Source organism: Ruegeria lacuscaerulensis, from assembly GCF_013034745.1.
In the GTDB taxonomy this organism is placed as follows: domain Bacteria; phylum Pseudomonadota; class Alphaproteobacteria; order Rhodobacterales; family Rhodobacteraceae; genus Ruegeria; species Ruegeria lacuscaerulensis_B.
Genome location: NZ_WQGP01000010.1, coordinates 112,925 through 168,689 on the forward strand (window position 1 = coordinate 112,925; position 55,765 = coordinate 168,689).

Here is a 55,765-nt window from a genome sequence, read left to right on the forward strand (position 1 = left end):
GCCGCTGAATTTGATTTCGGCCGACGCCATGCTTGCGGTTGCCAGCAGAGCGGTCGATGCGAAGAGAACTTTTTTCATCTTGTTTCCCTCGGTTTCAAAGTTTTTCTACTCGACACATGTCGTTGCACGTGTCTCAGCACGGGAACCGTTTCGCTCTTTTTACCCCCTTCGCGCAAGCTTGGCATAAAGCCTCGCGCCGCATTGGCCACGGATTGGTGCAAGGATGCCACAGTCGGTTACCCGTCCTGTCACACCGCCAATCCCACCCTAAAGTGACAAGAATAGACTTGTTGCGGCACCTGACCTTGTCTAGGAGTATCTCTGAACGAGTGAGACCCAATGATACAGGACCCTTCGACGATGCGCCCGCAGACGATTTTCGGTTTGATCCTTGTGACCGCCCTGGTCTCATCTTGCGGGTTGGGCAACTCTGAACCACCGAATCCAAACCTGCAGCTGACGTCGGATGGCACCAGCTCTTCCGAGCGCGAATTGAACGACCCGAATCGCTCGACGATCTGGGATGTGTTCGATACCGCTGATGCCGAGCAGGTCACCAATGTGAATCGCTACCTGTGGTCGGCGTCTCTGGACATTCTGAACTTCTTACCTGTCGAAGAGGTGGACCCCTTTACCGGTGTAATCGTAACGGGTTACGGCACACCTCCGGGTGGTGGTCGTCAATATCGCGCCACAGTGCATATCAGTGATCCGGCCCTCGCGGCGCGTTCGCTTTCGGTATCGCTTCAAACCAGCGGAGGCGCTCCTGTCAGCGCTGCAACCACGCGCGCGGTTGAAGATGCAATCCTGTCGCGCGCCCGCCAGTTGCGGATTGCGGACAACAAGCTCTAGCCACCCGCTGCAAATCACAATATTACCACGCCGGGCTCTGTCCCGGCGTTTTCATTCACGAAGGACCGCACGATGTCGCGCTACTCGGCCAACGAAATCGAAGCAAAATGGCAAGAGGCCTGGGACAAGGCCGGAATCTTTGCCGCTAATCACAAGGCGGACAAGCCGAAATACTACGTGCTTGAGATGTTCCCCTACCCGTCTGGCCGAATCCATATGGGACACGTACGCAACTACACGATGGGCGACGTGATCGCGCGGCACAAACTGGCGACTGGGCACAACGTGCTGCATCCAATGGGCTGGGACGCATTCGGGATGCCTGCAGAGAACGCTGCGATGGCTATCGGCGGCCATCCCAAAGACTGGACCTACGGCAACATCGCCGACATGCGAGGGCAAATGAAACCGCTTGGCCTGTCGATCGACTGGTCGCGCGAATTCGCCACTTGCGACCCGGAATATTACGGCCAGCAACAGGCGTTGTTTCTGGATATGCTTGAGGCCGGGCTCGTCTACCGCAAGAACGCCGTGGTGAACTGGGACCCGGTGGACATGACTGTTCTGGCCAATGAACAGGTGGAAAACGGGCGCGGCTGGCGCTCGGGCGCTCTGGTCGAGCGGCGCGAACTGACGCAGTGGTTCTTTAAAATCAGCGACTATTCCGAAGAATTGCTCGGCGCGCTGGACACACTGGAAAACTGGCCCGCCAAGGTGCGGTTGATGCAGGAAAACTGGATCGGCAAATCGCGCGGCCTGCAGTTCAGCTTTGAACGCACCGATGGTGCCGAGCCGATCACCGTCTACACGACTCGCCCCGATACGCTGATGGGCGCGTCTTTCGTCGGCATCTCGCCCGATCACCCGATTGCCAAGCAGCTGGAGGCTGAAAACGCCGAAGTCGCTGAATTCGTGGCCGAATGCCGCAAGGGAGGCACCACCGAAGAAGCGATCGAGACCGCCGAAAAGCTGGGCTATGACACCGGCATCACCGTCAAACACCCGCTGGACCCGAATTGGGAACTGCCAGTCTGGATCGCGAACTTCATCCTGATGGATTACGGCACCGGCGCAATCTTTGCCTGCCCAGCCCATGACCAGCGTGATTTGGACTTCTGCCGCAAATACGGTCTGCCGGTGGTCGATACGTTCTTTGCACTGGACGATGACACCCCGGTGGACAAGATCGCTTTCGTTCCGCCGAAAACCGAGAAAGTCCGCTGGGTGAATCACTTCGCAGGCCTCACTGAGGCAACAGGTGACGAGGCCATCAACACCACCGTCGATTTCGCCGAAAAGGCGGGCTGGGGCGAAGGTGTCACCAAATATCGCCTGCGCGACTGGGGTCTGAGCCGCCAGCGCTACTGGGGCTGCCCGATTCCCGTGGTGCATTGTGATTCCTGTGGTGTGGTGCCCGAAAAGAAAGAGAACCTACCAGTTCGCCTGCCCGACGATGTGACATTCGACAAGCCCGGCAACCCGCTGGATCGTCACCCGACCTGGCGCGACTGCGAATGCCCGTCCTGCGGGGCCCCGGCCAAACGCGAGACCGACACGATGGACACGTTCGTCGATTCGTCGTGGTATTTCGCTCGTTTCACCGCGCCCCGCGCCGAAACCCCGACCGATCTGGCCGAGGCCGAATACTGGATGAACGTGGATCAGTATATCGGCGGCATCGAACATGCGATTCTGCACTTGCTCTATTCGCGCTTCTTTGCGCGGGCCATGCAGATTACCGGCCACCTGCCCAAAAAGGCCATCGAGCCGTTCAACGCGCTGTTCACTCAAGGCATGGTCACGCACGAAATCTACCAGACCCGCGACACCAATGGCCGACCGGTCTATCACCTGCCCGAGGACGTGACCGACGGCAAACTGGCCGACGGTACCGAAGTCGAGATCATCCCTTCGGCAAAGATGTCGAAATCCAAGAAAAACGTGGTGGATCCGGTCAGCATTATCTCGGCCTTTGGTGCAGATACCGCGCGCTGGTTTGTGCTGTCCGATTCGCCGCCCGAACGCGACGTGGAATGGACCGCATCCGGGGCCGAGGCCGCCTTTAAGCACCTCAGCCGCGTGCATCGCATCGCCACTGAGATCGCCGAATCCGATGCGCCCGCCAATGCCGAGGATGAAACCCTGCTGCGTGAAATGCACAAAGCCATTCATGATGTGTCAGGCGGGGTCGAATCCTTTGGTTTCAATGCCTCGATCGCTAAGCTTTACGCCTTTACCAATACACTGGCGAAATCCAAGGCGGGCGCAGATGCCAAACGTCAGGCGGCCAAAACACTGGCGCAGCTGATGTCCCCGATGACCCCGCACCTGTCAGAAGAGCTGTGGAAATTGCTGGGCGGTGAGGGGCTGGTTGCCACCGCCGCGTGGCCCGTCGCAGATGAGGAGATGCTGGTCGACGATACCGTCACCCTGCCCATTCAGATCAATGGCAAGCGCCGCGCGGAAATCAGCGTTCCATTGGAAATGGACAAGGCCGAGGTTGAAAAAATCGCGCTCAGCACCGAAGCTGTGCAAAAGGCGCTGGATGGCAATGCGCCTAAAAAGGTGATCGTTGTACCGGGCCGGATCGTGAATGTCGTTGTTTGACCGCAGAACCCTGTTGATGCTGCCGCTGGCACTCGCTGCCTGCGGCTTTGAACCGGTCTATGCCCCCGGTGGCGCTGGCGCGGCTCTGGACGGGCGTGTCACAGTATCGGCGCCGAATTCAACCAACAGTTTTCTGCTGGTCCAGAATTTGGAACAACGGCTGGGCCGCAGTGCAAATTCGGGTAACGCCTATAATCTTGATGTCGATGTCTCGACTGTAGTTCGTTCTGCCGCGATCACCCAGACCAACGAGACCAACCGTCTGAATATCGAAGGCACCGCGACCTACGCGCTGCGGTCGAATGAGACCGGGCAGATTTTGGCCTCGGGCCAGGTGAACAATTTCGTCGGCTATTCCGCAGCCGGTTCGACCGTGTCGACTCTGGCGGACGAGCGGGATGCGATGCAGCGGCTGATGGTGATTCTGTCGGACCAGATCGTAACCGAGCTTTACACCGTCCCGGGACTTGGCACATGAAGCTCAGCCCACGCGAGGCTGAGGGGTATTTTGCGCGGCCTGACGCCGACAAGCTTGGGTTGCTAATATACGGCTCGGATGCGATGCGTGTTGCGTTGAAGCGCCAGCAAGTTCTGGCGGCCCTTCTGGGCGCAAATGCCGAAGAAGAGATGCGCTTGACGCGGATGCCCGGCAGCGATCTGCGCGGCGACCCGGCCCTGTTGCTGGATGCGGTAAAAGCCGTCGGGTTCTTTCCCGGCCCACGCGCTGTGTTTGTCGAGGATACCACCGACGTGGCTGCCCCTGCGATCCTTGCAGCCTTCGAGGATTGGGCACCCGGTGACGCTCAGATCATCGTCACCGCCGGGCTGTTGAAACCCAGCTCGAAAATCCGCAAGGCCTTTGAAGCACACCCTTCTGCCTATGCGGTCGGCATCTATGACGATCCCCCATCGCGGGCCGAGGTCGAACGGGTTCTGTCCGAGGCCGGGTTGAAGAACATCCCGTCCGATTCCATGTCGGCGATAACCGAACTTGCAGCCGGAATCAGCCCCGGAGACTTTGCGCAAACCATTGAAAAGCTGTCCCTATACAAGCGCGGAGACAGCTCTGAGCTGACCATCGAGGATATCGAATCCTGCGCCCCCCGCTCGACCGAGGCCGCGCTGGACGATGTTCTGAACGTGGTGGCCGAGGGCCGTGCGGGCGAAATTGGTCCTCTGATCCGCCGCTTGCAATCGCAAGGCACCAATGCGGTGACTTTGTGCATTGGGGCCACCCGGCATTTTCGTACACTTTACGCCTGCGCATCGGACCCTGGTGGGGCGGCGCAGGGTATCGGCAAACTGCGTCCGCCGGTCTATGGCAAACGGCGCGACCGGATTCTGCGGCAGGCGCAGGGATGGGGCGCGCCAAAGCTGCAAACCGCGCTGACCGTTCTGACCGATACGGACCTGTCCTTGCGGTCCGCCGGTCAAACCGCACCCGCCATGGCATTGGTGGAACGCGCCATGATCCGCTTGGCAATGCTGGCCCGGTCGCGTTAGCGCGCCAGCCATTGCACGGCCCCGCGCCCGGCCCAGCGCCCGGTGGCGAGGCACGCGGTCAGAAGATACCCCCCCGTCGGGGCCTCCCAATCCAGCATCTCACCGGCACAGAACACGCCAGGTTTGGCCGTTAGCATCAGGTGGCCATCCATGGCGCCTCGCTGAACCCCACCTGCGGTTGAAATCGCTTCGTCCATCGGGCGCAGCTGCGCGCCAAGGATGGGTAAGTGTTTGAGCGACGCAGCTTCGTGCCCTTGCGACGCACCTGCTTGCTTGGACATCTCATGAAACAGTGCAATTTTCTGTGGCGGCAGTTTCAGAGCCTTTTTCAGCCATTGAGACAACGTTGTTTTCGCGCTTTTTGCCTCAAACCTCGCCTGCAAAGCTTTCGCACCCAGATCGGGCACCAGATCGACATTAAGATCCGCTCCCCGACGCAGCGCCGGTGTAAGCGAATACAGCCCGCCGCCTTCCAGCCCGGCGGCAGAGATCGTGGCCTCACCCCTGCTGTGCAACTCTCCGGCCAGCCAGCGCACCGATTTCAGCGCCTTGCCGAAATGCGGCTGCATATGAGGGCTCCACGCCACCGACAGCGCCGAATTCGCCGGTTCGAACGAAGCCAGCGCCACACCTTTCTCTGCTAGCATCTTCGCCCATTGCCCATCTGATCCTAGCCGCGCCCAACTGGCCCCGCCCAGCGCCAGCACGGTCGCGTCGGGTTTGATGACCTGCGGCCCCTCAGACGTATCAAAGCGCAAAGCGTCGCCGTCCCAGCCCAACCAACGCCAGCGGGTTCGGATCTGCACACCCGCCTCGTCCAACTGCCGCAGCCATGCTCGCAACAGCGGCGAGGCTTTCATCGCGCTGGGAAACACCCGCCCGGTCGAGCCGGTGAACAGCTCTTGCCCCAACCCTCTTGCCCAGCCCTGCACCGCGACGGCGTCGAACTCGGCCACGATCGGACGCAGCCAATCGGCCGCGCCATATGCAGGCATCAAATTCTCGAACGTCTCGTCCTTGGTCAGGTTCAAGCCGGATTTGCCTGCCATCAGAAACTTGCGCGCGACAGAAGGCTTGGCCTCGGCCACCAGCACGTCGTGACCCGCTGCGGCAAGCTGCTCTGCCGCCATCAGACCCGCAGGCCCGGCACCGATTACAACTGCATGTGCCATTGCTGTCCTCTTGCCTTTCGCACGCCCTGAGCCACAGTCTGCCCCATGCCCGACCGCGACCCCATCTGCCCGCTATGTGACCGCCCCATTCCTGACGGGGGCGGAAGCCTGCACCATCTGATCCCAAAACTCAAAGGGGGCAAGGGCGGGCCTACGGTTTTACTGCACGTGATCTGCCACAAAGAGATCCACGCCACCCTGTCCGAAGCCGAACTGGCCCGCAATTTCAACACGGTCGAGGCCCTGCGTACACACCCTCGAATTGAGAAATTCCTGAACTGGGTGCGCAAACGCCCGCCCGGCTTTCGCTCAAAAGTTCCGGGCAAGCGGCGGGGGCGTTGATCAACCCGGCCAGACGCGATCCCCGAAAGCATCATGGATAGGGGCTTGCAGCCCTTCGATCTCGATCCCGCGACAATCTGGCGAGGGTGCGAATTGCGCACCTGCCACGTTCTGAAATTCCAAGGTCGTGTAGGGACGTTTCCACAGCCATTCCCGGTTCGCCACGGCCCACGGATCGGCATCCGGGGGCGTATCGTCGGTGAAGGCATAGAAATGCAGATCGAACCCATACTGGGCAACATCCTGCATCGACAAAAGGCGCATGCCCTGCGCGCGGCAGAACCTGTCCTCGGCCCCGATATCGCCTGTGCGCAGGGTGATCTGACCGATCCGGGCCTGCGCAAAAGGATCACTGGGGTCCGCCGCGTTGTCCGAGCGGTTGCCCTCAAAATCATGTTGCAGCAGTTCGATGACAAACCCCTCGGGGTCGGTCAGGTGGCACATATAGCCGATGTCCAGAAACTGCCGAGGGGTCGAGACCTCAACCCCCTGTCGCCGCAGATAGGCCGCTGCCAGATCGACGTCGGGAAGGGTTATGCCAATCTTCCAATAGCGCTGGCCTTGGTCGTGGCTATAGCCCCCACCCCCGGGCATCAGCAGCAGATCAGCATCTTCGCCCGCATATCCAAGACGCAGGCTCGCCCCCTGTTCTTGCGCGCGCATGCCCAAAAGCTCGCCGTAGAACTTTGACAGGCGTTCAGGGTCCGCGACCCGAAGACGGATGGCAGATAATCTCATGGGCAAAGCTCGGCAATTCCAGCCGCGATTTTCGGATCGGCGCTCAGGCTGTCTGCCACCAGATCCCGCGCCGTCTGCATCAATACGTCAGGTTCAACCACACGGTCGACCAGACCGAAGGCAAAGGCTTCATCCGCTGCGATCTTTTGCCCGGCCATCAGGACCATCTTGGTCCGGGATGGCCCGATCAGCGCTGCCATACGACCCGGATCAGACGGTTGAGGCAAAAACCCCAGCTTCATGACCGGGTAGAAAAACTTGGCCGTGGGCACGGCAATACGGATGTCACAGGCCAGAACCATCCCGTTGGCCCCGCCCGCCAGCGTCCCGTTCAGGGCCGCCACGGTCAGGCATGGCAGCGCTGCAATGGCTCCGGACAGACGTTCCCACAAATCCGAGGTTGCCAGCCCTGCCCGCGCCTCATCCAGATCGGCACCAGCGCTGAACACCTTGCCCGCACCGGTCAGGATCAAGGCGCGTGCCTCTGTCGCGGCTTCGGCTATTTCGCAAAGTTCGGTCAGCATTGCCCCGGTCAGCGCATTGGCCTTTCCGGGGTTGTTCAGCGTAACGATCCAAAGCCCGTCCGCCTTACTTAACTCAATCACGTCAGACCTACCCGTTGTCGAATGTCCTCGCGGCGTAGCGATATCTCATCACCCAGAAACTCATCGGCGTCCTTGGTGCACATCCATAGCAACGCGCGCGCGGGCCAATCGGCGGGGATGTGATCGCTCCACTCCAACTGGCTGACGGCGTTGATGCCGCTGGCCTTGATCACGCGCTGCATATCCGTGGCCACAGTACCCGGAGATAGCCCCATCGCGCGGATGCCGTGAATAGATTCCTCAAGATGCAAACACTCGGTCAGCATCTTCGCCCCGGACTTGGAGGCGCAATAGTGGCTCCACGCCTCAATCGCGTTCGAGGCCGCGCCGGACGAGATGGTGATCACCGTCCCTCCACCGGCTGCCCGCATAATCGGCAACGCGGCGCGCATCCCGTAGAAAACGCCCTTGAGGTTAATATCGATCGCCTTACCCCAAGCCTCGACATCGGCATTCGACAGATGAAAGATCGGATCAATCACACCCGCATTGCCGATCAGCACGTCCAGCCCGCCAAAGCGGTCCACGCAATCGGCCACGGCCTGTTCGACCTGCGCAAAATCGCTGACGTCACATTGCAACGCAATCGCATTCTCCCCCAGCGAAGCCGCCAGAGCATCGATCTGGTCCCTGTTGCGCGCAACAAGGGCGACATTCGCCCCGGCCGCGGCAAAAACGCGCCCTGCTTCGGCCCCGATGCCGCGACTGGCCCCAGTTATCAGTACGGTTTTTCCTTGCATGTGGACCCTGTACCTCCGTTGTTTTGAGATTGTGTAAACCTCTACCTCGCTAACGGGGAAAGGGTCCAGCCCTTGCCCCTTGACGCCCGACGCCACAGGCACGACGATGCCCGCAAAATTGATCAAGAAGGGTTCTTGTAATGTCCGTTTTCCTTCGCCGCAGCAGCGGCGCTGTTTTGGCCTATGCCGTCATTTCCCAAGGCGCGTTTGCCGATGTTACTGCACAGGATGTGTGGAACGACTGGCAAAGCTATCTGTCCCAGATGGGCTACACGGTCGAGGCGCAGCAATCAGCCAATGGCAATGTACTTAGCATCACGGACATGAACCTAAACATGGTTCTGCCCGAAGAGGACAGCAGTTTTAAAATGCAGGTCCCGCAGATGACGCTGACCGAAAACGGCGATGGAACCGTCAGCATTTCCCTGCCCGAAACTCTGCCGATGACTGTCTCGGGTGAGGGTGAGGGCGAGGCGTTCTCGGCCAAGATCCTATACACCCACAAAGGTCTGAACATGGTCGTGTCGGGCAGCCCGGATGAGATGACCTATGACTACACCGCCGACACGCTGGGGATCACGCTGGACGAGATAACGGCCAATGATGAAACTCTGCCCAGCGACGTTTTGGGTGTGGCCGTACAGCTAGCCAATCTGGCAGGCAGTTCACGCATGAAGATCGGTGAAAACCGCGATATAGACCAGACCTTCACCGCCAGCGCACTCAGCTATGATCTGGCCTTCGACGACCCTGAAAACGACGATACCGGCAAGATCGACGGCAAGTTGGAACAGCTTGCGTTTGAAGGCACCAACGTCATTCCGTCGAATTTCGATGTCTCGGACCCTCTGGCCTTTTACCAAAATGGTTTCGAATTCTCGGGGCTGTTTACCTATGCCTCCGGCAAAACGGCCATCGCGGGCACCTCGGACGGAGAAAGCTTTGACATGAGCAGTTCCTCTGAGGGGGGGCGGTTCGGGGCCAGCTTTGACGCGCAGCGTCTGGCCTATGATCTGGAGCAGAACAGCACCAAACTGGCAGTGACCACGGCAGACCTGCCTTTCCCGATCGAGATTGCGATGGCCAATGCCGGGTTGAAATTCGAATTCCCGGTGCAGAAATCCGAAGAAATTCAACCGTTCGGCTTTGCCTTCAACCTGACCGATTTCACCATGTCGGACGTGTTGTGGAGCATTTTTGACCCCGCAGGTGCGCTGCCGCGAGATCCAGCCACCATTGCTTTGGATACGGCGGGCACTGCAAAAATCCTGACAGATTTCTTCGACCCCGAGGCAGTCGAGTCGCTGGCCTTGTCCGAAGACGCGCCGGGTGAGTTGCATTCGCTGAAGATCAACGAGCTGCTGGTGTCTCTGGTCGGTGCAAAACTGACCGGTGAGGGCGACTTCACCTTCGACAACACCAATACGCAAGAACTGGGCGGCCTGCCCACACCTGTCGGCAGCACTACATTGCAACTGGTCGGGGCCAATAAGTTGATCGACACGCTGATCAGCATGGGATTGGTTGCGGAAAGCGATGCCCTGGGCGCACGGATGATGATGGGTCTGATGGCCGTTCCTGGCGAAGAACCCGATACGCTGAATTCCAAGATCGAATTCACCGAGGATGGCCAAATTCTGGCCAATGGTCAGCGCATCAAGTGACCTGCACTGTCAGAGGGTGGTCATCACCTGCCCTCTGACGTCCTTTCCGGTTCGAACCCGGTGACGATTTTCCATTGCCCTGAAATGCGCCCTGCGTTCACGCAACTTCGTTGTGCCCAATGGCATTGGGGGCCTTGCGGGACGCCCGGTCCGGGGCTAGGTCCAATACAACCACACCCGGAGGCCCCATGACCCGCGCACTTGAAGAAATCAGCCAGAACCTGCTGGATGCGGCCCGCAAAGCGGGGGCCGAGGCTGCCGATGCCATTATATTGGACGGCTCCTCCGTGTCGGTCGAGGTGCGCGCCGGGGCGTTGGAACACGCCGAACGGTCGGAAGGTACCGATCTTGGATTACGTGTGTTTCTGGGCAAGCGACAGGCGATCGTATCCAGCTCGGACAGCCGCCCCGAGACCCTGACGGCAATGGCCGAACGTGCTGTCGCCATGGCGGGTGAAGCCCCCGAGGACCCCTTTACCGGCCTCGCCGACCCAGACCAGCTTGCCAAAACCTGGGACATGCAGGCGCTGGAGCTGTTTGATCCCACCCCCGAACCCACGGCCGAAGCCCTGTTGCAGGACGCATTGGCCGCCGAGGCTGCGGCGCTGGCTGTTGACGGGGTGTCTCAGGTCTCGGATGCGGCGGCGGCCTATGGGACGCACCGGGTGCATTTGGCAGCCAGCAATGGATTTTCCGGCGGTTATACTCGGTCCAGCCGGTCAACATCCTGCGTGGCGATCTCGGGCGAAGGCACCGGGATGGAGCGGGACTATGATGGTGACAGCCGCACCTTTCAGACCGATCTGCGCGCACCCGACGAGATCGGCCGCACCGCCGGGGAGCGTGCGGTTCAGCAAGTGGGTGCACGGAAACCAACCACCGGCACCTTTCCGGTTCTGTTTGACGAGCGCATCTCGTCCTCGCTGATCGGGCATTTGCTGGGGGCCAGCAACGGCGCAGCCATTGCGCGCGGCGCATCCTGGCTGTCGGATTGTCTCGGCGAACAGGTTCTGCCCGAGCGTATATCGCTGATCGAAGACCCGCATCGCCCGCGCATTGCCGGATCCCGCCCGTTTGACGCCGAAGGCCTGCCAACCCGACGCCGGGCGATTGTCGAAAACGGCGTTCTGACCGGGTGGACCTTGGATCTGGCCAGTGCGCGCAAGTTGGACATGACCTCGACGGGTAACGCTGCTCGCGGGGTCTCGGGGCCCCCGTCTCCCAGCAACTGGAACCTGAGCCTGACGCAGGGTGATCAAAGCAGGGCTGACCTGCTGCGCGATATGGGAACCGGGCTTTTGGTGACGTCGATGATCGGGTCAACCATCAACCCCAATACAGGCGACTATTCCCGCGGCGCATCAGGTTTTTGGGTCGAAAATGGCGAGATCACCTATCCGGTCAACGAATGCACCATTGCGGGCAATCTGCGCGACATGTTGAAACGGATCGTTCCGGCCAATGACGCCCGCCCCTATCTGTCGCGCGTGGTGCCGTCGTTGCTGATCGAAGGGATGACACTTGCCGGCAACTGACCTGCCCCTGCTGATCGACGCCGCATTGGAGGCCGGAAAGATCGCTACCCGCTATTCGGGCACCACGGCCCAGCGCTGGGACAAACCCGGCGGCGCGGGCCCGGTGACCGAAGCCGATCTGGCGGTGAACGCGATGCTGGAGCAGAAGCTGCCTGCTGCCCGGCCCGGCTATGGCTGGCTCAGCGAAGAGACCGAGGATTCCCAAGCGCGGCTTACAAAAGACCGGGTGTTCATCATCGACCCCATCGACGGCACGCGCAGCTTTGCCGAAGGCTCGCGGACCTGGGCACATTCGCTAGCCGTTACAGAAGGCCAAGAAGTTACGGCAGCTGTTATATACTTACCCCGCCGCGACCTGCTTTTTGCGGCAGCCAAAGGGCAGGGAGCAACGCTAAACGGCACCGCAATACGCGTGTCTGGCATCGACGATCTGAACAGCGCTGAAGTTCTGGCAGCCAGACCAAATATGGACGCCAGCCATTGGCGCAATGGCACAATTCCCGGCTTTCAGCGCAACTACCGCCCGTCGCTGGCTTATCGCATGGCTACGGTTGCGCAAGGGCGGTTCGACGGGATGCTGACGCTGCGCCCAAGCTGGGAATGGGATATCGCCGCCGGTGATCTGATCATCCGCGAAGCGGGCGGAGTGTGTTCCGACCGATTGGGCGGGCCGCTGCGCTTCAACAACCCGCATCCCCGCCTAAATGGGGTCGTCGCTGCAGGGGCCGCCTTGCACAGCCGTATAACCAACATGCTGGAGCCGGAAAGCACCGGACCCTGGTCATGACCAAGACGCGCTCGATGAGCTTGACGGCCTATCGCGTCCTGTCTTGGGGGGTGTCCAGCGCAGGAGACACCGCCTACGCCCCACGCCCCGGGGGTGAATTGATCTGGATACATATCGGCGCACGGGATCGGCAGCGGGCAGTGGTTGATTTTTGTCAACGCCTGCAACAGGTCCGACCCGATCTGTCGATCCTGTTGACGGCCCCGCCGGATGCAGATCTGTCTCGCTGGCCGTCGGGCGACTTTCCCCTGATCAACCTGCCATCCGAACAGACCGGCGCCGCGCGCGCCTTTCTAGAGCATTGGCGCCCAGATATCGGCCTTTGGATTGGCGGCGGGCTGATGCCCAACCTGATCACGCGGGCGCAGGAAAGGGGCATCCCTCTGATCCTTGCCGAAGCCGCCTATCACTTCAACATCGCACCGGGTGGACGCTGGCTGCCAGACCTGACCCGACTGACCTTCGACAGTTTCACCTCCATCCTAACCACGAATAACGAAGCCGCCCGGCAAATCCGCCGGCTGGGTATCTCGTCCTCGAAAGTGGGCACAGCTCCGCCCCTTATGGTCAGCCCCAACCCCCGCCCCTGGCCTGAGGATGAGTTGATCGAGATGACGCATGCCCTGTCTGGTCGCCCTGTGTGGCTAGCTTCCTGGGTGCAGGACAAGGAATTCATCTCTGTCCTCAGCGCCCATAGGCAAGCGACCCGAATGCTGCCCAGGCTGGCCCTTGTGCTGCATGTCGCGGATATCTACGAGGCAGCCCCGCTGCACCGACGGCTTGAGGCGATGGACCTGCGCTGCGTCAACTGGGATGAAGGCGGAACAATCGAGGACAACACGCAGGTGATCCTGTCCTCGGATGCCGAAGCTTTGGGTCTCTGGCAGCGCGTTTCAGCCGTGACCTTCATCGGCAGCACGCTGGAACGCGGGTCAGGTGGACAGGACCCGCTGATTGCGACTGCCCTGGGCTCGGCGGTTATTCACGGCCCGTTTGTACATCAACACCAACAGATATACGATCAACTTGACTGGGTGGGTGCCGCAAGAGTGGTCAGAAGTGCAACCGAACTGGGCGACGCTGTTGTGGAAAGCCTGGCCCCGGACCGCGCCGCCGATATGGCGCTGGCCGGATGGCAGGTCGTGACCGAGGGCGCACCGCAGGCGGACCGCCTGATCGAATTGGTGCAGGACACATTGGATCAGCGGGGATCAGATCATGCGGGCACCTGATTTCTGGCATACCGCACCTGACCGATTGGCAATCCGGGCACGACTGCTATCTCCGCTTGGGCGACTATACGCGGCCGCAACCGCCCGGCGCGTTGCGGCCCAGCCGGGTCTAACACCCGGCGTACCAGTGATCTGCGTTGGCAACCTGAATGCGGGCGGCACCGGGAAGACCCCCACCGTGATCTGGATGATCGAACAGTTGCGCGATGCGTGGCATCAGACCCATGTGGTGACACGCGGCCATGGCGGATCGCTGGACGGGCCGGTGCGTGTTGATCCGGCCAAGCATTCCGCAGCCGAGGTCGGGGACGAGCCGCTGTTGCTGGCCGCCTTTGCCGATGTCTGGGTGGCAAAGGACCGCGCCGCCGGGGCCAAAGCCGCCGCCGAGGCCGGAGCGACGGTGATCGTGCTGGATGACGGGTTTCAAAACCCCTCGGTCGCCAAGGATTTCTCGGTCATCGTGGTGGATGCCCAGCGCGGGTTCGGCAACGGGTTGTGCCTGCCTGCCGGACCGTTGCGCGAACCGGTCGATGTGGGCCTGAAACGTGCCGATCTCGTCCTGTCACTAGGGGATGCCGCCGCGCAGACCGCATTTACCAACAGATGGGGGCTGAAGCTGACCGTTCCCCACGCCACGGGTGTGGTCGAGGCGCTGCAAACCGGGATGGACTGGGCCGACACGCCGGTTCTGGCCTTTGCCGGGATCGGCCACCCGGAGAAGTTCTTTGCAACCCTGCGCCAGCAAGGCACAACCCTGTTGCGGGCCGAAGCACTGGACGATCACCAGCCACTGACCCCGGCCTTGATGACCCGGTTGGAAAATGAGGCGCGCCTGCTCGGAGCACAGATGGTCACGACCGAGAAAGACGCCGTTCGCCTACCTGCTGCCTTCCGCAGCAAGGTCATCACCCTGCCCGTTCGCCTAAATGTCGCGGACGGCGACAGGGTCAAACAAATGCTCTTGCAAGTTGCCCCATCGCCCTAAAAAGCGACCAGCCGAAAAGAGCTGGCTGCCAAACAGGCTTAGCTGCCCAATTCGTCTTCGATCAGCTTCTTGAACGCGTCATACGACTGGTTCTCGACCGCTTTGCCGTTCAAGATAAACGACGGAGTGGCCTGAATGCCGTCACGCTCGGCGTTTTCCTGATACCAGGCCACCAGGGTGCGGGCACGGTCGCCATCCTGAAGACAGGCCTCAAGCTGGTCATTGTCGATCCCGGCCAGACGCCCGATCTTGCGCAGCTCATCAACGATCTCAGCCGGTCCACCCGCGCGGGTCCATTCGGACTGGCCTTCATAGATCAGATCCGAGATGCCAAAGAACTTGTCGGGACCGGCGCAACGCGCCACCATCGACGCCCACAGGCCGTAGCGGTCGAAATACACCTCGCGGTAGACAAACTTGACCTTGCCAGTGTCGATGAAATCCTTCTTGAGCTGCTTGTACGGCCCTTTGTGGAAATTCGCGCAATGCGGACAGGTGTACGAGGCATATTCGATGATCTCGACCGGCGCGTCCTCGGCCCCTAGAGTCATCTCGACGATGGTCGAGGTGTCCAGCTCGGCCTCTTGCGCCTCGGCGCTGCCGATCAACGAAAATGACGCGTTCGGTGACGACAGCCAAAAGCTGCCTGCGGCAATGGCGACGGCCGCGCAAATTCCGGTTGCAATACGGCTCATGTATCAGCCCTTTCTCAGCGTTTTTGTTTGGATAGAACGTTACGACCCAGACGTTCAAGGGCTGCACGCAGGTCGCCATCATGGACGCCTTGCGCTGCCCGGTCCGCCTCGGCCGCGATTTCCGGTTTCAGTGTGGGTTTCGCCACTTTCGGTTTGTGATCGAAGCTGGCCTGCCCCTCGGCAAATCCTGTCGGAGCGGTTTGGGTGATGCGCACCCGGCTGATGGCGTTATAGCCATAAACCGCGTTGACCTTGCCCCGCAGCTGTTCCTTTTGCATTTCCAGCATCGGGGCTTGCGGGCCAGTGGTCAGCACAGTCAGCGTTGCCCCCATGCCGCCCTTGCCATAGCCCACATTCACAGGGCGCGCGATGGCAGCCATATCCTGCCCTACAATCTCGGCCCAGTGGGTCAACAGGCGCGACACAGCAAAGCCCCGGCTTTCACCGGCGCGTCTGATCTGGTCGTTCAGCAATGTCGCGGTGCGTTTGAACCCGCGGGTCGAAGAACGTCTGCGCTGCATCTGGTTTCCAACTCCTGCACTACTATTGTAGAGGGCAGGACACCGGGCGCCAGCGAAACCCGACAGGGAGATGATTAAAAATTGCGTGACACAGGCGAATTTGACGTCAGCAGCGAATTGCTGGCCTGGTACGACCGCCACGCCCGCAAGATGCCGTGGCGCGTCAGCCCCGTTGACCGCGCCGCCGGAGTGCGGCCTGACCCCTATCGCGTCTGGCTATCCGAGGTGATGCTGCAGCAGACCACCGTGGCCGCCGTGCGAGACTATTTCATGCGTTTCACAACGCGCTGGCCCACGGTGCAGGCGCTCGCCGCTGCCCCAGATGATCAGGTCATGGGCGAATGGGCTGGGCTGGGCTACTACGCCCGCGCTCGCAACCTGCTGAAATGCGCGCGAGCGGTGGCTGAAGATCACGACGGCATCTTCCCAGACACCTATGACACGTTGCTGGACTTGCCCGGCATCGGCCCTTATACCGCCGCCGCAATCTCGGCCATCGCCTTTGACCGCCCCGAAACCGTGCTGGACGGGAATGTCGAACGCGTCATGGCCCGGCTCTACAACATTCACGACCCGCTGCCCGGCTCGAAACCTGCGCTAAAGAACAAAGCCGCAACGCTGACACCTGACGTACGACCCGGAGACTACGCGCAGGCTGTCATGGATCTGGGGGCCACGATCTGCACGCCCAAATCACCTACCTGCGGGATTTGCCCGCTGCGCGATCCCTGCCTGTCGCGCAAGGCCGGAACGCAGGCTGACCTGCCGCGCAAAACGCCCAAAAAACCAAAGCCCACGCGCTATGGCCATGTCTATATCGCCCAGCGTAACGATGCCGCGCTGCTGCTTGAGCGCCGCCCGGACAAAGGCCTGCTGGGTGGGATGTTGGGCTGGCCCGGATCAGATTGGTCGGATGCGCCAGCCGAGACACCGCCCTTCCCGGCGGATTGGCAGGCACTGCCCGGCGAGGTGCGCCACACCTTCACCCATTTCCACCTGATTCTGCGCATCTGGACCGCCCCCCTGCCGGAAGATCTAGCCCCGAATGACCTGATCATCATGGACAAACACACGTTCCGACCCAAAGTTCTTCCAACTGTGATGCGCAAGGCGCTTGACCTCTGGCTCGGGCAGTAACAGGTTTTTCAAAAAGGCCTCTGGAGCATCCCAGAAGCGGTCATTCGGAGTTGGCGCATGATTTCATCCGACACCCTGTCCCGCTGGCAATCAGCGCTGCCCTTCTGGGTATCCTTCATGCTGATTCCCATAATTTGGATATCGGCCACCCTTGGTGGCTGGTGGGTTCTTCTTGTGCCGATTTTCACCTGGTGGGCCTTTGCCATACTGGACCTGCTGACCGGGCTGGAGCTGAACAACGCGGACCCCGACACCTCTGACAAAGGCCTGCGCTGGTACATCCTGCTGACCAATATCTGGGTCCCGGTGCAGTTCATCACGCTGTTCAGTCTGATCTGGTTTGCCACTCATACTGATCACCTGTCCTTGGCGTCCAAGATCGGGTTGTTCTTCGGCATGGGCGTCATCTCTGGCACAATCGGGATCAACTACAGCCACGAACTGATGCATCAAAAAGGCCGGTTCGAGCGTTGGCTGGGCGATATTCTTCTGGCCATGGTCCTGTATTCGCATTTCCGGTCCGAGCATCTGCTGGTGCATCACCGCTATGTCGGCACCCCTCGAGACCCAGTGACCGCCCGCTATAATGAAGGGTTTCACCGCTTTTATCCCCGCGTCCTGCGGCAGTGCCTGACCTCAGCCTTCAAGGCCGAGCGCGACAAGCTGGCGCGGAAAGACCGCCCATGGACGGACGCTTCGAACCCCTTCTGGCGCTATTGGGTGTTGCAGGGCGGTATGGTGCTGCTGGCTCTTGGGGTCGGAGGGTGGTCCGGCGTCGCCCTGTTCCTGCTTCAGGCCGGTGTCGCGATCTGGCAGCTGGAGTTGGTCAACTATGTCGAACATTACGGCCTGACCCGCAAGCATCTGGGCGATGGGAAATACGAACACGTCAAGCCGCAGCATTCCTGGAATGCATCACAAAAAGCGTCAAACTGGCTGCTGATCAATCTGCAACGGCATTCGGACCACCACTACAAACCCAATCGCCGTTTTCCCCTTTTACAGCACCATTCCGAGTATGCTGCCCCGCAACTGCCTTACGGTTACCCTGTGATGACCGTCGCCGCCATGATCCCGCCCGTTTGGTGGCGCGTCATGAACCCGCGCGTTCGCGCCTGGAGACGCCACTACTACCCCGAGGTCAGCGATTGGAAGCCCTACAACAAATCGCAAAACCCATTGCCCCGGGCGTGACCGCAGCGCGCCCCGCGCGCTGCCTGGCCCAACGATGTGCCTTGCATCTTTGATGCAATTCAGATCGGCGGGAGCGTCCTCATCACCCAGATATCCATGGGGTGCTCAACCCCGCGCACGGTCTGGCCCGGCAGCTTTTCAAACCCCTCTGTCAGGGTCGCGGCATTGTGTCCTTCCATTGTAAGCTGGCTGCAAACCTCGTCGCTCAATATCACCTGAGCCATTTTGACTCGGGTCAAAGCCTCGAGCTTGGCCGCCACATTGACCGCGTCTCCGATCACTGCAAATTCCAACCGGTTCGCGCCGATATCGCCCAAAACCACCGGCCCATAGTGCACTCCGATACCCACATGGATTTCCGGCTCACCCGCGCGGCGCCTGTCAGTATTCCATTGATTGATCACACGGGTCATGTCGCGCGCGCAGGCCACCGCATTGCTGGCATCCAAAGGCGTCGGCACCGGCGTGCCAAAGGTCGCCATCAACCCGTCGCCCAGATATTTGTCCAACGTGCCATGATGGCGAAACACTTCAGTTTCCATACGCGCATGAAACCCGCGCAGCACCTCGATCACTTCATAAGGATCACGACCCGCCGCGTATTTTGTAAAGCCCACGATATCAATAAACAGAACCGCAATACTCTCTTTTCGCACCTGCTTCAGCGGTTCGTCATTCTGGCTCAGCTCATCCACCACATTGGGCGAGAAATAGCGCGACAGGTTTGCCCGTTCCCGCTCAAGCCCGGCGTTTGTCATCAGCAAGCGATTCAGCCGCCTCATCGAAATGCCCAACGTGACCGCGACCATGATAAAAACAACCACCTGCTGAATGCGTTGCGAGGGCATAAAACTGTTTGGGTCCATCAACTCAGCTACATCCGGGTACTCCGCTAATGCTTCGGCAACGCGCTCGCTGATACCAGGGATCGGCGTGGCGACCCACCATGCAATGATCCAGCCAACGGTCCACATCATCGCGGTCCAGGACCCGATCGCCACAACCGTCCGCCAAGAATAAGCCAATGTCCCGGCGGCCAGAATGATGAAGAAATACTGGAAGTTGTCGAACCGGTACTGCATCGCCAACGGGCGCACATCGTCACTGAATGGGTTCGGGACGATCATCCCCAGCGTCATGATTAGAAGGTCCACAAAGATCAGCAGCAACTCGGTCCGCGACTGCCCGACCTGCCCCGCCCGTCGGATCAACCAGCCATTGGCGCAGATCAGCAACAGGATGAAATGGTACCACAACACCTCCCAATGAGGGTTCAGGAATACCAGCAGAATGCCGGTCAACCCCATGGCGATCCAACGTGCGCGTACCGCCAGCTCCAGTCCTTCTCGCTTGTGTCTCTCTAGCGCGGCCTCGGTGTATTTGTTGTCCAAGTCGACCGGATCCGGGCGAGTGACGAAAAACCGGCTGAAGCGGGATTGACTGGCTGTGGTGTCCGACATGGCTGAGGCTCCCTCGGTGCGCGGCGGGCTTTGCAGAAGTCATATAGAAGTGAGAATGTGATGAAAACAAAAGACCCCGCCGAAGACCGGCGGGGCAAGGCTTAGTGCCTTGTGTCAGGCCACAGGCACCGGCGGTATTCAGTTGTGCATTTCAGCCCGGATTTGCTGACGCAGCACGTCGATCGGCACGGTCTTGCCGTCGCGCTTGAAGCACCAATAAGTCCAGCCGTTACAGGAAGGCGCGTTCTCCAAATGCGCCCCTACCTGATGGATCGAGCCTTTGACATTTTGCCCGACCAGCGTGCCATCAGCGCGGACCTTGGCCTTGTGACGCTGGTTCATGGAATAGAGCTCTTCCCCCGGACGCAGCATGCCGCGTTCGACCAACTGGCCGAACGGCACGCGCGGCTCGGCGCGTTTGCTGGCGCTGACTTCCAGCGCCTCGCGGTCGAATTTGCGAACCTTGGCGATGCGTTTTTCGGCCACTTTGCGATAACTTTCCTCGCGTTCGATCCCGATGAACTCGCGGCCCAGCATCTTGGCGACAGCGCCGGTCGTGCCAGTACCAAAGAACGGATCCAACACCACATCGCCCGGATTGGTCGAACCGACCAGCACCCGATGCAGCAGCGATTCAGGCTTTTGCGTTGGATGCGCCTTATCGCCGTTTTCATCTTTCAGACGTTCATGCCCTGTGCAAATCGGCAGCACCCAGTCGCTGCGCATCTGTACGCCCTCATTCAGCGCCTTCAGCGCCTCGTAATTGAACGTGTATTTCGCACCTTCACGTTTGGACGCCCAAATCATCGTTTCATGCGCATTCGTGAACCGCTTGCCACGGAAGTTTGGCATCGGGTTCGATTTGCGCCAAACCACGTCGTTCAGAATCCAGTATCCCGCATCCTGAAGGGCCGAGCCAACCCGGAAGATGTTGTGATAAGAGCCAATAACCCAGATCGCCCCATTGGGCTTCAACAGACGATGCGCTGCTTTCAGCCATTCGCGGGTGAACTGGTCATAGGCCCCGAAGCTGGAAAACTGATCCCAGTGATCATCAACCGCATCCACCTGAGAGTTATCCGGGCGGTGCAACTGGCCTTTCAGCTGCAAATTATACGGCGGGTCCGCAAAGATCAGGTCAATCGACGCCTCGGGCAGACTATTCATCACATCGATGCAGTCCCCGGAAAGAATCGTGTTTAAAGGGAGCGCTTTTGCGCCCTTTTTGGTGGTCGTAGTCATATCACTGCCTCAAGTGTCCACGGCGCTTTTGCGCTCATTTGGTTGAGACAAGGATGAGTCAAAGACGATTCGCCGTCAATTTCTTTTTTGAATCAGAGACTTACGATTTACTCTTGATACAAGATATTGTGGACCGGTTTAAACGAACGTCTATGGTGTGGGGTCACACCAAGATTTCGCAGCGCTTCGCGATGCATTTTTGTCGGATAACCTGCGTTCGACTCCCACCCATAGCCGGGATGCTGTTGCGCCAAATCCACCATCACTTGATCGCGCCAGTTTTTCGCAAGGATCGAGGCCGCCGCAATCGACACCGACCGCGCATCGCCTTTGACAACCGCTTGCGCAGGTATGCTCAGCCCGCGCGGAATCATGTTCCCGTCGATCAGCAGATAATCCGGCGGAGGGTTCAAAGCGGCCACCGCGCGCTCCATTGCCAGATGCGAAGCGCGCAAGATGTTGTGCTCGTCTATCTCGGCCACTGTCGCCTCAGCCACTGCGAAATCAGCCTGTTCGCGAATGGCCGCATCCAAAGCCGCGCGACGTTTGGCTGTCAGCTTCTTGGAATCATTCAGTCCCTGAGGTATGTCGACCGGGTTCAGAATCACGGCTGCGGCAACAACAGGCCCGGCCAAGGGGCCCCGGCCCACCTCATCCACCCCGGCGATCCGAAGAAACCCGTCAGCCATGGCGGTCTGTTCAATATCGTAGGTTGGTGTCGTCATCCTTTTGGAAAATCCTGTTTCGGACCTTATCGCAACAAAAAAGAGAGGGCGGCTTGCGCCACCCCCTCCTGCGCGGCGCTTCTGCGACGCCGCTCCTGCTCGAAAACGGTTACTTGTAAACGACACGATAACCTTGCTGGCGCAGGCAGGCGGGTTCATAGGCCCGCTTGACCTTCTTGCCATTCCAGAAACCGACTTTGCACTCTCGCGGCAGGCTATTGGCATATTTGTAGTGTTTCTTGAGGCACCCGGTTCCAAGCAATTGATGACGGGGTGAATAGTGATCAAAGGTGCGCAGACATTTCTGCGGCAGGTCGTATTTCGCCAGATGGTGCGGGCGGGGACGCACCGGGTGATGGGGTTGGATATGCGTTTGGTGACGGCGGGCGCGTTTCTTGTCCTTTTCCTTGTTATAGTAGTGAACGCCCGCGCCGATGATGGCGATGGCGGCCAGACCGCCCAGAATATCCTTGGCATCCGCAGCCCGCGCCTGCGAGGCTGAAACACCCGTAACAGCGACGGCAGTTGCGATGATCAGGGCGATAAATTTCCGGTGCATGATGCGTGTCCTTTTGACCGTGTTGCGACGAACCCGGCTGGGCTCGTGAATTCGTTGGGTCAACACTGGGTTCACCGCCCTCCGACAAGCAATATCGGGACATTGTTATCGAATATCAGGGCCCGCAAACCCCTTAGGATATTGAATATCAGGGCAACACATGCGCAGGATGCAGCCTATGAAACCTATCCTCTCTTCTCTGGCCTTCGCGGCCCTGATATCGCTCGGCACGGCGGCGTCTGCGGCGGATTGCTTTGCGGATTACAAAGCCAAGCAGGACAATCCATTGCGATTGCATTACGGCGTCATGCAGGTGTCGTCCTGCAACAAGGGTCAGGCGCAACAAGAGGTGTCCCAGCGGCTGCGCACCTCGGGCTGGACCCTGCTGAACGTGATGTCGGTTTTCGGACCGGAAGGGTTGGACAAGAGGAAGGCCGATGCCGGAAAATTCTATCTCCGTTACTGACGCGCGGCGATCCGGGGTACGGTTGGTCGGCGCTGGTATTGCCGCGATTGTCCTGATCTTGATCACTGCCGCCGTCTTCCTGTTCTGGTCCCTGCCCGACGCAAACGCGTTCAATGCCCGGGTCGAGCGGTTGTTCGTCGAAAGCGACCTGACCACGCAGGCCGAGATCCGCCTGCTGGAAATTCTGGCGCAATCCGGCACTGCATTTGCCGACACCTTGTCCAGCTACCGTATGGTGATCTTCGTGCTGTTGGTCTTTGCCAGCGCGATGCTGGTCACTGCGTTGGTGTTTTTGGTGATGCTGGTCCTTCTGAACCGCCGCATGGCCCAGATCGAGCGTACCGGTATTCAGGTCACATCCCTGCTGATCAGCCGCGAGGAAAACACCGTCTACCTCAACAATATGGATTTCAAACTGACCCCCGCCGCGATGGAGACCCTGTCAGTTCTGGCGGAATCCCGTCTGGATGACGAAGTCCTGTCCGGTGCCCAGATCGAGGCGGTGATCTCGGGCAAGGACGCCGCCGATTGCGAAGAGGCCGCCGGGGCAACCCGGATCAAACGCCTGCGCGACGCGCTAGGCAATCAGATGGTCAGTGAGTTGCTGGTCAAGAATATCGCCAAACGGGGATATATGCTGTCGATCGAAAAAGACGTGATCCAGATGGTCTGACCCCGCTGCCGCGCACGCCGCATGTGCAAAAAACTGTGCGCGGTCCCTCTTGGCATTCCCGGTCCGAAGTCCCATCCTTATAGGACCCCGGACAGGGAGGTCGATGATGAACGTCCACACCACTCCGCATTCCACAGGCTATCGCATCTCGGTTGAACGACTAAAAGGTCGGATCGCCATCTATCGCGGCGACGTGCTGCTGGCTGAAAGTGCCAACGCCGTGGTGATGTATGAAACCCGCTTGCCTCCGACGATCTACATCCCCCGCGCAGATGTGTCTGTCGAATTGAGCGAAGAGACCGAATTGCAAACCTTCTGCCCGTTCAAGGGAACGGCAACCTATCATGACGTGGTCCTTGGGGATCAGCGCCTTGCGAACTCGGTCTGGGCGTATGAGGACGCGCTGCCCGAAAGCAAGGCCATTCAGGGCCATATCGGGTTCCTGCCCAACGCCTATGACCGGCTTGATCTGGGTGGCAATACGCTTGAACAACCCCAAGACGGCAATATCAGCGGCCCTTTGATTGACTGGCTGATGCGCGGCGCCTCGGAAATCGAAACCTCGGAAGCCTTTACCAAAGCGCTGTCCGAGAAGATGCTGGAGCACGGCATTGCCATTCAACGCCTCAGCATTCTGGTCTGGTCGCTGCATCCGCTGATCGCGGGCAAGCACTACATTTGGGAAAAGGGCGAGGATGAGATCTCGACCAATGTGCCAACCTATGAAATTCACGACCATCCGGCCTATATCAACAGCCCGTTGCGACACGTCTCGAACGGGTTGGGCGGAGTTCGCCAGCGGCTGAGTGACGACAACCCGTATAACAGTTTTCCCATTATCGAGGATTTGCGCGCCAAAGGTGCAACCGACTACGTCGCCATGCCCCTGCCATTTTCCGATGGCCGCACCAATGTTCTGACTCTGACCAGCGACCACCCGGATGGGTTCACGACCGAGAATCTAGGTCTTGTCTTTGAATGCTCGGCGGTGATTGCCCGGTTCTACGAGGTGTTCATGCAGCGCGAAAATGCGCAGGTTTTGTTGGAGACCTATGTGGGCAAACGGTCCGGCGCGCGGGTTCTGGGTGGTGAAATCCGACGCGGCGACGGGGATGAGATCGACGCCGCAATCATGTTCTGCGATCTACGTAACTCGACCCGGTTAGAGGAAAAACTGGGCCGCACCCCCTATATCAGCCTGTTAAATGGGTTTTTTGAAACCGTTTCGGGCATCGTGCATGACAATGGCGGCGAGGTTTTGAAATTTATCGGCGACGCTGTTTTGGCCGTGTTCCCCGCAGGTGAGAACTCGATCACGGCCCGTGCCAATGCGCAGCGCTCTGCGATCGGTATTGTTGAAAAGCTTGGTGAGTTTCGGGCCTCGGGATCAGATGCCCATTGCGATTGCTCGATCGGCGTCGCCTATGGGCGTGTGACCTATGGCAATGTCGGATCCCGCGAACGGCTTGATTTCACCGTAATCGGTCAGGCCGCCAACATCGCCGCGCGATTGGGGGAATACGGTAAGACCGTGGGTCACAGGATCGTCGTCTCGTCCGACATTGTCCCCGCCTGCGCCGACGCGCTACCCCTTGGGGACGTAGCGCTCCATAATGTGTCTCAGCCGGTGCCATCTTTTGCGCTCAAAACAGCGGCTGATCACATACTGGACGGGCAAACGCAGAGTCCCTAGCCACCCAAAAGGATCAAAGCCGTCTGCGCGGGCGATATCGTTTTCTGCAGCTGCGAGGTCTGGCTACGCGCCAGATACCTGTCCGTCAGTGCGGCTATGGCCCCCTCATCCGTGAACTGCGCCAGATCATCCGAGCCAGTCAGGCGCGATAGCCTGTCCTTGAACACATCCAACTGCTTATCTATATTCAACTGCCCAAAACTGGACGGAAGCCCCAGGGCGGTTTCCATCATACTACGCAGCGGTGGCAAACCCATCAACTCAAACCACTTAGTATCTGCACTGCCCTCCTGCGCCGCCAAATCTGCCAGTGTGTGCTGAGCAAAAAGCGAGATACGCATGGATTCGTCAGATTGACCCACCGCGACCTCAAATCGGGACACGACATTGTCCCGCGCAATGTCCTCCATGAATGTGACCAAGCCGGTTCTACGAATTTCCCCCGGACCAAGACCGAACGCTTCGGAAAACTCACGATACCGTTTGTCAGACAGCCGGTTTGACAAGGCGTCATCCGCTGAAGTGCCGTCTGACAGCACCTTCTGGATGAAAAACCGATTGTTGATATCGTCCTCCAACCCGAAAGCGCCTAATGCCACCTGCAGCAACCGCCGATCTGAAACCAAATCCTCGGCGGTCTGCACTTTGGAGATATTGTCCAGAAAATACCGCGTCTCGCGTTCATTGACCGCTGAGGTTGCGAAACTGTCGAGTTGCGCGTCATAAGTACGCTGCAAAAACCGCCAGCCAACCAGACCGCCAGAAGGTATGACGGGCTGAAAGGTCATTGCTGATAGGCCATCAACCGCTCTTCCCGCGGCAACAACGTACGCAGGGACTTGAGGCATTTGTAGAATTGCTCAGCCAAAAGGGCTTCTGTGGCCTCAGCCAACACCTTTCGGCTATCGGCGTCAGTGAACACCTGGCTCAACTCCTCGACACGTCGCAGCAGTTGTTGGCGCGCCTGATCCGGCTCCATGTCGCCCGACAGCACCAGCTGTGCCGCATAACAAACGCGGCGGACGGGCGTGTTCACTTCATCCGGGTGAATAGCATCGCGCAAACGCAGGACATTGGCTTGCGGCGTCATGATTGAAAACCGGCTGCGACGGTCCCCGTTCTCGACGACCACGCCGTTGATCAGTACCCGTTCTTTCGGGGCAAGTTTCAGCACCAGCCCACCCATCAGGTTGCCCCCATCTGCCTGAGCCCGCGCAACACTGCCATATTGATCTCCAACAAGGGTTCAACCGTCGCCTTGTTGCCCAACACCTGACCGCTGTGCTGCTCGGTAAATTCCGCAAGGTAAAAAATCCGCGCGCGCAGATCATTGGGCAGCGCGTTATCGGAATCCGCGACGCCACTGGCCAAGACGTTCCACAACCGACGGTTTTCGTGCAACGCCTGAACAAAAGTTCCGAAATCGGATTTCTGACGAGCTGCTGCTGCCTTGAGGCGATGCGTAATCTTGGAAATCGCCTCGTATTCGGTGTCGCGCGGCGTGCGCGTCGGGGCGGCGGTTTGTACGTAGGCACGCTGTGCAAGAGTTTGCGGTATCACTTGAAATCCTTCCAATGGGCCGTCTTAGGGCGGTCAGAACCGGGGCGCGTTTCCACGCCCCGGCCAAGTTCCGAAGATTAACGGAACAGCGACAGGATCGACTGCGGCGCCTGATTGGCGATCGACAGCGACTGGGTGGCCAGCTGCTGCTGCACCTGAAGGGCTTGCAGACGGGCCGAGGTCTCTTCCATGTCAGCGTCAACCAGCGAGCCGATACCGGATTTGAACGAGTCCGCCAGGTTCGAGATGAACTCTTTCTGGGTCTCGATCCGGCCTTGCGACGAACCGAAGGCTGCTGAAGCATCAATCGCAGTGTCGATCAGCGATTCGATGGTTCCCAGCGCAGCCTGTGCGCCTGCATCCGTGGACACGTCTATCGAAGCCAAAGCACCCAGGCCACCCGCGTTCGCATTGGTGAACTGCGCCGAAACTGTCACGTCACGGTCCGCATCCGCGCCCGCTGTGGCAGTACCCGTTACAAAGGTCAGCGTGCCAGGAGATCCCGAGTCGTAGTCAATCGCGACGCCGGTAATGCCTAGGGAGTCGATCTGATTCTTCAGGCCAACTGCAACGATGGCATCCGTATAAGCCGCATCGTAAGTCCCCGAGGGGTCCAGATCAGCGTCTTGAACGGTGTAGGACGCAACCTTGTCGCCAATCGTGATTGACACTTTGTCGCCCGCCGCAAAGTTGTCGGTAGAGCTGTCGATCACGATATCTCCGGTGCCGCCGGACTTGTCCATCGTGAAACCCGCCGCATCGTTGTCAGAGGTCACATTGTCCGAACCCGCCAGAACACCCTTACTGGTATAGCCGCCGGTCGACAGGTTTTGCGACGCAACCGAAATCGACGATGCGGTCACATTCCCCGCAGAGTCGCGATCCAGAGACGCCAGGATCGAGGCTGTACCGGCCGAACCGTCAACCAGGTTCAGACCATTGAATTGTGCAGCGCTGACAACAGAAGAAATCTGATCTTTCAACGCAGTTACGTCATCGTTGATCTTGGCCCGATCCACGTTGTCTTCTTGCGCTGCGACGATCTTGCCCTTCATCTGGTTCAGAAGATCGGTCACGGTTTCCGAAGCATTCCGCGCCACAGCAACAGTCGATTCGCCCAAAGCTAGGCTGTCTTTAATCGCGTTGAATCCTTTGACGTCGGATTCCATAACTTTCGAGATCGCCCAAACCGCTGAATTGTCCTTGGCCGTGGCAACGTCTTTACCGGTCGAGATCGCGTTCTGGGTCATCGCCAGATTTTTGTTGACCGATTTCAGAGTCTGCAGCGCAACCATTGCGCCATTGTTGGTCAGAATGCTGGACATAGCTTCTTCCTTTTTACGTATGGGCCCTTTGCGCCCGTGCTAACCCCGCACCACTTGCGGGCTTTAACGTCTTTCTGATCTGTGCGATCCGCCGTCCGGCTGTTCGCGCCACTTGCTATTTCAAGTGCCCGATCACCTTGGCCCCTGATCTCCTAACGGAGTGCTAAAGCCCCTAGGCTGGAAATTTTGGATTTGAATCAAACCGCCACCTAGGCGCGTTTTTCCAGCTTGGCGTGGCTGCGCACGGCAAAATCGCTGCGCTGCCCGTCGGCACCATAGGTGCTGAATTCGCCGTGTACCCGGCGCAGTTCGGCCATGCGGTCTGCAACGGCGCGAATTCCGTCTGCTGCACTGCCAAGCAACGCCTGATTGCGCGCGACCTTGTCTTGCAGACGAATCAGATCTTCGCTGTCCAGCACCTGCAAATCATTGACTGCATCGATAAGCTTTTCCTTCTCGGGCGCCATCTGGGTCAGCTGATCCAGATCACCCTGCACCAGCGCGTTGCGCTCAAGGTCCAGAACCTCTTCCAAAGACTTAAGAAGCCCCATGTCAGGTTTGGTCGTCATTGGTTGTCTCCATCATTGATTGAAACAGAATTTCCGACAGGCCCACGCCACCGGTTTCGGCCAGTTGGCGGGCCTGATGCTGGACAAGGAACGAGGAAAACTGATCTTCGCCCGCACCGCCTCCGAACGAACTGCGTGCCTCCCCCAACCCGGCGGAATTCAGCATTTCCAACAGGAATGCCGCCTCAAGCTTGACCGCTGCGGCCTTGATTCTATCCGCCGAGGACGCGGGCATTGCAGGGAAGGCTGGTGCTGTAATCTTCATCGCTTTCTCCGAAATTTGCATCGAACTTTCTCGATCAAAAAGGAAAGCAGTTAAAATAAACGTAACTTCCTGCGGGCAGGTTTGTGGCCAGACAACCTGAGTGGGAGCAAAATGCCCAATCCTCTTACAGCGGTGATACCCGCCCAAAATAACGCCAAAATTTCTCCCCAACCTGCCGATGGTTCGGGACAAAAGGCCGATATGTCTTTTCAATCCGTTCTGGATGATCAGGCGCCGCCCGAGCAGAGCCTATCCGAACCGACAGAAGATCTTGTTTCTCTGCTGGATACCGAAACGGTGCCCGACTCGGATGGGGAAGAAGCCAAAGATCTGCAGATAGTCGTGGAAAAAGGTTTGCCTGTTGAAACAGGTTCGCAGACGATCAAATCGCACCCACTGTCGCGACCTGACGCTGCGCCGGCGGTCGCTGGCATTCCGCACAATTTGGCGGAAACGGGTGATAGCATACGATCTGACGAAGCTCTTGCAGAACCTCCAAAGCGCAATATGGGCGATCGACGCGCCGAGGTATCGCCTGTTTTCAACGATGACTTGCCTGAGGATTCACCAAATCTTCCGACATTCCCAAAAGCGGAGAGCAGGTCAGTTCCTGCTTTTGCAATCGCTGCGGCTCCAACGCCGTTTTCCGCAAAGAAGGAAGTTCTAACTTCGCCGATTTCCCAGGAGCCACATGTTGAGTCGGCTGCAAATCCAAAACCAACTGCTGCACCGACCCAAGTACCCAACCTTATGCAGATGCAACTTCTGGTATCGGAAAATGCCGCTGCACACACCGATTCAACTCCTCTCCCCGAGGTAGAGGAAGGCCTGATCGTGAAGGAAACCGGCGCGACCGCGTCGGTGCGCGAGACGGCGACGGCAAATCTGCCAGCGACCGCACGGTCCGAGGTTGCTCGGGCCATTGCCGGACAGATGGCGGCAGCGATCACCGCACGGCCTCAATCAGGTGCGGTGGAAATCGCGCTGAACCCTGAAGAACTGGGGCGCGTCTCGATGGTTCTGAATGGGCGTGATGATGGGCTGCATCTGACCATCGCGGCGGAACGTCCCGAGACGCTGGACTTGATGCGCCGCCATCTTGCTGTGCTTGAGGCCGAGTTCAAAAGCCTCGGCTTCGGCGATCTGTCCTTCGACTTGGGCAACTCCGCCGACAAGGGACAGGACCCATCGGACTCCGGTGAAAATTCTTTTTCTGAGACGGTACAATCCGAACTCACCTCTGCCACTCTCCAGCGCCCGGTCAACCTTGGCACGTCCGGGCGCATCGACATAAGGCTGTGACCCATGATCTCTCCTATCGCTTCAACCACGCAGAAAGCCAATCCATTGGCGGCGTCCTCAGGTCAGACGGCCGCGCTGGCCTCGGATTTTGAGACCTTTTTGCTGATGCTGACCGCTCAGGCCCGTCACCAAGACCCGTTGGAGCCGCTGGATTCCTCGGAATACGCCGCACAACTGGCGCAGTTTTCGATGGTGGAACAACAGGTGCAGACAAATGACCTGCTGACGGCCCTGACCCTGTCGATGAGCAGCATGAATCTGGAGGAACTAGCCAGTTGGGTCGGCATGGATGTGCGCAGCACCTCTCCATTCCAGTTCGACGGCGCGCCGGTGACACTTTACGGCCAGGCCGCTCCGGCGGCGGACGGTGCCGTTCTGGTTATCCGCGACGCAGACGGGGCCGAGGTTGAACGGATCACCGTTCAAACCACCGATTCCGTGTTTGTCTGGGCTGGAACCAAAGAGGACGGCACGCCGCTTCCGGCTGGAACCTACTCTGCCGCATTGGAAAGCTATGACGGGGAAGAGGTTCTGTCGACGCAGCCCATGTCCTCATACGCGCAAGTGATCGAGGCGCAGGTGGGCGAGGATACGGTGTTGCTGACCCTCGAAAACGGGCAGGTCATACCGGCCGGTCTGGTCTCGGGCGTTCGAACCGGAACTTGATCTGCGCGCCGGGACAGGCCAAAGCTGTGCAACGCGCGACTCAACTCCTGACCCGGTGATCCCTCTGCCCGCTTCAAACGCACCTCCGCCCCGCCTTGTGGAAGATCTGTGCCGCTCAGGTCTGGTCGAGGCCGGGGCGCGTTTTCAGACCCTTTATGGCGGGCGCACCAATCAGGTCTGGAAGGTTCTGGGCGGAGACGGAGATAAGGTGCTCAAACTGTATCGTTCAGGGCTGCGCAATCCTCTGTTTCGAAACGATGCCCGGCTTGAGGCGCTCTGCCTTACGGAGCTTGCCCCCACAGGGTTTGCCCCGCGCTTGCGGGCGGCGGGGCAGGATAGTGATGGGCATTGGGTGTTCTATGATCACGCGCCCGGTGCGCCCTGGCAAAACGGGGCCGCGCAGGTGGCTCAATTGCTGCGCAGGCTGCACAGTATGGAAATCCGGATCGACGCACCCGACGGATGCAATGGCAGCGACGACCTACGGGATCATACGCGGCGCATTCTGGGTCAGTGCAAGACACAAGTTCGCCAGCGGTTGGAACAGCTTTGCCCGCAGACCCATGTTGCCGCCACGCCGGACACGTGCCTCATCCATGGCGACCCGGTAGCCGGAAACATCCTGGTTTCGGATATGTGTCTGACGCTGATTGACTGGCAATGCCCAGCGCTGGGGGACCCCTGCGAAGATATCGCCTTGTTCCTGTCCCCAGCTATGCAGCGCCTCTATCGCGGGGCACCCTTGACGCCCGAGGAGGAGGCGGCGTTTCTGACCTCCTATGACCAGCCTCAAATCCTCGCGCGTTTCAACGCGCTGCGCCCCTGGTATGCATGGCGGATGGCGGCCTATTGCTTGTGGCGGGTCGAGAACGGGGCCGACGACTATGCCGCCGGGCTAGAACTGGAAATCGCGTCCCTCTGACCGCGCTACAAATCCGCAAGCCCCATCATCGCGTAGGCAGGCGGCATCAGGGCGCGTCGCCACCGCCCCAGGGGGAACCGACCGGGCCTGCGGGTCATCGGCTCTGGCAAGTCCGGGTTATGCCCCAAAGCCAGTTGAGCCAGAGCCCGTCCGCAAAAGCTTCCCATCGCGACACCGTTGCCGTGATAAGCAAACCCGGCGAACATACCAGGCTGATCTGGCACCGGACCGGCATAGGGCATCAGGTTGCGGGACAGGCACACCATCCCCGACCACATATGAGTGACGTCCACCCCGCGCCACTCGGGAAACATCGCCGCAAAGTCATGGCGAACCTTTTGGCGAATGCCGGCCTCGGCACGCGACGAGGACCGAAGGCCGCCGCGCATTCCGAACAGGAACCGACGATCCGGCATCAGGCGGAAATAGTGCAACAAATTCCGGGTGTCATATGACATCTGATCCGAAGTCCAACCCTGCGCCTGCAGTTCGGCCTGCGTCAAAGGCCGCGTCACCAGAACGGTCGACTGCGCAGGCATATAACGCCCAGACATCCAGGCCGGAACATCCTCGCTGGAATATCCGTTGGTGCAGATCAGAACGTTTGTCGCCTGTATCCGGCCAGTTGGCGTCTGGAAATCAAAGCCGTTCGCTGTTTTGACAATTTTTGACACCGGGCTTCTCTGAAAGAGCTGGGCGCCGCGCGCTTTGGCGGCGTCTGCCAGCCCGTACAGGTACTTCCTTGGGTTCAGACCAAACCCGACGGGGGTGGTATAGCCGCCATGGAACGCGCCACCGAATCCCAAGGCGGGCAAGTCTGCAGCTTCGTGCAAAACACCCAAGGCCTCGGCGCTTTTCCTCAGCCTCTCCATTGCCCGCGCATTGTGCGCCAGTTGGGTTTCACCTTTGGAATGGGTATCGGCGTCGATTTCATAACTGCTCAGAAGATCGGCGACCAGATGGACGGCATCTTCCTCGGCCTGCGCATAGCCCGCTGTCGCCGCCTCACCGAACAGACGGGTCATGGCCTTGGGGTTAAGCTTCGACCCGCCCAGGCAACAAAACCCACCATTTCGGCCAGACGCCCCCCAGCCGGGCGTTTCGGCCTCAAGCACAGCGACGGATGCCCCGGCCTTGGTCAGATGCAACGCGGCGGACAGGCCAGTGAAACCCGCGCCAACAATGGCTACGTCAACGACCAAATCCCCAGACTGTTCCGGCCAATTGGGGGCGGCAATTGTTTCGTCCCACCAGCATCCCTGCCTTGGGCCGGGACCATAAGTATAGTCCGGAAACAGCCGTTTCATTCGGCCCGTGCCGCGGCCATTTCATCCTGCTTTTGTCGCATCATGGCGCGTTTTGTCACCAGCGACGCGGTAATGACGCCCACTGTCACGACGGCGATCATCAACGTTGACAGCGCGTTAATCTCGGGGCTGACACCCAGCCTGACCGCCGAGAAGATCTTGATCGGCAGGGTTGTGGCCGACGGCCCCGAGGTAAAGGACGCAATCACCAGATCATCCAGCGACAGGGTAAAGGCCAGCAACCAGCCGGAAATCACGGCAGGCGCAATGATCGGCAGTGTCACTAGGCGAAACGCTTGCGCGGGCGAACAACCAAGGTCCAGAGCGGCCTCTTCCAGCGACTGATCGAACGTCACCAAACGCGACGAGACAACGACCGAGACGAAACACATCGAAAAGGTCGTATGCGCCAGAACGATGGTCAGGATACCGCGATCCAGCCCGATGCCGATGAACAGCAGCAGCAGCGACAGGCCGGTGATTACCTCGGGCATCACCAGCGGGGCGTAGATCATACCGGAGAACAGCGTTCGACCGAAGAAACGCCCCCCACGCACCAGCACATAGGCGGCGGCGGTGCCCAGAATGGTCGCCAGCGTAGATGAGAACACAGCCACCCGGATTGTCACCCATGCCGCATCCAGAAACGCCTCGTTCTGGACAAGCTCACCATACCATTTGGTCGAGAAGCCAGCCCAGACGGTGACCAGCTTGCTTTCGTTGAAGGAAAAGATGATCAGGATGATCATCGGGATATAGAGGAACGCAAATCCCAGCGTCAGCGAGACCGCGTTGAACCAGCTTAGCCTGTTCATTGCTCGGCCTCCGTCTGTTTCTGCTGGTTGCGCTGGAACAGCACGATTGGGATCACAAGGATCAGCAGCAATACTACGGCCACGGCGCTCGCCACGGGCCAGTCGCGGTTCGAGAAGAACTCCTCCCACAAAACCTTGCCGATCATCAACGTGCCTGACCCGCCCAGAAGCGAGGGGATGACGAATTCGCCAATCACCGGGATCATCACAAGGAAACAGCCTGCTATGATGCCGGGGCGCGACAGCGGGATTGTCACAAGCCAAAAGGCTTGAACCCGCGAACAACCAAGGTCTTCGGCGGCCTCGATCAGGGATTCGTCCATCCGTTCCAGCGCCGAATAGATCGGCAGGATCATGAACGGCAGATAGGTGTAGACGATGCCGATATAGACGGCAGTGTTGGTGTTCAGAATGGTCAGCGGGGTCGAGATCAGCCCTGTCCACAGCAGCAACTGGTTCAGATAACCTTCGTTCGACAGAATACCCATCCACGCATAAACGCGGATCAGGAACGAGGTCCAGAAGGGCAGGATCACCAGCATCATCAGCGTCGGGCGCCACTCGGCAGGCGCGCGGGCCATGCCATAGGCGATCGGATACCCCACCAGCAGGGTCAAAAACGTCGAAATCAGAGCGATTTTTACGCTGGACAGGTAGGCTTTCCAGTACAGGTCATCCTCGGTCAGCCAGACATAGTTTTCCAGATCAAGCTGGCTGAAGAACTCTTTGATGCCCGACCAGCCCTGCGAGAAATCCAGCGTCGGCGTGTAAGGCGGAATGGCCAGCGCGGTATCCGACAGCGAGATTTTCAGGACAATGAAAAACGGCACCAAAAACAGCGCCAGCAGCCAGATATAGGGAACGGCGATCAGAAAGGCGCGGCGCATCAGTCGGCCAGCAGAACCGCAGCCGTCGCTGTCCAGGACAGCCAGACCGGGTCTTCCCACGTGAATGCACGGCGCGAGATACGGCGGGTATTGGCCGACTGCGCCTTGATGATCGTGCCGTTGGGCAGTTCCACATGATAGGTGGACAGGTTGCCCAGATAGGCGATGTCATGGACCTTGCCCTGCACCGCATTGATCGCGTCCGCCGGCCGGTCGGCGGAAATTGTCACCTTCTCGGGGCGGATGGCCAGATGACAAGCCTGCCCCCGCGCAAACCCTTTGGCCGAGGTCGCGGTCAACGGGGCCTGCCCTTCGGCCCAATCGATCTGATAGGTGTCTTCACCATTGGCGGTGGCGCGGCCTTCAATGATGTTCACGTCGCCAATAAAGTCTGCGACATAGACCGAGTTGGGGTTCTCATAAATCCGGTCCGGCGTGGCGACTTGCATCAGCTGTCCCTGATCCATTACGGCCACGCGGCTGGCCACGGTCATAGCTTCCTCCTGATCGTGGGTCACGATGACAAAGGTGGTGCCGGTCTTTTCCTGAATATCCATCAGCTCGAACTGCGTGTCCTGCCGCAGCTTCTTGTCCAGCGCGCCCAACGGTTCGTCCAGCAGCAATAGTTTTGGCGCTTTCGCCAAAGACCGTGCTAAAGCGACCCGCTGCCGCTGCCCGCCCGAGATCTGGTGCGGTTTACGACGCGCGAATTGCGTCAGCCGGGTCAGGCGCAGCATTTCTTCGACTCTGTCCTCAAGGTCGCGTTTGGGCATGTTGTCCCGGCGCAGACCAAAGGCGATGTTTTCCCAGATGCTCAGATGCGGGAACAGTGCGTAGGATTGGAACATCATGTTCACCGCCCGCTTGTTCGGTGGGATCGGGTCGATATCCTGACCGCCCAACATGATGTGGCCTTCGGTGGGCGTCTCGAACCCGGCCAACATCCGCATCATTGTGGTCTTGCCGCAGCCCGAAGGCCCCAGAAGAGCGAAAAATTCTTTCTCGAAAATATCCAGAGACAGGTTGTCGATTGCCGTAAAGTCTCCAAACCGCTTGGTGACATTCTGGAATTGGATCAAGGGTTTCGCCTGTGGGTCTTCCCACGGCGCAAAGACGTCAGAGTTCACTACAGCCCCCGTTCGGCAATCTTGGGAAAAACGGCAGGGCGGAAAACCCGCCCTGCCTTAGGAAATCGGATCAGGTACCCGATTTGATCTTGGTCCACAGACGGGTCACAACCCGCTGCGTTTTTGCCGGGTAGGGCGTGGTGATGTAGAGATTCTGCATCGTTGCGTCGTCCGGATAGATCGCCGGATCGCCGATCACGTCTTCCTCAAGAAACTCTTGCGAGGCTTTGTTGCCATTGGCGTAGTACACATAGTTCGACGCCGCAGCCATGTTGTTGGCATCCAGGATGAAGTTCAGGAACTTATGCGCACCTTCCGGGTTCGGTGCATCCGCCGGAATCGCCATCTGGTCGAACCACATCAGCGAGCCTTCGGCGAAGGGGTGATATTCAATCTCGACTCCGTTGTCGGCCTCGGCGGCACGGTCACGGGCCTGAAGAATATCACCCGACCAACCCACGGCCACGCAGATATCGCCATTGGCCAGCGCGTTAATGTATTCCGAGCTGTGGAATTTCTGGATGTAGGGGCGCACGCTGGTCAGCACTTCTTCGACCTTGCCGATCACCTTGGGATCATGGCTGTCAGGGTCTTCGCCCAAAAATTGCAGCGTCATCGGAATCATTTCCGCGGGCGCATCCAGGAAATGAACGCCGCAACCGGCCAGCTTTTCCATATTCTCAGGTTTCAGCACCAGTTCCATGCTATTCAGCGCAACATCGTCGCCCAGCAGCTCACGCACTTTGCCAACATTCACACCGATCCCGGTGGTGCCCCACATGTAGTTGATCGAATAGGCGTTGTCGGGGTCATAGCCCGCAGTGCGTTCCTGAATGACATCCCAAAGGTTGCCTGAATTGTCCAACTGCGAGGTATCCAGAGGCTGGAAAGCACCCGCCTGGATCTGGCGTTGAAGGAATGTGCCCGAGGGCACAACCACATCATAGCCCGATCCGCCAGCCAGCATTTTGGTTTCCAGAACTTCGTTGCTGTCGAACACATCGTAGATCAGCGTCAGGCCGGTTTCGGCCTCGAACTTCTCCAGCAGTTCCTCGTCGATATAGTCGGACCAGTTGTAGACACGCACCTCTTCGGCGAAGGCCGCCGAAGTCCCCAATGCGATGACCGCTGTCAGTGTCAGCGTTTTGATTGACATTTTCTTCTCCCTGCAAGTGTGCGGGTATTTTCCCGTTTTTTTGGATTTGATCAAGTTTTGCGTTTTCCCCCGATCCATCGTATGGTTTCACGAGGTCAGATTCCTGGCAAGTCAACATAGTCGAAAATAGGGTAAACCACTTGGATTTGATCAAAAATAAGGCGGTTTCACAGGTCTCCGGGGATCAGAAACAGCCGGCGCATGAACAGGTCTATCAGACACTGCGCGCACAGATCATGTACGGCGATCTGGTGCCCGGACAGCCTGTCACCATACAAGGACTGACTGATTCGCTTGGAGTTGGCATGACCCCTGTACGCGAGGCGATCCGAAGGCTGATCTCGGACGGCGCACTGGTGTTTCAAGGCAACCGTCGGGTCAGTGTACCTTTGCTGAAGGACAGTGATGTCGGGCAAATGATTTTTGCAAGAATTGCAATAGAATCAGAGCTTTCCAGACGTGCGACCCTTAACATGAGCAAGGCCGAGATAGACGCGCTCGCCCGCATCGATCAACGATTGGACCGCACCATCGCGGACGGAGATGTCGGCGGCTATCTGCGCCTGAACCACCAGTTCCACCAAACTCTGTACGCCCATGCCGACGCCCCGATTCTGAACGATTTGGCCGAAAGTCTGTGGCTTCGGTTCGGCCCGTCCCTACGAGTCGTATGCGGCCGGTTCGGAACTCAAAGCCTGCCGGATCGCCATAAGGACATCATCTCGGCACTGCGTGATCAAGACCCCCAGCGCGTTGCAAAAGCCACCGCGCAAGACATCGAACAAGGGATGGAGCTGATGGCCGGAGCACTATCGACGTCCTAGAATAATGCGATTCGATTGACAGGGAAAAATTTGATCATATTATGATCGCCAACCGCTCTTGCAGGAGATTCCCCGATGTCGACCATCACCAACCACATGCCGACCGCCGATTTGCAGGCGCTGGACGCTGCCCACCATATGCACCCTTTCTCGACCAATGCGGACCTGAGCAAGGACGGTGCGCGCGTCATTACCCGTGCCAAAGGTATCTATTTGTCCGACAGTGAAGGGGAACAGATTCTGGATGCCATGGCCGGGCTTTGGTGCGTGAATATCGGCTATGGCCGCGATGAACTGGCGGATGCCGCCGCTCGCCAAATGCGCGAGCTTCCCTACTACAACACCTTCTTCAAGACCACCCATGTCCCCGCCATCGCCTTGGCCAACAAACTGTCCGAACTGGCGCCAGGCGATCTGAACCATGTGTTTTTTGCAGGCAGCGGGTCCGAGGCAAATGACACCAATATCCGCCTCGTTCGCACCTATTGGGCCGAAAAAGGCCAGCCTGACAAGAATATCATCATCAGCCGCCACAACGCCTATCACGGCTCATCCGTAGGCTCAGCGTCGCTTGGCGGAATGGCTGGGATGCATGCTCAGGGCGGCATTCCGATCCCAAATGTCCATCATATCAATCAACCCAACTGGTGGGCCGAGGGCGGCGACATGGCGCCAGAAGAGTTCGGCCTGGCCCGTGCGCGTGAATTGGAAGAGGCGATTCTGGAGTTGGGCGAAAACCGCGTTGCAGCCTTCATCGCCGAACCCGTGCAGGGCGCGGGTGGCGTGATTGTAGCTCCCGAAACCTATTGGCCGGAAATCCAGCGCATCTGCGACAAATACGAAATCCTGCTGATCGCCGATGAGGTGATCTGCGGCTTCGGTCGCACCGGAAGCTGGTTCGGCTCACAAACCATGGGCATCCGCCCGCACATCATGACCATCGCCAAGGGCCTCAGCTCGGGCTACGCCCCCATCGGCGGGTCCATCGTCAACGACGACATCGCCAAAGTTATCGGCGATACCGAATTCAACCACGGCTATACCTATTCCGGTCACCCTGTTGCCGCTGCCGTGGCGTTGGAAAACCTGCGCATCCTCGAAGAGGAACGCATAGTGGACCACGTCCGCGACGTCGCCGCCCCCTACCTGAAAAAAAAATGGGAAGCTCTGACCAGCCACCCGCTGGTGGGTGAAGCGAAAATTGTCGGCATGATGGGCTCAATCGCCCTAACCCCGGACAAATCCAGCCGTGCAAAATTCGCATCCGAAGCTGGAACGATCGGCTTGATCTGCCGCGAGCGCTGCTTTGCCAACAATCTGATCATGCGCCATGTCGGCGACCGCATGATTATCTCGCCACCGCTGATTGTGACACCTGCGGATATCGACGAAATGTTCCTGCGCATCCACAAATCACTGGACGAAGCGCATGCAGAAATCACCAAACAGGGATTGATGAGAGCCGCCAATTGATCCGCGCAGCTTCATCTGGCCAAAAATATCTCGGGGGAGTCGCGGCCTGCCGCGGCGGGGGCAGCGCCCCCTTTACCTCAACCGCTCAAGCAACCGCAGGGACGGGTAGCCATCCGGCACCAACCCCTGCGCGAGCTGATATTCTCGCACAGCATTGACCGTATTTGGGCCCGTGCGTCCATCCACGCCCTGCGTATCAAACCCGGCTTCAGTCAAGCGGGTCTGAAGCTCTTTCTTCTCGGTAAAGCTCAGCACCCGGTCGCCACGTGGCCACGCGCCTTGAAACGGCGCGCCACCCGCCAAACGATCCGACAGGTGCCCTACCCCGATCACATAGGCATCCGCGCTGTTGTACTTCTCGATCACCCGGAAATTGTCGAAGACCATCAACGCAACCCCCTGCCCACCAGCAGGCAGCAGGATCGCGGCCTTACCATGGTTGGGAACCGCACGGCCTTGCGGTGTCACCACCCCCTGCCGCGCCCATTGCGATGGTTTCAGAGTATAATCCCGCCGCGCCTGGCTATAGTCGAACCCTTCAGGCAACCGCACTTCGACCCCCCAGGGCTGACCCTTTTTCCACCCATGGCGCGCCAGATAAGACGCGGCCGAGGCTAGTGCATCCGTTGGATCATCGGCCCAGATATCCCTGCGACCATCGCGGTCGAAATCCACCGCATGTTCCAGATACGAGGTCGGCATGAACTGCGTATGCCCCATCGCACCCGCCCAACTTCCAACCATATTGGACGGCGCTACATCCCCGGCCTCGACAATCTGCAAAGCCGCAACCAGCTGCGCCTCGAAAAACTGCGCGCGGCGGGCGTCAAAGGCCAATGTCGCCAGCGAGCGGATCGTCTGATCCCCGCCTTTGAATGATCCATACGAGGTCTCAAGCCCCCAGATCGCGGTCACAACCTCTTTTTCGACGCCATATTTCTTTTCGATCTTGTTCAGGGTTTGACTGTAGTCATCCAACCCGGCACGCCCACCAGCGATGCGTTTGCTCGACACAGCGGAATCCAGATAGTCCCAGATCGGTTTTGAGAACTCGGCCTGATTGCGGTCCCGTTTGATAACGTCCTTGTCATAGGTCAGCCCGGTCAGTGACCGGTCCAAAGTACCCGCCGAAATCCCCTGTTCCACCGCCCGTTTGCGAAAGGCGCCCAACCATGCCTGAAAGCGTGCGTTTCCTTCGGTTGCCACCCGATACTCCTGTGTCGATGGCCGCAAGGCCGGACGCAGCGAAACCGCCACGTCCGCCGAGGCCACCTGAAAAGCCCCTGACTTGTCTTCTGCGTGACCCGGCGATACCTGCAAAAGGGACGCCCATAGCGCGACGGTCACGGCGCCGCTGATGCTTTTACGCATGTCGAATGTCCTGATTACTGCTCAAGGCCAAGAATAGCGCAAAACGGGAAATTCACAAAGCGCGCAAAAGACCGATGCGCCGTGTTTTGCCCAGCGAACGCATGCTGACGGCACCGGTTCGTGACCTGAGGCCCGGCCAGGGCGCCTACTTCTGCCGGCGCTTGCGTTCGACCTTGCGCTTGATCTTGTCTTTCTTTCGCTTGTTGCTGAGCGCCTTTCGCCGCGCGCCGCGTTTCACCGGACCTCGCCCACGCGGCAGGGCCTGATCGTCGATGGACAGCAACTCCAGCTCCAACCCGCCCGTAACCGGCGTCGCCTCAGTCAGGCGCACCGTGACGCGTTGGCCGATGGCGATAATCAGCCCGGTGTCTGATCCCATCAGCGTCCCGGCCTCGCGGTCGAAATGAAAAAACTCACGCCCCAAGGATCGCACGGGCACCAACCCATCAGCGCCGGTTTCGTCCATCTTCACAAAGGCCCCGAACCGCGCGATGCCGCTGATGCGGCCGGTGAATTCATTGCCCACCCGCTCGCTCAGATAGGCGGCCAGATAGCGGTCGGTTGTGTCACGCTCGGCCATCATCGAACGCCGCTCGGTGTCCGAGATATGGGTGGCGGTTTCGTCCAGCCGCGCGATTTCATCTTCGGTCAGCCCATCCTTGTCCCAGCCATGGGCCGAGATCAGCGCGCGATGCACGATCAGGTCCGCATAGCGGCGGATAGGCGAGGTGAAATGTGCATAGTTCCGCAGCGCCAGACCGAAATGGCCGAAGTTTTCGGGGTTGTAATAGGCCTGTGCCATCGACCGCAGGGTCGTCAGGTTGATCAACTCCGCATCTTCGGTTCCAGCAGCGGCGTTCAGCAGCGCGTTGAGGTGGCGGGTTTGCAGCACCTGCCCTTTCGCAAGGTTCAAACCGGCAGCCTGAGCCGTTTCCCGCAGGCTCTCCAGTTTCTCGGGCGCGGGTTCTTCGTGGACGCGGAACAGCAGCGGGCGGCGTTTGGCAATCAGCGTCTCAGCAGCAGCCACGTTGGCGAGGATCATGAACTCTTCGATCAACTTATGAGCATCCAGCCGGTCGCGAAACGCCACGCTGGTCACTTCGCCGGTGTCGCTGAGGACGATCTTGCGTTCGGGCAGGTCCAGCTCCAATGGCTGTCGCACCGCACGCGCGGATTTCAACGCGGCATAAGCGGCATAGAGCGGCTTCAGAACTGTCTCTAACAGTGGGCCGGTGCGATCATTCGGCGACCCGTCGATGGCCTCCTGCACTTCAGCATAGTGCAGCGACGCAGCCGAGCGCATCAATCCCCGCACAAAGCGATGACCGATCTTGTTGCCTTCGGAGTCGATCTGCATCCGAACGGCGATACAGGCGCGCGGGACGCCTTCGTGCAGCGAGCACAGGTCGCCCGACAGGCGGTCCGGCAGCATCGGTACCACGCGGTCGGGGAAATAGCTGGAATTGCCGCGCTTGCGTGCCTCGCGATCCAGTGCGGTTCCAGGCTGCACATAGGCGGCGACATCGGCAATGGCGACCCAGATCACATGACCGCCGGGGTTCCTCGGATCATCGTCCGCATGCGCATAGCACGCGTCGTCATGATCGCGCGCATCTGAGGGGTCGATGGTCAGCAGCGGCATATCCCGCAGGTCCTCACGGCCCTTCAGACCGACGGGTTTGGTCTTGTCAGCCTCGGCGATCACCTTGTCCGGGAAGTCGTCAGGGATACCGTGCTGGTGGATTGCAATCAGCGAGACCGCCTTGGGCGCGGTTGGATCACCCAATCGTTCCACGATGCGGGCACGGGGCAGGCCCATGCGGTTCTTGGGCCCGGCCTGTTCGGCCTCGACCAACTCACCATCCTTGGCGCCATGCACCGCACCATCTGGGACCAGCCATTCATTCTGGCCCGCTTTGTCGATGGGCACGATCCGCCCGCCTTCGGCCCCTTTGCGAAAGATACCGACGATCTTGCGCGGGTTGGTGCCAATGCGGCGGATCAGGCGGGCCTCGTAATTGTGGTCTTCCTCATGCACCACGGTCAGGCGGGCCAGAATCCGGTCGCCCTCGCCCAGCGCCGGGTCACTGGCGCGGGTGATCAGCATCACGATGGGTTCGACCCCTTCGCCATGCCACTCCAAAGGGCGCGCGAACAGGTCGCCATCGGCGTTCGGAGCCTTGACCTGCAACACACTGACCGGCGGCAGACGATCGGGGTCGCCATAGCTGCGCTTGCGTTTTTCCAGATGGCCGTCGGCCTCAAGCTCGCGCAGGATGCGTTTCAGATCGATCCGCGCCGCCCCCTTGATCCCAAAGGCTTTGGCGATATCGCGTTTCGAGGTCAGGGTGGGGTTCGCCGAGATCCAGTCAAGGACCTCCTGCTTGGTGGGTATGCGACTCATATATTTGGCGTAACACGGGCGTGCGACGGCGTCATGACCAAAAACGGATCAGGGTTTCAGATCCGCCACCGTGTCCACATCACGCAACGGGTCCTGCAGCGACACCCGCGCGCCGGGGATCGATGCCAGCGTATCCGCCAGCGCATGTTCGGTGGACCAGCGCACATTGCTAAATAGACCGTCGGGCAGCGCACCGTATCTTTGCGCGCCCACCAGCCAATACCCGCCATCGGGCGCAGGGCCGAACACCATCTGCGCTCCGCCAAGCGCTGTGAACGCGCGGGCAATATGGCTACGCGTGATGCCCGGAATATCCGCCCCGATCAGACAGACCGGCCCAGGCGGCATCCCGCGCAACATTCGCCCCATCCGGTCACCCAGATCTCCCCGCCCTTGCGCTGCGCGCGGCAGGTCGGTGGGCCAGATGCGGCTGGTCAGCCCTTCGCGGTCGGGCGAAACCGCGAGCACGATCTGCCAGCGCGGGTCGCGCAGCCGCCGGATCAGGTTTCGGGTCTGATGGCGAAACCACCACGCTGCACCAACCATGCCGATATCCCGACCCAGCCGGGTTTTCACCCGACCCGGTCGCGGCTCTTTGACCATGATCACAAGGGTGCGCTGCATCTCAGGCGAAATAGTCCCGCAGGATGCGCGTATAAATCGCCTTGAGCTGTTCGATCTGGGCTACCTCGACGCATTCGTCCACCTGATGCATCGTGCGGCCCACAAGGCCGAATTCCACCACCGGGCAGTGGTTCTTCACAAATCGCGCGTCCGAGGTACCGCCCGTGGTCGACATCTCGGGCACCACACCGGTTTCCGCCTCAACCGCCTTGGCGACCAGTGCGGACAGGGGCCCCGGCGGGGTCAAAAAGCTCTCGCCCGAGATCTTGATGCGCAGGTCGATCTCAACCCCGAACTCATCGGCCACGGCAGCGGCCTCGGCCCGCAACCAATCGTTGAGGCTGGCCCCGGAATGCAGATCATTGAACCGGATATTCACAGCCCCTGTAGATTGCGCGGGGATCACGTTTGTTGCCGAGTTGCCCGTGTCGATCGTCACCACGGCCAGTGTTGAGGCGTCGAAATGGTCCGTACCCTGATCCAACTCGTGGCTGGCCAACCGGTCCATCAGCCGCGCCATTGCGGGCATCGGGTTCTTGGCGCGGTGCGGATAGGCCGCGTGGCCCTGCACCCCGGTCACGGTGAACCAGATATTCATCGAGCCACGCCGCCCGATCTTCATCATCTCGCCCATTGTGTTCGGGCAGGTCGGCTCACCAACCAGACAAACCGACATCTTTTCCCCGGCGCTGTTCATATAGTCCAGCAGGGCGGTCGTGCCGTCCAGCGCGTCGCCCTCTTCATCGCCTGTAATGGTCAGGATCACGGCCCCATCGGGGGGTGTGTCGCGCACGAAATCAACCGCGGCAGCAGCGAAGGCCGCCACGCCGGACTTCATATCCGTGGTGCCACGCCCGTACATCACACCGTCTTTCACCTGCGCCCCGAAGGGCGGCGTGGTCCATGCGGCCTCATCGCCGACGGGAACAACATCGGTATGGCCGTTAAAACCAAAACTACGCGGATGCGACTTGTCGCCCCAACGGGCGAATAGGTTGCTGACCCCACCGCGATCTACGCGGGTACAGTCAAAGCCTGCGCCGGACAGCAGATTTTCCAGCAGAACCAGCGCTCCGCCCTCCTCGGGTGTGACCGATGGGCAACGAATCAGCTCCGCCGTCAACTCTACCGGGTCTGTCATCTTTGCCCCTTTCCCATTCCTCACACGCAGGTTCGCGCACAGATTCAACGAATTGGCCCAATTGCCAACCCCTGAGTCGGCCACTTCACCTCGTTTTTTGACAGAACTCTCGGGGTGATACCCCAACAAAACATCAGGTGTGACCCAGCGACCACCTTGTCCCACCCGATAAATTCGCGTTACAGGGCCGCGAAACAGGTAATTTTGATGACTCGCATTCTTGTCACATGGATCTGCCTGACTTTCGCGGTTCTCGCACAGCAAAGCCAGGCGCAGACATTGTCGGTCACCACCGTGACCCGTCCTCCGTTCTCATATGTCGAGGATGGGGCGGATGTGGGATTCTCGATGGACCTGCTGGCTGCTTTGGCCGAGGCCCTGAGCTGGGACTACGAGATCGACCGCGTGGACGGCTTCGGCGACATGCTGGTTGCGGTGCAAGACGGCACGTCTGATCTGGCCATCGCCAATATCTCGATCACCGCCGCGCGTGAAACGCAGATGGATTTCAGCCAACCGATTTTCGAGGCCGGTTTGCAGATCATGGTTCCCTCGGACGCGGTGCGACGCCCGTCTCTGCTGCAAGCCTTGCTGTCGATTGAGCTGTTCATCGCCATCGGGCTGGCCTTTGCAATCCTACTGGGCGGAGGGATGCTGATGTGGGTGTTCGAGCGCCGCTCGCAGCCCTATTTCGACCGCAAGCTAGATGAGGCATGGTTTCCGTCCTTCTGGTGGGCGCTTAATCTAGTCGTGAATGGCGGGTTCGAGGAACGGATGCCGCGCACCCCCTTTGGCCGCCTGCTGGGCGTGGTGCTGGTGGTGTCGTCCCTGTTCATCGTTTCGGTGTTCACCGCGCGCATCACCTCGGTCATGACGGTGGATGCGATCAGCGGCAACGTGAATTCGGTCAATGACCTTTATGGCAAGCAGGTCGGCACGATCTCGGGCTCGACCGCTGCCAGTTTCCTGAACCGGCGCGAGATCGAGTTTGCAGGCTATGACAGTCTTGATCCCTTACTGGCCGCGTTCGAAGCCGAGGATCTGGACGCCGTCGTGTTCGATGCCCCAATCCTGTCCTACTATGCCACGCATCAGGGTCGCAGGTTCGCTTCGATGACCGGCGGTATTTTCCTGCGCGAAAACTACGGGATCGTTTTCCCGACCGGCTCGCCCTTGGTGGAAGACGTCAATCAGGCACTGCTGGCCCTGCGCGAAGACGGCACCTATGACGAGATTTACCGAAAGTGGTTCGGCGCGCGGAACTAGACCGCGTCTTCATCCCCGAAAAACGGCGTCATCTGAGCAACAATGACCGCGTTCTCGTCCAGCGCACGTTGCATCAGGGCGCGCTCATCCGGGTCGATGTCATGGCCCTGCGCTTCGCGCTCGGCCAATGTGCCATAGCCGGTCACGTCCAAAGGCGCGGTGTCGGCTTGTTTCAGGATCGCTACTGTTTCGCGCACCGCCTCGGCCTCATCCACACCGCTGGCAAAGCACATCAACGCCGCCCCGGTCGCGCCTTCGGGCAGGCCATCGCCTTCTTTGCGGCCGATCTGCACAAGCAGAGTGTAAACTTGCTGACGGGAGGGTTTCTTTTGCTTTTCCATGTTGGGGGCCATAGCTGCGCGCCCCTGTCCGGTCAAGCGATTGCATGAGGGCGGGCATCTGGCCATAGTGACGCCATCAGCCAAGAGGGGGCCATATGACCTATCCAGATTTCATTACCAATTTTCCCAGCCTCGACGTCCCGTTCCCCGAGGACGTGGTACAATCCGCCGTGATCCGCTCGGACGCCGGTTTGGTGGCATTTTTTACCTTTTTGCAAGACTTCGAACTGCCCATGCATTCGCACAAGGCGCAATGGGGCACGGTCATTGAAGGCGAGATCGAATTGACCATCGGGGATGAGACACGCATCTACCGACCCGGCGACAGTTACTCGATCCCTTCAGGTGTGGAACATGGCGGTAAGATTAAGGCCGGGTCGCGGGTGATCGACGTGTTCGAGGAAGCCGACCGCTATCCGGTCAAGGGCTAACAATAAAGGCCGCAGCGCGGGGCTGCGGCCTGTATTCGACTGGCGCGGGGTTTAGTCGCGCAGCAGTTCATTGATCCCGGTTTTCGAGCGGGTCTTTTCGTCCACCCGCTTCACGATCACAGCGCAATAGAGGCTGATGTTGTTCTTGGTCGGCATGGAGCCAGCAACGACCACCGAATAGGGCGGCACTTCGCCGTAGGTGACCTCACCGGTTTCGCGGTCGACGATCTTGGTTGATTTGCCGATGAACACGCCCATGCCCAGAACCGAGCCTTCGCGGACGATGCAGCCCTCGACCACTTCCGACCGGGCTCCGATAAAGCAGTTGTCTTCGATGATGGTCGGGCCGGCCTGCATCGGCTCCAACACGCCACCAATGCCGACGCCGCCCGACAGGTGGACGTTCTTGCCGATCTGCGCGCAGGACCCGACGGTGGCCCACGTGTCGACCATCGTGCCTTCGTCAACGTAGGCGCCGAGGTTCACGAAAGACGGCATCAGAACCGCGCCGGGCGCGATGTAGGCTGATTTGCGGACCACACAGTTGGGCACGGCGCGGAAGCCTGCGGCTTTCCACTGGTTCTCACCCCAACCGGCGAACTTGCTGTCCACCTTGTCCCACCAGCCACCGGCCTGTGGGCCACCGGTCTGGATTTCCATGTCCTTGATGCGGAAGCCCAGCAAGACCGCTTTCTTGGCCCACTGGTTCACGTGCCAGTCGCCACTGTCCAGCTTTTCAGCAACACGCAGCGTGCCGCTGTCCAGCGCGTTCAGCGTGTCTTCGATGGCCTCGCGTGTTTCGCCGGTGGTGGCGGGGGTGATGGTATCGCGTGCCTCCCATGCGGCTTCGATGGCGGCTTCCAGTTGCGCGTTGGACATTTCGGGGCTCCCTGACGAATCTGTTCACGTTGGTGTTGCCTATACGCAGCCGAAAACAATGACGCAATGCGACGAAGGCGGGTGCGTTTACGTCAGGACATCGAGACTGCGGTGTTTTGCGGGCCGTCTAGCTTGCCCGCCTGATATGACGCACCAAAATTGAAACTGCCCCTGCCGTGTCTTTCTTCTGGATCGCCTGCATCAGCGCGGCGTGGTCGCTGTCGACCCGCTGCTCCCATTTCGGCCGCCAATGCGCGAACAGATAGCGCGCGCTGGCGATGTGCAGATCGTCGATTGTACGCAGCAAACGCGGCAACCCGCAGGGCGTCAGAATGGCACGATGAAAGGCGCGGTTCCTGGCTTCCCATTCCGGCATGGTTTCAGCCGCATCACAGGCAAGTCGCGCCTCTTCTGCACGTACCAGGGCATTAGGTGTCAGGTTCTGTACCGCGTATTGCAGCGCCAGAGGCTCCAGCGCGACGCGCATCTCGATCACTTCGCGCATCTCAACCGGGTCCAGCGCTGTTACGCGCATTCCACGACGGGGTTCGCTTTTGGCCAGCCCATGGGCCTGCAACCGTAGCAAGGCCTCGCGCACCGGCACATGACTGGTGTCAAAGGCCCGTGCAATATGATCCTGACGCAGCTTTTCCCCGGCGGTCAGTGCGCCAGTTATGATCTGCTGGCTTAGGTTGTCGTAAATGGTGTCGGCAATGGTCGCGCTCATGGATTATAGATAAAATCCGACCCTGCAGATCACAAGCCGCATTCTCAGCCCATCAGCGGGTCGGGTGAAATATTGCCCCCGCACACCAGCACGGCCACTTTTTCCCCCGGCGCGGGCTTATACGCGCCAGAGATCAACGCCGCCAAAGCCGCAGCACCTGCCGGTTCGACCAGAATCCGATGCGCTTGCCAAAGCCGCTTTTGCGCGTCGGCAATGGCCGCATCGCTGACCAAGACTGAGGTCATGCCCTGCGCCAGACCAAAACAAATCGATCCGATCCGCCGCGCGCCCAGCGCATTGGCAGCAATGCCCGAGACTGAGACATCGACCGGCTCCCCGGCCTGCAACGCGGCATTCAAAGCGCATGAGGTCTCGGGCTCGACCGCCACGACCTTGCGCGCATCCTGCAACCACGCCAGCGCCCCAGCAATCAGCCCTCCGCCGCCAACGGCGACCAAAACTGTGTCGGCTTGCAGACCCTGAGCCTCCCATTCGGCGAAACACGTGCCCTGTCCGGCGACGGTGCCCGGCGCGTCATAGGCGTGGATCTGCATCGCGCCGGTCTGCGCCTCATGATCTTGCGCCGCCGTAAGCGCGTTCGCGTATTCGCCAGACACAACACTCAGGTCCGCTCCCGTTTGTTCGATCAATGCGATTTTGGACGGACCCGCCAGTTCAGGTACGAAAATCTTGGCCGGATAGCCCAGCGTCTGCGCCGCATAGGCCGCCGCTGCCCCGTGATTGCCACCCGATGCGGCCACGACACCGGCCGCGGGAACATCCATGCTGAGCAACGTATTAAACGCCCCACGCGCTTTGAAGCTGCCAGTGTGCTGCATGTGCTCCAGCTTCAACTCAATCGGGTAGCCCGGAACGCGGCTTTCCACCACGGGTGTAACCTGTGCGTACCCAGCGATCCGGTCTGCGGCTGCTGAAATTTCGTTCTTCCAATTCATTCTTGTACTTCCGTGACTGGCGCTCTGACCGCGAACCCTATAGCTGTTTTGCAAACACGCAAGCAGGGAAACCTCACATATGAGAGAAGACCGCCACAGCCCGTTCCGCGACGCGCAGACCGACCGCTCGACCGCGAGCGAGGTGCCGGACACGCCGCAGACACGCTCGCCCGCCTATCGCCTTGCCTTTGCCGATGATGAGTTCCTGTGCCGCGATGAGCTACGCCCGGTGCGCCTGCAATTGGAGCTGCTTAAGCCCGAGATGATCATGAGCGAACGTCAGATCACCTCGACCATCGTCATGTTCGGCGGCGCGCGCATCCCGGAACCGTCGCAAAAACACAATGCGCGCACGAAAACTCTGGCTGACTTGTCTGAGTATTATGACGAAGCACGTGAATTTGCCCGGTTGATGACCGAGAAGTCGAACCAGACAGGCTGTCGCGAGAATGTCATTGTCACCGGCGGTGGCCCCGGCGTGATGGAGGCTGGCAATCGCGGCGCGCAGGACGCGGGCGGCTGTTCCATCGGGCTGAACATCGTGCTGCCGCATGAACAGGCGCCGAACCTTTATGTGACGCCCGAACTCAGCTTCAACTTCCACTATTTCGCCATCCGCAAGATGCATTTCCTGATGCGCGCCCGGGCCATCACCATCTTCCCCGGCGGCTTTGGCACCATGGATGAGCTGTTTGAATCCCTGACTTTGATCCAGACCGGCCGGATGGACCGCGTGCCCTTCCTGCTGTTTGGCCGAGAGTTCTGGGAAAAGGTCATCAACTGGGAGGCACTGGCGGATGCGGGCACCATCTCGGAAGAAGATCTGGACCTGTTCCGTTTTGTCGACACCGCGCAAGAGGCTGTCGACATCATCGAGAACTGGGAACCCGCCCCACCCCGCGACGACATTCCGGGGCGCTGAGAGATGGCCCCCAAACCCGGAGAGATGCTGCACCTGCGCGGCAATGCCCTGAATGCAGGCGACCCTGTGGCGCTGCCGCTGACCCAAAGCAGCATGTACCACCTGCCCGGCGCGCCGGACGGTTTGGCAACCTATGGCCGCGTCGACAACCCCACATGGGTGCATCTGGAACATGTTCTGGCCCATCTGGAGGACGCGCTCTGCCTCGTGTTCCCCTCGGGCATGGGGGCGATCTCGGCCGCTTTGTTTGCCACCATCAAGGCCGGGTCGCGCATCCTGATCCCGTCCGACGGCTACTATGTCACCCGCGTGCTGGCGGATCGGTTCCTGTCGGGTCTGGGTGTGTCCGTCACCGAACGCCCCACGACCGGTTTCACTGAGGGCGGGTTTGAGGGGTTCGATGTGGTCTTTGTCGAAAGTCCCTCGAACCCCGGTCTGGACATGATGGACTTGCCCGCGATTGCACAAGCAGTACGCGCAGTCGGAGGGATCACGATTGCTGACAACACCACCATGACCCCGCTGGGCCAGCGCCCGCTGGATCTGGGCGTGGATGTGGTTGTCGCCTCGGACACCAAGGCGATGGGTGGGCATTCCGACCTGCTGATGGGCCATGTCTCCAGCCGCAATCCGCAGATCATGGAGCGGGTCGAGGAATGGCGCAAAGTCTCTGGCGCGATCCCCGGCCCGCATGAGGCATGGCTGCTGCATCGCGGGCTAGAGACGCTGGATGTGCGGTTCGACCGGATGTGCGCCTCGGCGCAGGTACTGGCCGAGCGGCTAGCGGATCACCCTGCGGTGAAAGCTATCCGCTATCCCGGTCTGCCCTCTGACCCCGCGCACGCGCTGGCCAAAGCGCAGACAACGCGGTTCGGGTTTCTGTTGTCGATCACGCTGGACAGTGAAGACAAAGCCGAAACCTTCATCAACGCCTGCCCGATGCTTCGTCCTGCCACATCCTTCGGAGGCGTCCACAGTTCAGCCGAACGCCGCGCGCGCTGGGGCGACGATGTGGACCCGGCCTTCATCCGTCTCTCGGTCGGGTGTGAACCGGTCAAGGAGTTGTGGCAGGCGATCAACGCCAGCCTTAACGCGCTGTGATTACTTCTTGGGCTCGCGCAGTTCAGTGAACACATAGATCGGCAGCACGATGCTGGCGATCAACGCCCCCAGCCAGACCAGCAAGGTTGCGGCCAGCAGGTTCGAAATACCGCCCACAGTCAGACCATTTGTGATCAGATCGGTCAGCAGCAACCCGACAAAGGTCACGATCAACGCGATACCGCCCTTGATTGCAGGCGCGCGCTTTGCGCCCAGTTTCAGGATCAGTGGCTCGGCGACCCATTGAATAAGCGTGAAAACGATCACCACCACGATGAACGAGATCGGCCGGATCGCAAATTCAGGCAGCAAGATCGCCGCCAGCAGCAACCCGATGGCATTCCCAGCCAGCAGGGCCAGAACGGACTTGAGTCTGCGCGTCATTAAAGTCTCCGTCAGCAATCAATTCAAAACATGCAGATATTAGCAGGATTAAGCGATTTAGCGAGGTATTTCAAAAGCCTCTTTCTTTTGGGTCTTTGAAATCGCATGATAAAACCCAAGTATCAAGGTCAGACCCCCACCGACGAGAGGTGAGATGAGCGACGATCCCTATACCGTTTTAGGTGTTGCCAAGGATGCCAGCGACGCCGAGATCAAGAAAGCCTATCGGCGTATCGCCAAGGACTGTCACCCCGATCTGAAACCCGGCGACGCCGAGGCCGAGGCAAAATTCAAAGCCGCAGCCGCCGCTTATGATCTGCTGAAAGACCCCGAGAAACGGGCGCAATACGATCGGGGTGAGATTGACGCCTCGGGCCAGGAGCGTCCGCAACAACATTACTATCGTGACTATGCCGAGGCTGCCGGAAACCCCTATCGCGGGCGCGCGGCAGACCCGGACGATATGTCGGACATCTTCGCCGAATTCATGCGCGGGCGCGCCAACTATGGTCAACGCAGTCAGGGGTTCCATGCGCCGGGGCATAACCGCAGCTACAGCCTGCAGATCAGCTTTCTGGACGCTGTGTTTGGCGCCAGCCAGAAACTGACATTGCCTGACGGCGACCGGATCGAGGTTAAGATCCCGGCAGGCATTACAGACGGCCAAACCATCCGACTTCGCGGCAAGGGGGATCCCGGGTTTGGCGACGGGCCTGCAGGTGATGCTCTGGTCACCGTGACAGTCGCACCTCATCCGGTGTTTGAACGTCAGGGTGATGACATCCACATTACCCTGCCCATCACCATTGACGAGGCTGTTCTGGGCGGCAAAGTCCCCGCGCCAACTATTGACGGCGGCGTCAACGTCAGCGTGCCGCCCGGCACCAGCTGCGGCAAAACCTTGCGGTTGCGGGGCAAAGGGGTCAAAAAACGCGGCTCTTCCGACCGGGGCGACCAACTGATCGAATTGACCGTCGCCATGCCGGACCAGATCGACGATGACCTAAAGGCTTTCATGGAAACGTGGCGTGACACACACCGCTATGATCCTCGCAAAGGAATGCCGTCATGACCCGCACCCTGACCGAATCCGAAGTGATCGCAACCGTGACTCGCCTGACCTCAGCCCGGTTGACCGAGTATCTGGCCGCCGAAATCGTGATCCCTGAAAGCACCGAACAAGGGCTGGTCTATCATAGCCTTGACGTGGCCCGACTAGAGCTGGCCTGCGAGTTACACGACCAGTACGAGATGGAAGCAGATGCACTGTCGATGATGATCTCGCTGATCGACCAGATGCACGGGTTGCGCGCCGAACTGCGCGAGGTGCTGAACGCCGTCGAATCGCAGCCCGAGCCCGTCAGGCAAAGCCTGATCGACGTGATCGGCACCGCCCGGTTCGGGCGATAGGAAAGCTCAGTTCTGCACCAGATATTCTTCGGGCACGTAGAATGTATAGTCCCTATCCGCCACGGCCTCGTGACAATCGTGGCAATAAGACACGGCGCTGGCGCGGTCGCCCATCGTGTCGCCAAAGACCGACCCGTCCGGCATCACCATGATATAGCGCCAATCTGCCGTATCCGGGCTGGCGCCTTCAGCCAGTTTCTCCATCACGAACAAGGCGCCGGGATGGGTGTTGCCCTCATCCGTGACAGTCATGCTGTCCTTGGCCAACACCGACCCCAAAGGCAGCTTTTCACCCGGTTGCAGCGTGCCGTAATTGTGCGCCATCCGGTTGGCATAGCTGTTTACGAACCGCCTGCCATGGGTTTCCGAGATATAGGGCGCATCGTTGAACAAAGGCCAGCTCTGATAATTTCGCAGCTCATCCATCTGCGCGGCGGCGTATCCCCGCGCCATCCGGCGCTGTAATGAGGCATAGATACTCAGCGCCTCTTCCTTGGTTAGATCCGCCGGGTTTTCGATCGCAAGATGCGCGTTTTCACCATTCGACTGGGCCGCGACTCCGGTCGCCACCAAGCCTGCCAATCCTAACCCCAATAGAATTTTGCGATTTTGTCGTATCAATTGCACAAACATTCATATGGCCTATCTGTTCAATTCGGTTCACAGAAACGCCGCACGTCTTGTGAGTGGCTATTAGATAGCGGCCATGGGTCTTCTCGCCATCACGGGGCACTCGACTCTCACCCCATTGTGCATGGATGTGAGCGCAGTACCCAAGTTTTGACCTGGCAAACATACCAAAAAACGCATGCAATAGACAGACGCAGACGCATTAAATCTGTTTACGGGGCGATCAAATTTTATGCTTACTATCCGTCGAGGCCCGCTTCGGCTGCAATTTGCTTGCGCGACTTGCGCGCACGCTCGGTTGCGGATTTCAACTGACCACAGGCTGCCATGATGTCCTCGCCCCGCGTTTTGCGGATGGGGGAGGCATAACCCGCCTGATAGATGATATTCGCAAACGCCCGGATCCGGTTGTTCGAGCTGCGCTTATAAGGCGCGCCTGGCCATTCGTTGAACGGGATCAGGTTGATCTTGGCCGGGATGTTGTGGCGCTTGATATGGTCAATCAACCTATGCGCGTCGGCGTCGCTGTCATTGACTCCATCCAGCATCACGTATTCGAACGTGATCCGCTCCGAATTAGACGCCTTGGGATAGCTGGCCAGTGCGTGTAGCAGCTCTTCGATATTCCAGCGCTTGTTGATCGGCACCAGCACGTCGCGGGTCTCATCCGTAGTGGCGTGGAACGAGATCGCCAGCAGGCAGCCGATTTCTTCCGCCGTTCGGGCAATCTCGGGCACCACACCGCTGGTCGAAAGCGTAATCCGACGGCGGGACAGGGAAATTCCCTCTGGGTCCATGGCGATCTTCATCGCGTCGCGCACGTTGTCGAAATTGTAAAGCGGCTCGCCCATGCCCATCAATACGATGTTCGACAGCAGGCGCGTTTCGTCTTTGGGCGCACCGGGAGTGGGCCATTCGCCCAGATCATCGCGAGCCATCATCACCTGACCCACGATCTCGGCCGCGGTCAGATTGCGCACCAGTTTCTGTGTGCCTGTATGGCAGAAAGAACAGGTCAGCGTGCAGCCCACTTGCGAGGAAATACACAGCGTGCCGCGATCGTCCTCGGGGATATAGACTACCTCAACCTCGTGCCCGCCGGCGATGCGGCACAGGTATTTTCGGGTGCCATCCTCGGACACCTGCCGTGTTACGACCTCGGGAATTTCGATCACAAAGCTCTCGGCCAGTTGGGCCCGATAGGCTTTGGCGAGGTTCGTCATCTGCGCAAAATCGCGAACACCCCATTGATAGATCCACTGCCAGATCTGCCCGGTGCGCATCTTGGCCTGTTTCTCGGGCGTGCCATGTGCGACCAGCGTCTTGCGCAATTGGTCGCGAGTCAGACCGACAAGGTTAACCTTCCCCTCGGGCAGCTTGCGCGGGATGGTCATGACGTCTTGAGTGATCGGCGCTTTGGGCGACATGGGGCTATCTCAACGGATTCTGGCTTGGGATGCGCCTCTATATAGGACCTAGCGCAAAGATCAAAAGAAATCGTCGCGTTTAATTCGCGTAGCGCAGCAATTCGTCCACACGTGCCCGGCCCAACTCTACCCGACAGGCGGTAATGCCAATGCCGGTACCTGACCCACCACCGAACGACGCGCCAACAGCCTCGCATTGGGCATCGCGGTAAGCCAGCCACGCGGTCTGCGCGCTGTCCAACGCGGGCACTGCCACAACACGTCCGGTAACATCATCCAGTTCTTTGGCCGATTGCATGGCAATGTTGTAGCTTGCATCTATCGCCTGATTGACGCGGTCCTCCATCGCGCCCACGCATGCGCCAATCTCTATCTGAGAACCAGCATCCAGACATTCTAGAGTTGGATCAGCACTGGCAGCGGAAG

The 55,765-nt window shown here is 59.5% G+C and carries 60 protein-coding genes (2 of these 60 cut by a window edge); 26 read left to right on the forward strand and 34 right to left on the reverse strand.

The annotated features are described in order from the left end of the window. Nucleotides 1-78, reverse strand: the beginning of a protein-coding gene (locus tag GOV79_RS18945; RefSeq protein WP_170774811.1) for a porin. It extends 957 nt beyond the left edge of the window; 78 of the gene's 1,035 nt are visible here — the first part of the coding sequence; its start codon is at nt 76-78; its stop codon lies beyond the left edge, outside the window. A 282-nt stretch (nt 79-360) separates the two neighbouring features. Here GOV79_RS18945 and GOV79_RS18950 point away from each other — a divergent pair, with 282 nt between their 5' ends. From GOV79_RS18950 to holA, 4 genes are all read left to right on the forward strand, one after another. Next, on the forward strand, nt 361-852 hold the full coding sequence (locus tag GOV79_RS18950) for a DUF3576 domain-containing protein (RefSeq protein WP_170783667.1): 492 nt from the start codon (nt 361-363) through the stop codon (nt 850-852). A gap of 72 nt (nt 853-924) precedes the next feature. Further along, the gene (gene leuS, locus GOV79_RS18955) at nt 925-3,459 is read left to right on the forward strand and encodes a leucine--tRNA ligase (protein ID WP_170791229.1); all 2,535 of its coding nucleotides are present in this window, start codon (nt 925-927) and stop codon (nt 3,457-3,459) included. Continuing rightward, nucleotides 3,446-3,937, forward strand: coding sequence for an LPS assembly lipoprotein LptE (gene lptE / locus GOV79_RS18960; RefSeq protein WP_170791232.1), 492 nt, complete (start codon nt 3,446-3,448; stop codon nt 3,935-3,937). Before leuS ends, lptE begins: the two co-directional genes overlap by 14 nt. Further along, entirely contained in the window at nt 3,934-4,962 is a 1,029-nt protein-coding gene (holA, locus tag GOV79_RS18965) for a DNA polymerase III subunit delta (RefSeq protein ID WP_170791234.1), read from the forward strand. The genes lptE and holA overlap by 4 nt, the downstream gene beginning before the upstream one ends. On the opposite strand, the gene GOV79_RS18970 is transcribed toward holA, so the two are convergent. Further along, nucleotides 4,959-6,134 carry a TIGR03862 family flavoprotein gene (locus GOV79_RS18970; RefSeq protein ID WP_170791235.1) on the reverse strand — a complete coding sequence of 392 codons (1,176 nt, stop codon included), beginning with the start codon at nt 6,132-6,134 and terminating at the stop codon, nt 4,959-4,961. The two genes, holA and GOV79_RS18970, sit on opposite strands and share 4 nt — an antisense overlap. 45 nt (nt 6,135-6,179) lie before the next feature. On the opposite strand from GOV79_RS18970, the gene GOV79_RS18975 reads away from it, so the two are divergent. Further along, a complete protein-coding gene (locus tag GOV79_RS18975; protein WP_170791237.1) occupies nt 6,180-6,476 on the forward strand; it encodes an HNH endonuclease in 297 nt (98 codons plus the stop codon). On the opposite strand, the gene GOV79_RS18980 is transcribed toward GOV79_RS18975, so the two are convergent. Genes GOV79_RS18980 through GOV79_RS18990 form a run of 3 tightly spaced genes read right to left on the reverse strand, consistent with a single transcriptional unit; the run spans nt 6,477 to nt 8,559 of the window. Continuing rightward, nucleotides 6,477-7,214, reverse strand: a complete 738-nt coding sequence (locus GOV79_RS18980) for a VOC family protein (protein WP_170791239.1) — start codon at nt 7,212-7,214, stop codon at nt 6,477-6,479. Next, nucleotides 7,211-7,819 carry an enoyl-CoA hydratase/isomerase family protein gene (locus GOV79_RS18985; RefSeq protein WP_170791240.1) on the reverse strand — a complete coding sequence of 203 codons (609 nt, stop codon included), beginning with the start codon at nt 7,817-7,819 and terminating at the stop codon, nt 7,211-7,213. Before GOV79_RS18985 ends, GOV79_RS18980 begins: the two co-directional genes overlap by 4 nt. Next, complete coding sequence (locus GOV79_RS18990; RefSeq protein ID WP_170791242.1) at nt 7,816-8,559, reverse strand: SDR family oxidoreductase; 744 nt, start codon at nt 8,557-8,559, stop codon at nt 7,816-7,818. Before GOV79_RS18990 ends, GOV79_RS18985 begins: the two co-directional genes overlap by 4 nt. A gap of 140 nt (nt 8,560-8,699) precedes the next feature. On the opposite strand from GOV79_RS18990, the gene GOV79_RS18995 reads away from it, so the two are divergent. From GOV79_RS18995 to lpxK, 5 genes are all read left to right on the forward strand, one after another. After that, on the forward strand, nt 8,700-10,223 hold the full coding sequence (locus GOV79_RS18995; protein WP_170791243.1) for a DUF2125 domain-containing protein: 1,524 nt from the start codon (nt 8,700-8,702) through the stop codon (nt 10,221-10,223). Nucleotides 10,224-10,411: 188 nt separating this feature from the next. Beyond that, the gene (locus GOV79_RS19000) at nt 10,412-11,758 is read left to right on the forward strand and encodes a TldD/PmbA family protein (protein ID WP_170791245.1); all 1,347 of its coding nucleotides are present in this window, start codon (nt 10,412-10,414) and stop codon (nt 11,756-11,758) included. Then, a complete protein-coding gene (locus GOV79_RS19005) occupies nt 11,745-12,545 on the forward strand; it encodes an inositol monophosphatase family protein (protein WP_170791247.1) in 801 nt (266 codons plus the stop codon). Before GOV79_RS19000 ends, GOV79_RS19005 begins: the two co-directional genes overlap by 14 nt. Further along, on the forward strand, nt 12,542-13,777 hold the full coding sequence (locus tag GOV79_RS19010) for a 3-deoxy-D-manno-octulosonic acid transferase (protein ID WP_170791249.1): 1,236 nt from the start codon (nt 12,542-12,544) through the stop codon (nt 13,775-13,777). The genes GOV79_RS19005 and GOV79_RS19010 overlap by 4 nt, the downstream gene beginning before the upstream one ends. Beyond that, on the forward strand, nt 13,764-14,762 hold the full coding sequence (gene lpxK, locus GOV79_RS19015) for a tetraacyldisaccharide 4'-kinase (RefSeq protein ID WP_170791251.1): 999 nt from the start codon (nt 13,764-13,766) through the stop codon (nt 14,760-14,762). The genes GOV79_RS19010 and lpxK overlap by 14 nt, the downstream gene beginning before the upstream one ends. A 38-nt stretch (nt 14,763-14,800) precedes the next feature. On the opposite strand, the gene GOV79_RS19020 is transcribed toward lpxK, so the two are convergent. Beyond that, complete coding sequence (locus GOV79_RS19020) at nt 14,801-15,457, reverse strand: DsbA family protein (protein WP_170791253.1); 657 nt, start codon at nt 15,455-15,457, stop codon at nt 14,801-14,803. A gap of 14 nt (nt 15,458-15,471) precedes the next feature. Then, nucleotides 15,472-15,978, reverse strand: coding sequence for a DUF721 domain-containing protein (locus tag GOV79_RS19025; RefSeq protein ID WP_170791255.1), 507 nt, complete (start codon nt 15,976-15,978; stop codon nt 15,472-15,474). Between the two features lie 81 nt (nt 15,979-16,059). Between GOV79_RS19025 and mutY the strand changes: the two genes are divergently transcribed. Both mutY and GOV79_RS19035 read left to right on the forward strand, forming a co-directional pair. After that, nucleotides 16,060-17,115 carry an A/G-specific adenine glycosylase gene (gene mutY / locus GOV79_RS19030; protein ID WP_170791257.1) on the forward strand — a complete coding sequence of 352 codons (1,056 nt, stop codon included), beginning with the start codon at nt 16,060-16,062 and terminating at the stop codon, nt 17,113-17,115. Nucleotides 17,116-17,172: 57 nt separating this feature from the next. Continuing rightward, on the forward strand, nt 17,173-18,309 hold the full coding sequence (locus GOV79_RS19035; RefSeq protein ID WP_170791259.1) for an alkane 1-monooxygenase: 1,137 nt from the start codon (nt 17,173-17,175) through the stop codon (nt 18,307-18,309). A gap of 59 nt (nt 18,310-18,368) precedes the next feature. On the opposite strand, the gene GOV79_RS19040 is transcribed toward GOV79_RS19035, so the two are convergent. The 4 genes from GOV79_RS19040 to GOV79_RS19055 form a co-directional block, all read right to left on the reverse strand. Then, on the reverse strand, nt 18,369-19,769 hold the full coding sequence (locus GOV79_RS19040) for an adenylate/guanylate cyclase domain-containing protein (protein ID WP_170791261.1): 1,401 nt from the start codon (nt 19,767-19,769) through the stop codon (nt 18,369-18,371). Between the two features lie 138 nt (nt 19,770-19,907). Continuing rightward, nucleotides 19,908-21,011 (reverse strand): site-specific DNA-methyltransferase, encoded by a 1,104-nt coding sequence (locus GOV79_RS19045; protein ID WP_170791263.1) that lies wholly within the window; start codon nt 21,009-21,011, stop codon nt 19,908-19,910. Nucleotides 21,012-21,118: 107 nt separating this feature from the next. Further along, nucleotides 21,119-21,736 (reverse strand): ribonuclease HII, encoded by a 618-nt coding sequence (locus tag GOV79_RS19050; RefSeq protein ID WP_170791265.1) that lies wholly within the window; start codon nt 21,734-21,736, stop codon nt 21,119-21,121. 109 nt (nt 21,737-21,845) lie between these two features. Then, nucleotides 21,846-22,295 carry a hypothetical protein gene (locus GOV79_RS19055; protein ID WP_170791267.1) on the reverse strand — a complete coding sequence of 150 codons (450 nt, stop codon included), beginning with the start codon at nt 22,293-22,295 and terminating at the stop codon, nt 21,846-21,848. A 178-nt stretch (nt 22,296-22,473) separates the two neighbouring features. Between GOV79_RS19055 and GOV79_RS19060 the strand changes: the two genes are divergently transcribed. The 3 genes from GOV79_RS19060 (at nt 22,474) to GOV79_RS19070 (ending at nt 25,127) form a co-directional block, all read left to right on the forward strand. After that, nucleotides 22,474-22,761 carry a hypothetical protein gene (locus GOV79_RS19060; RefSeq protein ID WP_170774853.1) on the forward strand — a complete coding sequence of 96 codons (288 nt, stop codon included), beginning with the start codon at nt 22,474-22,476 and terminating at the stop codon, nt 22,759-22,761. Next, nucleotides 22,733-23,434 carry a winged helix-turn-helix domain-containing protein gene (locus tag GOV79_RS19065; protein ID WP_170774855.1) on the forward strand — a complete coding sequence of 234 codons (702 nt, stop codon included), beginning with the start codon at nt 22,733-22,735 and terminating at the stop codon, nt 23,432-23,434. The genes GOV79_RS19060 and GOV79_RS19065 overlap by 29 nt, the downstream gene beginning before the upstream one ends. A gap of 106 nt (nt 23,435-23,540) precedes the next feature. Further along, complete coding sequence (locus GOV79_RS19070; protein ID WP_170791268.1) at nt 23,541-25,127, forward strand: DUF427 domain-containing protein; 1,587 nt, start codon at nt 23,541-23,543, stop codon at nt 25,125-25,127. On the opposite strand, the gene GOV79_RS19075 is transcribed toward GOV79_RS19070, so the two are convergent. From GOV79_RS19075 to GOV79_RS19100, 6 genes are all read right to left on the reverse strand, one after another. Beyond that, a complete protein-coding gene (locus GOV79_RS19075; RefSeq protein ID WP_170791270.1) occupies nt 25,124-25,915 on the reverse strand; it encodes a DUF1217 domain-containing protein in 792 nt (263 codons plus the stop codon). The genes GOV79_RS19070 and GOV79_RS19075 overlap by 4 nt on opposite strands. Next, nucleotides 25,912-26,313: a flagellar biosynthesis repressor FlbT gene (gene flbT, locus GOV79_RS19080; RefSeq protein WP_170774861.1), complete on the reverse strand. Its 402-nt coding sequence runs from the start codon at nt 26,311-26,313 to the stop codon at nt 25,912-25,914. Before flbT ends, GOV79_RS19075 begins: the two co-directional genes overlap by 4 nt. Beyond that, nucleotides 26,313-26,687, reverse strand: a complete 375-nt coding sequence (gene flaF, locus GOV79_RS19085) for a flagellar biosynthesis regulator FlaF (RefSeq protein ID WP_170774863.1) — start codon at nt 26,685-26,687, stop codon at nt 26,313-26,315. The genes flbT and flaF overlap by 1 nt, the downstream gene beginning before the upstream one ends. A gap of 77 nt (nt 26,688-26,764) precedes the next feature. Beyond that, nucleotides 26,765-28,012, reverse strand: a complete 1,248-nt coding sequence (locus tag GOV79_RS19090; RefSeq protein WP_170774865.1) for a flagellin N-terminal helical domain-containing protein — start codon at nt 28,010-28,012, stop codon at nt 26,765-26,767. Nucleotides 28,013-28,221: 209 nt separating this feature from the next. Further along, on the reverse strand, nt 28,222-28,581 hold the full coding sequence (locus GOV79_RS19095) for a flagellar protein FlgN (RefSeq protein WP_237218066.1): 360 nt from the start codon (nt 28,579-28,581) through the stop codon (nt 28,222-28,224). After that, a complete protein-coding gene (locus GOV79_RS19100) occupies nt 28,565-28,846 on the reverse strand; it encodes a rod-binding protein (protein ID WP_170791273.1) in 282 nt (93 codons plus the stop codon). Before GOV79_RS19100 ends, GOV79_RS19095 begins: the two co-directional genes overlap by 17 nt. 111 nt (nt 28,847-28,957) lie before the next feature. On the opposite strand from GOV79_RS19100, the gene GOV79_RS19105 reads away from it, so the two are divergent. Genes GOV79_RS19105 through GOV79_RS19115 form a run of 3 tightly spaced genes read left to right on the forward strand, consistent with a single transcriptional unit; the run spans nt 28,958 to nt 31,736 of the window. Next, nucleotides 28,958-30,148 (forward strand): flagellar hook-length control protein FliK, encoded by a 1,191-nt coding sequence (locus tag GOV79_RS19105; protein WP_170791274.1) that lies wholly within the window; start codon nt 28,958-28,960, stop codon nt 30,146-30,148. 3 nt (nt 30,149-30,151) lie between these two features. Beyond that, nucleotides 30,152-30,814 carry a flagellar hook capping FlgD N-terminal domain-containing protein gene (locus GOV79_RS19110; RefSeq protein WP_170791276.1) on the forward strand — a complete coding sequence of 221 codons (663 nt, stop codon included), beginning with the start codon at nt 30,152-30,154 and terminating at the stop codon, nt 30,812-30,814. Between the two features lie 55 nt (nt 30,815-30,869). Beyond that, the gene (locus tag GOV79_RS19115; protein ID WP_331252762.1) at nt 30,870-31,736 is read left to right on the forward strand and encodes a phosphotransferase family protein; all 867 of its coding nucleotides are present in this window, start codon (nt 30,870-30,872) and stop codon (nt 31,734-31,736) included. A gap of 5 nt (nt 31,737-31,741) precedes the next feature. Here GOV79_RS19115 and GOV79_RS19120 read toward each other — a convergent pair whose 3' ends face one another. The 5 genes from GOV79_RS19120 to GOV79_RS19140 all read right to left on the reverse strand — a co-directional run bounded on the left by GOV79_RS19120 (nt 31,742) and on the right by GOV79_RS19140 (nt 37,028). Then, the gene (locus tag GOV79_RS19120) at nt 31,742-33,043 is read right to left on the reverse strand and encodes an NAD(P)/FAD-dependent oxidoreductase (protein ID WP_170791278.1); all 1,302 of its coding nucleotides are present in this window, start codon (nt 33,041-33,043) and stop codon (nt 31,742-31,744) included. Then, complete coding sequence (locus GOV79_RS19125; RefSeq protein WP_170774875.1) at nt 33,040-33,858, reverse strand: ABC transporter permease; 819 nt, start codon at nt 33,856-33,858, stop codon at nt 33,040-33,042. The genes GOV79_RS19120 and GOV79_RS19125 overlap by 4 nt, the downstream gene beginning before the upstream one ends. Next, on the reverse strand, nt 33,855-34,745 hold the full coding sequence (locus GOV79_RS19130) for an ABC transporter permease subunit (protein ID WP_170791280.1): 891 nt from the start codon (nt 34,743-34,745) through the stop codon (nt 33,855-33,857). Before GOV79_RS19130 ends, GOV79_RS19125 begins: the two co-directional genes overlap by 4 nt. Next, entirely contained in the window at nt 34,745-35,872 is a 1,128-nt protein-coding gene (locus tag GOV79_RS19135) for an ABC transporter ATP-binding protein (protein WP_170791282.1), read from the reverse strand. The genes GOV79_RS19130 and GOV79_RS19135 overlap by 1 nt, the downstream gene beginning before the upstream one ends. Before the next feature lie 70 nt (nt 35,873-35,942). Continuing rightward, entirely contained in the window at nt 35,943-37,028 is a 1,086-nt protein-coding gene (locus tag GOV79_RS19140) for a polyamine ABC transporter substrate-binding protein (RefSeq protein WP_170791284.1), read from the reverse strand. A gap of 140 nt (nt 37,029-37,168) precedes the next feature. Between GOV79_RS19140 and GOV79_RS19145 the strand changes: the two genes are divergently transcribed. Together GOV79_RS19145 and GOV79_RS19150 are read left to right on the forward strand one after the other, a co-directional pair. Continuing rightward, entirely contained in the window at nt 37,169-37,852 is a 684-nt protein-coding gene (locus GOV79_RS19145; protein ID WP_170791286.1) for a GntR family transcriptional regulator, read from the forward strand. Between the two features lie 75 nt (nt 37,853-37,927). Next, on the forward strand, nt 37,928-39,325 hold the full coding sequence (locus GOV79_RS19150; RefSeq protein ID WP_170791288.1) for an aspartate aminotransferase family protein: 1,398 nt from the start codon (nt 37,928-37,930) through the stop codon (nt 39,323-39,325). A 72-nt stretch (nt 39,326-39,397) separates the two neighbouring features. Here the strand turns inward: GOV79_RS19150 and GOV79_RS19155 are convergent, their stop codons facing one another. From GOV79_RS19155 to dapE, 4 genes are all read right to left on the reverse strand, one after another. Next, nucleotides 39,398-40,696 (reverse strand): lytic murein transglycosylase, encoded by a 1,299-nt coding sequence (locus GOV79_RS19155; RefSeq protein ID WP_170791291.1) that lies wholly within the window; start codon nt 40,694-40,696, stop codon nt 39,398-39,400. A gap of 145 nt (nt 40,697-40,841) precedes the next feature. Further along, nucleotides 40,842-43,100 carry a ribonuclease R gene (rnr, locus tag GOV79_RS19160; protein WP_170791293.1) on the reverse strand — a complete coding sequence of 753 codons (2,259 nt, stop codon included), beginning with the start codon at nt 43,098-43,100 and terminating at the stop codon, nt 40,842-40,844. Between the two features lie 48 nt (nt 43,101-43,148). Then, nucleotides 43,149-43,724, reverse strand: coding sequence for a TIGR04282 family arsenosugar biosynthesis glycosyltransferase (locus tag GOV79_RS19165; RefSeq protein ID WP_170791295.1), 576 nt, complete (start codon nt 43,722-43,724; stop codon nt 43,149-43,151). 1 nt (nt 43,725) lies between these two features. Next, a complete protein-coding gene (dapE, locus tag GOV79_RS19170; RefSeq protein WP_170791297.1) occupies nt 43,726-44,865 on the reverse strand; it encodes a succinyl-diaminopimelate desuccinylase in 1,140 nt (379 codons plus the stop codon). A gap of 207 nt (nt 44,866-45,072) precedes the next feature. Between dapE and GOV79_RS19175 the strand changes: the two genes are divergently transcribed. Next, nucleotides 45,073-46,131, forward strand: a complete 1,059-nt coding sequence (locus GOV79_RS19175; RefSeq protein WP_170791299.1) for a transporter substrate-binding domain-containing protein — start codon at nt 45,073-45,075, stop codon at nt 46,129-46,131. Here GOV79_RS19175 and GOV79_RS19180 read toward each other — a convergent pair. Further along, a complete protein-coding gene (locus GOV79_RS19180) occupies nt 46,128-46,472 on the reverse strand; it encodes a DUF8846 family protein (protein ID WP_170775019.1) in 345 nt (114 codons plus the stop codon). The two genes, GOV79_RS19175 and GOV79_RS19180, sit on opposite strands and share 4 nt — an antisense overlap. A 95-nt stretch (nt 46,473-46,567) precedes the next feature. Between GOV79_RS19180 and GOV79_RS19185 the strand changes: the two genes are divergently transcribed. Next, nucleotides 46,568-46,903, forward strand: a complete 336-nt coding sequence (locus GOV79_RS19185; protein WP_170791301.1) for a cupin domain-containing protein — start codon at nt 46,568-46,570, stop codon at nt 46,901-46,903. Between the two features lie 51 nt (nt 46,904-46,954). Here the strand turns inward: GOV79_RS19185 and dapD are convergent, their stop codons facing one another. The 3 genes from dapD to GOV79_RS19200 all read right to left on the reverse strand — a co-directional run bounded on the left by dapD (nt 46,955) and on the right by GOV79_RS19200 (nt 49,465). Further along, on the reverse strand, nt 46,955-47,782 hold the full coding sequence (gene dapD / locus GOV79_RS19190) for a 2,3,4,5-tetrahydropyridine-2,6-dicarboxylate N-succinyltransferase (RefSeq protein ID WP_170783112.1): 828 nt from the start codon (nt 47,780-47,782) through the stop codon (nt 46,955-46,957). A 127-nt stretch (nt 47,783-47,909) separates the two neighbouring features. After that, the gene (locus GOV79_RS19195; RefSeq protein ID WP_170791303.1) at nt 47,910-48,509 is read right to left on the reverse strand and encodes a GntR family transcriptional regulator; all 600 of its coding nucleotides are present in this window, start codon (nt 48,507-48,509) and stop codon (nt 47,910-47,912) included. 44 nt (nt 48,510-48,553) lie between these two features. Beyond that, complete coding sequence (locus tag GOV79_RS19200) at nt 48,554-49,465, reverse strand: threonine/serine dehydratase (RefSeq protein ID WP_170791305.1); 912 nt, start codon at nt 49,463-49,465, stop codon at nt 48,554-48,556. Nucleotides 49,466-49,544: 79 nt separating this feature from the next. Between GOV79_RS19200 and GOV79_RS19205 the strand changes: the two genes are divergently transcribed. Then, nucleotides 49,545-50,387 carry an LOG family protein gene (locus tag GOV79_RS19205; protein ID WP_170791306.1) on the forward strand — a complete coding sequence of 281 codons (843 nt, stop codon included), beginning with the start codon at nt 49,545-49,547 and terminating at the stop codon, nt 50,385-50,387. A 3-nt stretch (nt 50,388-50,390) separates the two neighbouring features. After that, complete coding sequence (locus GOV79_RS19210) at nt 50,391-51,488, forward strand: cystathionine gamma-lyase (protein ID WP_170791308.1); 1,098 nt, start codon at nt 50,391-50,393, stop codon at nt 51,486-51,488. On the opposite strand, the gene GOV79_RS19215 is transcribed toward GOV79_RS19210, so the two are convergent. Continuing rightward, the gene (locus GOV79_RS19215; protein WP_170783117.1) at nt 51,489-51,872 is read right to left on the reverse strand and encodes a hypothetical protein; all 384 of its coding nucleotides are present in this window, start codon (nt 51,870-51,872) and stop codon (nt 51,489-51,491) included. It lies immediately after the preceding gene. A 154-nt stretch (nt 51,873-52,026) separates the two neighbouring features. Between GOV79_RS19215 and GOV79_RS19220 the strand changes: the two genes are divergently transcribed. Continuing rightward, entirely contained in the window at nt 52,027-52,944 is a 918-nt protein-coding gene (locus GOV79_RS19220; RefSeq protein WP_170791310.1) for a DnaJ C-terminal domain-containing protein, read from the forward strand. Continuing rightward, nucleotides 52,941-53,282, forward strand: a complete 342-nt coding sequence (locus GOV79_RS19225; protein ID WP_170774914.1) for a hypothetical protein — start codon at nt 52,941-52,943, stop codon at nt 53,280-53,282. The genes GOV79_RS19220 and GOV79_RS19225 overlap by 4 nt, the downstream gene beginning before the upstream one ends. Nucleotides 53,283-53,288: 6 nt before the next feature. Here GOV79_RS19225 and GOV79_RS19230 read toward each other — a convergent pair whose 3' ends face one another. The 3 genes from GOV79_RS19230 to GOV79_RS19240 form a co-directional block, all read right to left on the reverse strand. Beyond that, on the reverse strand, nt 53,289-53,852 hold the full coding sequence (locus GOV79_RS19230; protein ID WP_331252768.1) for a cytochrome P460 family protein: 564 nt from the start codon (nt 53,850-53,852) through the stop codon (nt 53,289-53,291). 299 nt (nt 53,853-54,151) lie between these two features. Next, on the reverse strand, nt 54,152-55,339 hold the full coding sequence (rlmN, locus tag GOV79_RS19235; RefSeq protein ID WP_170791314.1) for a dual-specificity RNA methyltransferase RlmN: 1,188 nt from the start codon (nt 55,337-55,339) through the stop codon (nt 54,152-54,154). 79 nt (nt 55,340-55,418) lie between these two features. Then, nucleotides 55,419-55,765, reverse strand: the 3' portion of a protein-coding gene (locus GOV79_RS19240) for a lysozyme inhibitor LprI family protein (protein WP_170791317.1). Its footprint extends 31 nt past the window's final position; only the last 347 of its 378 coding nucleotides appear in the window; its start codon lies off the right edge, out of view; the stop codon is at nt 55,419-55,421.

Coding starts and splice junctions, on each gene's coding strand:
- GOV79_RS18950 (WP_170783667.1), top strand. CDS start 361: ATGCGCCCGCAGACGATTTTCGGTTTGATCCTTGTGACCGCCCTGGTC.
- leuS (WP_170791229.1), top strand. CDS start 925: ATGTCGCGCTACTCGGCCAACGAAATCGAAGCAAAATGGCAAGAGGCC.
- lptE (WP_170791232.1), top strand. CDS start 3,446: ATGTCGTTGTTTGACCGCAGAACCCTGTTGATGCTGCCGCTGGCACTC.
- holA (WP_170791234.1), top strand. CDS start 3,934: ATGAAGCTCAGCCCACGCGAGGCTGAGGGGTATTTTGCGCGGCCTGAC.
- GOV79_RS18970 (WP_170791235.1), bottom strand. CDS start 6,134: ATGGCACATGCAGTTGTAATCGGTGCCGGGCCTGCGGGTCTGATGGCG.
- GOV79_RS18975 (WP_170791237.1), top strand. CDS start 6,180: ATGCCCGACCGCGACCCCATCTGCCCGCTATGTGACCGCCCCATTCCT.
- GOV79_RS18980 (WP_170791239.1), bottom strand. CDS start 7,214: ATGAGATTATCTGCCATCCGTCTTCGGGTCGCGGACCCTGAACGCCTG.
- GOV79_RS18990 (WP_170791242.1), bottom strand. CDS start 8,559: ATGCAAGGAAAAACCGTACTGATAACTGGGGCCAGTCGCGGCATCGGG.
- GOV79_RS18995 (WP_170791243.1), top strand. CDS start 8,700: ATGTCCGTTTTCCTTCGCCGCAGCAGCGGCGCTGTTTTGGCCTATGCC.
- GOV79_RS19000 (WP_170791245.1), top strand. CDS start 10,412: ATGACCCGCGCACTTGAAGAAATCAGCCAGAACCTGCTGGATGCGGCC.
- GOV79_RS19010 (WP_170791249.1), top strand. CDS start 12,542: ATGACCAAGACGCGCTCGATGAGCTTGACGGCCTATCGCGTCCTGTCT.
- lpxK (WP_170791251.1), top strand. CDS start 13,764: ATGCGGGCACCTGATTTCTGGCATACCGCACCTGACCGATTGGCAATC.
- GOV79_RS19020 (WP_170791253.1), bottom strand. CDS start 15,457: ATGAGCCGTATTGCAACCGGAATTTGCGCGGCCGTCGCCATTGCCGCA.
- GOV79_RS19025 (WP_170791255.1), bottom strand. CDS start 15,978: ATGCAGCGCAGACGTTCTTCGACCCGCGGGTTCAAACGCACCGCGACA.
- GOV79_RS19035 (WP_170791259.1), top strand. CDS start 17,173: ATGATTTCATCCGACACCCTGTCCCGCTGGCAATCAGCGCTGCCCTTC.
- GOV79_RS19040 (WP_170791261.1), bottom strand. CDS start 19,769: ATGTCGGACACCACAGCCAGTCAATCCCGCTTCAGCCGGTTTTTCGTC.
- GOV79_RS19045 (WP_170791263.1), bottom strand. CDS start 21,011: ATGACTACGACCACCAAAAAGGGCGCAAAAGCGCTCCCTTTAAACACG.
- GOV79_RS19050 (WP_170791265.1), bottom strand. CDS start 21,736: ATGACGACACCAACCTACGATATTGAACAGACCGCCATGGCTGACGGG.
- GOV79_RS19055 (WP_170791267.1), bottom strand. CDS start 22,295: ATGCACCGGAAATTTATCGCCCTGATCATCGCAACTGCCGTCGCTGTT.
- GOV79_RS19060 (WP_170774853.1), top strand. CDS start 22,474: ATGAAACCTATCCTCTCTTCTCTGGCCTTCGCGGCCCTGATATCGCTC.
- GOV79_RS19065 (WP_170774855.1), top strand. CDS start 22,733: ATGCCGGAAAATTCTATCTCCGTTACTGACGCGCGGCGATCCGGGGTA.
- GOV79_RS19070 (WP_170791268.1), top strand. CDS start 23,541: ATGAACGTCCACACCACTCCGCATTCCACAGGCTATCGCATCTCGGTT.
- GOV79_RS19075 (WP_170791270.1), bottom strand. CDS start 25,915: ATGACCTTTCAGCCCGTCATACCTTCTGGCGGTCTGGTTGGCTGGCGG.
- flbT (WP_170774861.1), bottom strand. CDS start 26,313: ATGGGTGGGCTGGTGCTGAAACTTGCCCCGAAAGAACGGGTACTGATC.
- GOV79_RS19090 (WP_170774865.1), bottom strand. CDS start 28,012: ATGTCCAGCATTCTGACCAACAATGGCGCAATGGTTGCGCTGCAGACT.
- GOV79_RS19095 (WP_237218066.1), bottom strand. CDS start 28,581: ATGACGACCAAACCTGACATGGGGCTTCTTAAGTCTTTGGAAGAGGTT.
- GOV79_RS19100 (WP_170791273.1), bottom strand. CDS start 28,846: ATGAAGATTACAGCACCAGCCTTCCCTGCAATGCCCGCGTCCTCGGCG.
- GOV79_RS19105 (WP_170791274.1), top strand. CDS start 28,958: ATGCCCAATCCTCTTACAGCGGTGATACCCGCCCAAAATAACGCCAAA.
- GOV79_RS19110 (WP_170791276.1), top strand. CDS start 30,152: ATGATCTCTCCTATCGCTTCAACCACGCAGAAAGCCAATCCATTGGCG.
- GOV79_RS19120 (WP_170791278.1), bottom strand. CDS start 33,043: ATGAAACGGCTGTTTCCGGACTATACTTATGGTCCCGGCCCAAGGCAG.
- GOV79_RS19125 (WP_170774875.1), bottom strand. CDS start 33,858: ATGAACAGGCTAAGCTGGTTCAACGCGGTCTCGCTGACGCTGGGATTT.
- GOV79_RS19130 (WP_170791280.1), bottom strand. CDS start 34,745: ATGCGCCGCGCCTTTCTGATCGCCGTTCCCTATATCTGGCTGCTGGCG.
- GOV79_RS19140 (WP_170791284.1), bottom strand. CDS start 37,028: ATGTCAATCAAAACGCTGACACTGACAGCGGTCATCGCATTGGGGACT.
- GOV79_RS19150 (WP_170791288.1), top strand. CDS start 37,928: ATGTCGACCATCACCAACCACATGCCGACCGCCGATTTGCAGGCGCTG.
- GOV79_RS19155 (WP_170791291.1), bottom strand. CDS start 40,696: ATGCGTAAAAGCATCAGCGGCGCCGTGACCGTCGCGCTATGGGCGTCC.
- rnr (WP_170791293.1), bottom strand. CDS start 43,100: ATGAGTCGCATACCCACCAAGCAGGAGGTCCTTGACTGGATCTCGGCG.
- GOV79_RS19165 (WP_170791295.1), bottom strand. CDS start 43,724: ATGCAGCGCACCCTTGTGATCATGGTCAAAGAGCCGCGACCGGGTCGG.
- dapE (WP_170791297.1), bottom strand. CDS start 44,865: ATGACAGACCCGGTAGAGTTGACGGCGGAGCTGATTCGTTGCCCATCG.
- GOV79_RS19175 (WP_170791299.1), top strand. CDS start 45,073: ATGACTCGCATTCTTGTCACATGGATCTGCCTGACTTTCGCGGTTCTC.
- GOV79_RS19180 (WP_170775019.1), bottom strand. CDS start 46,472: ATGGAAAAGCAAAAGAAACCCTCCCGTCAGCAAGTTTACACTCTGCTT.
- GOV79_RS19185 (WP_170791301.1), top strand. CDS start 46,568: ATGACCTATCCAGATTTCATTACCAATTTTCCCAGCCTCGACGTCCCG.
- dapD (WP_170783112.1), bottom strand. CDS start 47,782: ATGTCCAACGCGCAACTGGAAGCCGCCATCGAAGCCGCATGGGAGGCA.
- GOV79_RS19195 (WP_170791303.1), bottom strand. CDS start 48,509: ATGAGCGCGACCATTGCCGACACCATTTACGACAACCTAAGCCAGCAG.
- GOV79_RS19200 (WP_170791305.1), bottom strand. CDS start 49,465: ATGAATTGGAAGAACGAAATTTCAGCAGCCGCAGACCGGATCGCTGGG.
- GOV79_RS19205 (WP_170791306.1), top strand. CDS start 49,545: ATGAGAGAAGACCGCCACAGCCCGTTCCGCGACGCGCAGACCGACCGC.
- GOV79_RS19210 (WP_170791308.1), top strand. CDS start 50,391: ATGGCCCCCAAACCCGGAGAGATGCTGCACCTGCGCGGCAATGCCCTG.
- GOV79_RS19215 (WP_170783117.1), bottom strand. CDS start 51,872: ATGACGCGCAGACTCAAGTCCGTTCTGGCCCTGCTGGCTGGGAATGCC.
- GOV79_RS19220 (WP_170791310.1), top strand. CDS start 52,027: ATGAGCGACGATCCCTATACCGTTTTAGGTGTTGCCAAGGATGCCAGC.
- GOV79_RS19225 (WP_170774914.1), top strand. CDS start 52,941: ATGACCCGCACCCTGACCGAATCCGAAGTGATCGCAACCGTGACTCGC.
- rlmN (WP_170791314.1), bottom strand. CDS start 55,339: ATGTCGCCCAAAGCGCCGATCACTCAAGACGTCATGACCATCCCGCGC.